Annotated in this window: 53 protein-coding genes and 4 pseudogenes (1 of these 57 only partly in view); 33 read left to right on the forward strand and 24 right to left on the reverse strand. The window is 58.0% G+C overall.

Going from position 1 to position 56,649, the window contains the following annotated elements:
- Positions 1-482 precede the first annotated feature (482 nt).
- Both AB4Z52_RS26830 and AB4Z52_RS26835 read left to right on the forward strand, forming a co-directional pair.
- Positions 483-2,603: a carboxy terminal-processing peptidase gene (locus AB4Z52_RS26830; protein WP_442220942.1), complete on the forward strand. Its 2,121-nt coding sequence runs from the start codon at positions 483-485 to the stop codon at positions 2,601-2,603.
- Between the two features lie 572 nt (positions 2,604-3,175).
- Positions 3,176-3,565, forward strand: coding sequence for a RidA family protein (locus tag AB4Z52_RS26835; RefSeq protein ID WP_442220943.1), 390 nt, complete (start codon positions 3,176-3,178; stop codon positions 3,563-3,565).
- 18 nt (positions 3,566-3,583) lie between these two features.
- Here the strand turns inward: AB4Z52_RS26835 and AB4Z52_RS26840 are convergent, their stop codons facing one another.
- The 6 genes from AB4Z52_RS26840 to AB4Z52_RS26865 form a co-directional block, all read right to left on the reverse strand.
- Positions 3,584-4,165, reverse strand: coding sequence for an NAD(P)H-dependent oxidoreductase (locus tag AB4Z52_RS26840; RefSeq protein ID WP_442220944.1), 582 nt, complete (start codon positions 4,163-4,165; stop codon positions 3,584-3,586).
- On the reverse strand, positions 4,162-5,571 hold the full coding sequence (locus AB4Z52_RS26845; protein WP_442220945.1) for an FAD-binding oxidoreductase: 1,410 nt from the start codon (positions 5,569-5,571) through the stop codon (positions 4,162-4,164). The genes AB4Z52_RS26840 and AB4Z52_RS26845 overlap by 4 nt, the downstream gene beginning before the upstream one ends.
- Before the next feature lies 1 nt (position 5,572).
- Positions 5,573-6,886 (reverse strand): cytosine deaminase, encoded by a 1,314-nt coding sequence (locus tag AB4Z52_RS26850; protein ID WP_442220946.1) that lies wholly within the window; start codon positions 6,884-6,886, stop codon positions 5,573-5,575.
- The gene (locus AB4Z52_RS26855) at positions 6,886-7,731 is read right to left on the reverse strand and encodes an ABC transporter permease (RefSeq protein ID WP_442220947.1); all 846 of its coding nucleotides are present in this window, start codon (positions 7,729-7,731) and stop codon (positions 6,886-6,888) included. Before AB4Z52_RS26855 ends, AB4Z52_RS26850 begins: the two co-directional genes overlap by 1 nt.
- The gene (locus tag AB4Z52_RS26860; protein WP_442220948.1) at positions 7,728-8,555 is read right to left on the reverse strand and encodes an ABC transporter ATP-binding protein; all 828 of its coding nucleotides are present in this window, start codon (positions 8,553-8,555) and stop codon (positions 7,728-7,730) included. Before AB4Z52_RS26860 ends, AB4Z52_RS26855 begins: the two co-directional genes overlap by 4 nt.
- A 68-nt stretch (positions 8,556-8,623) precedes the next feature.
- Entirely contained in the window at positions 8,624-9,640 is a 1,017-nt protein-coding gene (locus AB4Z52_RS26865; RefSeq protein ID WP_442220949.1) for an ABC transporter substrate-binding protein, read from the reverse strand.
- A 183-nt stretch (positions 9,641-9,823) separates the two neighbouring features.
- Here AB4Z52_RS26865 and AB4Z52_RS26870 point away from each other — a divergent pair, with 183 nt between their 5' ends.
- Positions 9,824-10,777, forward strand: a complete 954-nt coding sequence (locus AB4Z52_RS26870) for a LysR family transcriptional regulator (protein WP_442220950.1) — start codon at positions 9,824-9,826, stop codon at positions 10,775-10,777.
- Between the two features lie 3 nt (positions 10,778-10,780).
- Here the strand turns inward: AB4Z52_RS26870 and AB4Z52_RS26875 are convergent, their stop codons facing one another.
- From AB4Z52_RS26875 to AB4Z52_RS26890, 4 genes are all read right to left on the reverse strand, one after another.
- Positions 10,781-11,578, reverse strand: a complete 798-nt coding sequence (locus AB4Z52_RS26875; RefSeq protein WP_442220951.1) for a creatininase family protein — start codon at positions 11,576-11,578, stop codon at positions 10,781-10,783.
- 402 nt (positions 11,579-11,980) lie between these two features.
- Positions 11,981-15,055, reverse strand: a complete 3,075-nt coding sequence (locus tag AB4Z52_RS26880; RefSeq protein WP_442220952.1) for an efflux RND transporter permease subunit — start codon at positions 15,053-15,055, stop codon at positions 11,981-11,983.
- The gene (locus AB4Z52_RS26885) at positions 15,052-16,134 is read right to left on the reverse strand and encodes an efflux RND transporter periplasmic adaptor subunit (RefSeq protein ID WP_442220953.1); all 1,083 of its coding nucleotides are present in this window, start codon (positions 16,132-16,134) and stop codon (positions 15,052-15,054) included. Before AB4Z52_RS26885 ends, AB4Z52_RS26880 begins: the two co-directional genes overlap by 4 nt.
- Complete coding sequence (locus AB4Z52_RS26890; RefSeq protein WP_442220954.1) at positions 16,131-17,210, reverse strand: efflux RND transporter periplasmic adaptor subunit; 1,080 nt, start codon at positions 17,208-17,210, stop codon at positions 16,131-16,133. Before AB4Z52_RS26890 ends, AB4Z52_RS26885 begins: the two co-directional genes overlap by 4 nt.
- Positions 17,211-17,303: 93 nt before the next feature.
- Between AB4Z52_RS26890 and AB4Z52_RS26895 the strand changes: the two genes are divergently transcribed.
- The 5 genes from AB4Z52_RS26895 to AB4Z52_RS26915 all read left to right on the forward strand — a co-directional run bounded on the left by AB4Z52_RS26895 (position 17,304) and on the right by AB4Z52_RS26915 (position 21,396).
- Positions 17,304-17,933 carry a TetR/AcrR family transcriptional regulator gene (locus AB4Z52_RS26895; RefSeq protein WP_442220955.1) on the forward strand — a complete coding sequence of 210 codons (630 nt, stop codon included), beginning with the start codon at positions 17,304-17,306 and terminating at the stop codon, positions 17,931-17,933.
- Between the two features lie 124 nt (positions 17,934-18,057).
- A complete protein-coding gene (locus tag AB4Z52_RS26900) occupies positions 18,058-18,735 on the forward strand; it encodes a response regulator transcription factor (RefSeq protein ID WP_442220956.1) in 678 nt (225 codons plus the stop codon).
- On the forward strand, positions 18,732-20,096 hold the full coding sequence (locus AB4Z52_RS26905; RefSeq protein ID WP_442220957.1) for a sensor histidine kinase: 1,365 nt from the start codon (positions 18,732-18,734) through the stop codon (positions 20,094-20,096). The genes AB4Z52_RS26900 and AB4Z52_RS26905 overlap by 4 nt, the downstream gene beginning before the upstream one ends.
- 99 nt (positions 20,097-20,195) lie before the next feature.
- Positions 20,196-20,768 (forward strand): class I SAM-dependent methyltransferase, encoded by a 573-nt coding sequence (locus tag AB4Z52_RS26910; protein WP_442220958.1) that lies wholly within the window; start codon positions 20,196-20,198, stop codon positions 20,766-20,768.
- A 4-nt stretch (positions 20,769-20,772) separates the two neighbouring features.
- Positions 20,773-21,396, forward strand: a complete 624-nt coding sequence (locus AB4Z52_RS26915; protein ID WP_442220959.1) for a DedA family protein — start codon at positions 20,773-20,775, stop codon at positions 21,394-21,396.
- Between the two features lie 293 nt (positions 21,397-21,689).
- Here the strand turns inward: AB4Z52_RS26915 and AB4Z52_RS26920 are convergent, their stop codons facing one another.
- Positions 21,690-22,040: a hypothetical protein gene (locus AB4Z52_RS26920; RefSeq protein WP_442220960.1), complete on the reverse strand. Its 351-nt coding sequence runs from the start codon at positions 22,038-22,040 to the stop codon at positions 21,690-21,692.
- Positions 22,041-22,723: 683 nt separating this feature from the next.
- On the reverse strand, positions 22,724-23,608 hold the full coding sequence (locus AB4Z52_RS26925; protein WP_442220961.1) for a LysR family transcriptional regulator: 885 nt from the start codon (positions 23,606-23,608) through the stop codon (positions 22,724-22,726).
- Between the two features lie 126 nt (positions 23,609-23,734).
- On the opposite strand from AB4Z52_RS26925, the gene AB4Z52_RS26930 reads away from it, so the two are divergent.
- Positions 23,735-23,920, forward strand: a complete 186-nt coding sequence (locus tag AB4Z52_RS26930) for a 4-oxalocrotonate tautomerase (protein WP_442220962.1) — start codon at positions 23,735-23,737, stop codon at positions 23,918-23,920.
- A gap of 45 nt (positions 23,921-23,965) precedes the next feature.
- Here the strand turns inward: AB4Z52_RS26930 and AB4Z52_RS26935 are convergent, their stop codons facing one another.
- A complete protein-coding gene (locus tag AB4Z52_RS26935; protein ID WP_442220963.1) occupies positions 23,966-24,871 on the reverse strand; it encodes a DMT family transporter in 906 nt (301 codons plus the stop codon).
- A gap of 383 nt (positions 24,872-25,254) precedes the next feature.
- Between AB4Z52_RS26935 and AB4Z52_RS26940 the strand changes: the two genes are divergently transcribed.
- The 12 genes and pseudogenes from AB4Z52_RS26940 to AB4Z52_RS26995 all read left to right on the forward strand — a co-directional run.
- A complete protein-coding gene (locus AB4Z52_RS26940; RefSeq protein WP_442220964.1) occupies positions 25,255-25,950 on the forward strand; it encodes a GntR family transcriptional regulator in 696 nt (231 codons plus the stop codon).
- Between the two features lie 424 nt (positions 25,951-26,374).
- Positions 26,375-26,977, forward strand: coding sequence for an amino acid synthesis family protein (locus AB4Z52_RS26945; RefSeq protein WP_442220965.1), 603 nt, complete (start codon positions 26,375-26,377; stop codon positions 26,975-26,977).
- Between the two features lie 16 nt (positions 26,978-26,993).
- A complete protein-coding gene (locus tag AB4Z52_RS26950) occupies positions 26,994-27,836 on the forward strand; it encodes an alpha/beta fold hydrolase (protein WP_442220966.1) in 843 nt (280 codons plus the stop codon).
- Entirely contained in the window at positions 27,833-28,768 is a 936-nt protein-coding gene (locus tag AB4Z52_RS26955) for a flavin reductase (RefSeq protein WP_442220967.1), read from the forward strand. The genes AB4Z52_RS26950 and AB4Z52_RS26955 overlap by 4 nt, the downstream gene beginning before the upstream one ends.
- The gene (locus AB4Z52_RS26960) at positions 28,765-29,805 is read left to right on the forward strand and encodes an LLM class flavin-dependent oxidoreductase (protein WP_442220968.1); all 1,041 of its coding nucleotides are present in this window, start codon (positions 28,765-28,767) and stop codon (positions 29,803-29,805) included. The genes AB4Z52_RS26955 and AB4Z52_RS26960 overlap by 4 nt, the downstream gene beginning before the upstream one ends.
- A gap of 5 nt (positions 29,806-29,810) precedes the next feature.
- Complete coding sequence (locus AB4Z52_RS26965) at positions 29,811-31,274, forward strand: aldehyde dehydrogenase (protein WP_442220969.1); 1,464 nt, start codon at positions 29,811-29,813, stop codon at positions 31,272-31,274.
- Positions 31,275-31,279: 5 nt separating this feature from the next.
- Complete coding sequence (locus AB4Z52_RS26970) at positions 31,280-31,612, forward strand: NIPSNAP family protein (RefSeq protein WP_442220970.1); 333 nt, start codon at positions 31,280-31,282, stop codon at positions 31,610-31,612.
- 37 nt (positions 31,613-31,649) lie between these two features.
- Positions 31,650-32,660 carry a polyamine ABC transporter substrate-binding protein gene (locus AB4Z52_RS26975; RefSeq protein ID WP_442220971.1) on the forward strand — a complete coding sequence of 337 codons (1,011 nt, stop codon included), beginning with the start codon at positions 31,650-31,652 and terminating at the stop codon, positions 32,658-32,660.
- A gap of 117 nt (positions 32,661-32,777) precedes the next feature.
- Positions 32,778-33,650 (forward strand): ABC transporter permease, encoded by an 873-nt coding sequence (locus AB4Z52_RS26980; protein WP_442220972.1) that lies wholly within the window; start codon positions 32,778-32,780, stop codon positions 33,648-33,650.
- Position 33,651: 1 nt separating this feature from the next.
- Positions 33,652-34,452 carry an ABC transporter permease gene (locus tag AB4Z52_RS26985; protein ID WP_442220973.1) on the forward strand — a complete coding sequence of 267 codons (801 nt, stop codon included), beginning with the start codon at positions 33,652-33,654 and terminating at the stop codon, positions 34,450-34,452.
- Entirely contained in the window at positions 34,449-35,528 is a 1,080-nt protein-coding gene (locus AB4Z52_RS26990; protein WP_442220974.1) for an ABC transporter ATP-binding protein, read from the forward strand. The genes AB4Z52_RS26985 and AB4Z52_RS26990 overlap by 4 nt, the downstream gene beginning before the upstream one ends.
- 67 nt (positions 35,529-35,595) lie before the next feature.
- A pseudogene (locus AB4Z52_RS26995) lies at positions 35,596-35,768 on the forward strand (aldehyde dehydrogenase family protein); the annotation flags it as partial.
- 284 nt (positions 35,769-36,052) lie between these two features.
- On the opposite strand, the gene AB4Z52_RS27000 reads toward AB4Z52_RS26995, so the two are convergent.
- Positions 36,053-36,952, reverse strand: a complete 900-nt coding sequence (locus tag AB4Z52_RS27000; protein ID WP_442221008.1) for a LysR family transcriptional regulator — start codon at positions 36,950-36,952, stop codon at positions 36,053-36,055.
- Between the two features lie 149 nt (positions 36,953-37,101).
- Between AB4Z52_RS27000 and AB4Z52_RS27005 the strand changes: the two genes are divergently transcribed.
- The gene (locus AB4Z52_RS27005) at positions 37,102-37,314 is read left to right on the forward strand and encodes a DUF1127 domain-containing protein (protein ID WP_442220975.1); all 213 of its coding nucleotides are present in this window, start codon (positions 37,102-37,104) and stop codon (positions 37,312-37,314) included.
- A 760-nt stretch (positions 37,315-38,074) separates the two neighbouring features.
- Here AB4Z52_RS27005 and AB4Z52_RS27010 read toward each other — a convergent pair.
- Together AB4Z52_RS27010 and AB4Z52_RS27015 are read right to left on the reverse strand one after the other, a co-directional pair.
- Positions 38,075-39,325 carry an NAD(P)/FAD-dependent oxidoreductase gene (locus AB4Z52_RS27010; RefSeq protein ID WP_442220976.1) on the reverse strand — a complete coding sequence of 417 codons (1,251 nt, stop codon included), beginning with the start codon at positions 39,323-39,325 and terminating at the stop codon, positions 38,075-38,077.
- Positions 39,326-39,333: 8 nt separating this feature from the next.
- Positions 39,334-39,801, reverse strand: a complete 468-nt coding sequence (locus AB4Z52_RS27015; RefSeq protein WP_442220977.1) for a hypothetical protein — start codon at positions 39,799-39,801, stop codon at positions 39,334-39,336.
- On the opposite strand from AB4Z52_RS27015, the gene AB4Z52_RS27020 reads away from it, so the two are divergent.
- Entirely contained in the window at positions 39,786-40,622 is an 837-nt protein-coding gene (locus tag AB4Z52_RS27020; RefSeq protein WP_442220978.1) for a transporter substrate-binding domain-containing protein, read from the forward strand. The two genes, AB4Z52_RS27015 and AB4Z52_RS27020, sit on opposite strands and share 16 nt — an antisense overlap.
- Positions 40,623-40,761: 139 nt before the next feature.
- Positions 40,762-40,911 (forward strand): annotated as a pseudogene (locus AB4Z52_RS27025) (ABC transporter permease); the annotation flags it as partial.
- A 54-nt stretch (positions 40,912-40,965) separates the two neighbouring features.
- Here AB4Z52_RS27025 and tnpC read toward each other — a convergent pair.
- The 3 genes from tnpC to tnpA are packed head-to-tail and all read right to left on the reverse strand — an operon-like array spanning position 40,966 to position 43,392.
- The gene (gene tnpC / locus AB4Z52_RS27030; RefSeq protein WP_442220979.1) at positions 40,966-42,573 is read right to left on the reverse strand and encodes an IS66 family transposase; all 1,608 of its coding nucleotides are present in this window, start codon (positions 42,571-42,573) and stop codon (positions 40,966-40,968) included.
- A 41-nt stretch (positions 42,574-42,614) separates the two neighbouring features.
- Entirely contained in the window at positions 42,615-42,968 is a 354-nt protein-coding gene (gene tnpB / locus AB4Z52_RS27035; RefSeq protein ID WP_018240906.1) for an IS66 family insertion sequence element accessory protein TnpB, read from the reverse strand.
- The gene (gene tnpA / locus AB4Z52_RS27040; RefSeq protein WP_442220980.1) at positions 42,952-43,392 is read right to left on the reverse strand and encodes an IS66-like element accessory protein TnpA; all 441 of its coding nucleotides are present in this window, start codon (positions 43,390-43,392) and stop codon (positions 42,952-42,954) included. The genes tnpB and tnpA overlap by 17 nt, the downstream gene beginning before the upstream one ends.
- A gap of 79 nt (positions 43,393-43,471) precedes the next feature.
- Here tnpA and AB4Z52_RS27045 point away from each other — a divergent pair.
- A pseudogene (locus AB4Z52_RS27045) lies at positions 43,472-44,068 on the forward strand (ABC transporter permease); the annotation flags it as partial.
- A 245-nt stretch (positions 44,069-44,313) separates the two neighbouring features.
- On the opposite strand, the gene AB4Z52_RS27050 reads toward AB4Z52_RS27045, so the two are convergent.
- From AB4Z52_RS27050 to AB4Z52_RS27065, 4 genes are read right to left on the reverse strand one after another with little or no spacing between them, the layout of a single operon-like run.
- Complete coding sequence (locus AB4Z52_RS27050; protein ID WP_442220981.1) at positions 44,314-45,276, reverse strand: sugar-binding transcriptional regulator; 963 nt, start codon at positions 45,274-45,276, stop codon at positions 44,314-44,316.
- 21 nt (positions 45,277-45,297) lie between these two features.
- Complete coding sequence (locus AB4Z52_RS27055) at positions 45,298-46,764, reverse strand: FGGY family carbohydrate kinase (RefSeq protein ID WP_442220982.1); 1,467 nt, start codon at positions 46,762-46,764, stop codon at positions 45,298-45,300.
- A gap of 55 nt (positions 46,765-46,819) precedes the next feature.
- Positions 46,820-47,776: a transketolase family protein gene (locus AB4Z52_RS27060; RefSeq protein ID WP_442220983.1), complete on the reverse strand. Its 957-nt coding sequence runs from the start codon at positions 47,774-47,776 to the stop codon at positions 46,820-46,822.
- Positions 47,776-48,585 (reverse strand): transketolase, encoded by an 810-nt coding sequence (locus AB4Z52_RS27065; RefSeq protein ID WP_442220984.1) that lies wholly within the window; start codon positions 48,583-48,585, stop codon positions 47,776-47,778. The genes AB4Z52_RS27060 and AB4Z52_RS27065 overlap by 1 nt, the downstream gene beginning before the upstream one ends.
- Before the next feature lie 224 nt (positions 48,586-48,809).
- Here AB4Z52_RS27065 and AB4Z52_RS27070 point away from each other — a divergent pair, with 224 nt between their 5' ends.
- The 8 genes and pseudogenes from AB4Z52_RS27070 (at position 48,810) to AB4Z52_RS27105 (ending at position 55,834) form a co-directional block, all read left to right on the forward strand.
- The gene (locus tag AB4Z52_RS27070; protein ID WP_442220985.1) at positions 48,810-49,790 is read left to right on the forward strand and encodes an ABC transporter permease; all 981 of its coding nucleotides are present in this window, start codon (positions 48,810-48,812) and stop codon (positions 49,788-49,790) included.
- Between the two features lie 114 nt (positions 49,791-49,904).
- A complete protein-coding gene (locus tag AB4Z52_RS27075; protein ID WP_442220986.1) occupies positions 49,905-50,834 on the forward strand; it encodes a sugar ABC transporter substrate-binding protein in 930 nt (309 codons plus the stop codon).
- A gap of 22 nt (positions 50,835-50,856) precedes the next feature.
- Positions 50,857-52,335, forward strand: coding sequence for a sugar ABC transporter ATP-binding protein (locus AB4Z52_RS27080; RefSeq protein WP_442220987.1), 1,479 nt, complete (start codon positions 50,857-50,859; stop codon positions 52,333-52,335).
- A gap of 24 nt (positions 52,336-52,359) precedes the next feature.
- On the forward strand, positions 52,360-53,148 hold the full coding sequence (locus AB4Z52_RS27085) for an SDR family oxidoreductase (RefSeq protein WP_442221009.1): 789 nt from the start codon (positions 52,360-52,362) through the stop codon (positions 53,146-53,148).
- Positions 53,148-53,906 carry a triose-phosphate isomerase gene (gene tpiA / locus AB4Z52_RS27090; protein WP_442220988.1) on the forward strand — a complete coding sequence of 253 codons (759 nt, stop codon included), beginning with the start codon at positions 53,148-53,150 and terminating at the stop codon, positions 53,904-53,906. Before AB4Z52_RS27085 ends, tpiA begins: the two co-directional genes overlap by 1 nt.
- A 99-nt stretch (positions 53,907-54,005) precedes the next feature.
- Complete coding sequence (locus tag AB4Z52_RS27095; RefSeq protein ID WP_442220989.1) at positions 54,006-54,788, forward strand: glucose 1-dehydrogenase; 783 nt, start codon at positions 54,006-54,008, stop codon at positions 54,786-54,788.
- A 49-nt stretch (positions 54,789-54,837) separates the two neighbouring features.
- Positions 54,838-55,266 (forward strand): annotated as a pseudogene (locus tag AB4Z52_RS27100) (amino acid ABC transporter ATP-binding protein); the annotation flags it as partial.
- Positions 55,267-55,420: 154 nt separating this feature from the next.
- The gene (locus AB4Z52_RS27105; RefSeq protein ID WP_442221010.1) at positions 55,421-55,834 is read left to right on the forward strand and encodes a DUF3830 family protein; all 414 of its coding nucleotides are present in this window, start codon (positions 55,421-55,423) and stop codon (positions 55,832-55,834) included.
- A 555-nt stretch (positions 55,835-56,389) separates the two neighbouring features.
- Here the strand turns inward: AB4Z52_RS27105 and AB4Z52_RS27110 are convergent.
- Positions 56,390-56,649 carry the final stretch of an LLM class flavin-dependent oxidoreductase gene (locus AB4Z52_RS27110; RefSeq protein WP_442220990.1) on the reverse strand. The gene runs 763 nt beyond the window's last position, so 260 of the gene's 1,023 nt are visible here — the last part of the coding sequence; the start codon falls outside the window, past its right edge; it ends in the stop codon at positions 56,390-56,392.

Genomic DNA, 56,649 nt, shown 5'->3' on the forward strand with positions numbered 1-56,649 from the left:
GGGCTCCGGTGGGGAACCCTCGTTCAAACTATGTGGCGGATAAAATCCATGCCCGATTCTAGACAGAAGACAGCCCCAGACGAACACACGGAAATGCGGTACCCAACCCGCGCATAAGAGTATGCCAGCCGTCGTCAAAATGCCCTGTCTCCTGCTTTGTTCAACAGCTTCACGCATGTGTTTTCGTCGTCAAAGCCGGAAAGGAAAGATCATGACTAAAGAGCTTGCAAACGAACATAAGAGTTTTCTGTCAAGTGAGGCAATGGCGGTCGAAGTTTCGCGTGAAAATAGTCGCGCCTCTTCGGATCCGCGTTCTTGGTCTGAAGGGCGGTCAGATCCTGGAGCAGAGGATTGGCACGCGTATGTGTCCAGTGTTGATGCCGGATAAAGAACGCAACGCATCCATTTAGTTGCCAAAAAACCATAATTGCTCCACCAACATCGCACATAAAAGTCGTCATTGAGAATTGGATCAAGGTTGAATGCGCATACAATACGGTTTCGTCGGCATGTTCCTAGCAATTGCTCCGTCGGCATATGCTCTGGAAGTCGGATCACCACCAGTTTTGACGCCGCTACAGCAGCAAGCGCAAGCCGCTCATTTGAGTGCGCAATTCCTCACGCGTTTCAGCTATAGGCCCGTTCCGCTCGACGATGCCTTGTCGGCCAAGATTATGAACCGGTTCATCAAGTCTCTAGATCCGGATCGAGTTCTCTTCCTGCAGGCGGACATCGACAAGTTCATGGGTGACAGCGCCAAGATTGATGATGCCATCAACCGGGAAGACCTGCGGATCCCGTTTTCGATTTTCAACGTGTATGAGCAGCGGGTTGTCGACCGGATCAACTACGCGCGCAACTTGCTCAAGCAGAACTTCGATTTCAGCGTGCAGGAAGACTATCCCTTGTTGCGCGATAAAGACCCCTGGCCGCAATCTGAAGGCGACAGTAGTGAACTTTGGCGCAAACGCGTCAAGAGCGACTGGCTGCGGTTGAAACTAGCAGGCAAGACTGACTCGGTCATTCGCGATACGCTCGACAAACGCTACGAAAACTCGCTTGAGCGCGCTTACAAGTACAAGAGCGACGACGTGTTTCAGTCATTCATGGACGCCTACACAACGTCGATTGACCCGCACACTGACTATTTCGGCGCGACCGCTTCGGCTGAATTCGATATTTCAATGAAGCTTTCGCTGGTTGGCATCGGTGCGGTATTGCAGGAACGCGATGACTACACGACGATCCGTGAGCTCGTGCCGGGTGGCCCGGCGCAATTGTCAGGCAAGCTCGCGGTCGGGGACCGCATTATCGGTGTTGGTCAAGGCGAGGACGGCGCGGTAAAGGAAGTGGTGGGCACGCGCCTTGATGAAATCGTGCAAATGATACGAGGGGCAAAAGATTCTGTCGTGCGCTTGGACATCTTGCCAGCGGATGCCGGAGCAGATGGCAACCATCGCCTCATCAGCCTAATGCGCGATAAAATCAGCCTCGAAAAGCAGGCTGCCAATAAGGCTATCCTGTCCGTAAAGGATGGCGAAGCCACGCGCAAAATTGGAGTGATTACTCTACCGGCGTTTTATGAGGACTTCGAAGCGCGGCAAAAAGGCGATAAAGACTACAGAAGCGCAAGCCGCGATGTTGCCAAGCTTCTTGGTGAGCTGACGAAGGACAACGTCGACGGCGTTCTGATTGACTTGCGCGATAACGGTGGCGGCTCATTGGCCGAGGCGATCGATCTGACAGGTCTGTTTGTCGGCAAAGGCCCGGTGGTTCAGCAACGTGGTGTCGACGGTAAGGTCGAGGTAGAAAGCGATGATCTTCCGGCGCCTGCCTGGACAGGTCCGGTTGGTGTATTGATCAATCGCGGTTCGGCGTCGGCCTCCGAGATTTTTGCCGCAGCGATGCAAGACTACGGTCGGGGTGTCATTGTCGGCGAACCCAGTTTTGGTAAAGGTACCGTGCAAACTGTGGTCAATCTTGACCAGGTGGCCCACAACAGCAAACCGAAATTCGGCGAGCTGAAATTGACGGTTGCCCAGTTTTTCCGTGTCAATGGCGGTACGACACAGCTGCGCGGCGTGACGCCTGATATCAGCTTGCCGGGTCTTTCGGACCCTAAGAGCTTTGGCGAGGCGAGTTACGACAACGCTCTGCCGTGGACGCAGGTCAAGCCCGCAAACTATGCGCCTACCGGAAGTATAGTGGCGTTGCTGCCGCAACTGCAGAGCCGCCATGATGCACGGGTACAGAACGATCGGGATTTTCAACGCTTTATGCAAGACATTGCCGAACTGAAGGCGCAGCGCGAGAAACGGATTGTGTCCCTCAATGAAACCGAACGCCGAAATGAATTGACTGCTCAGGCAAGTCGTCTCAAGTCGCGCGAGCAAATAAACGATGGTGTGGTCCCAGGTGACGACGATGGCCTGCAATCAAACGAGCGTAGCCTGAGTGCTGATATTGCCATCGAAAATGCCCGCAAGAACGCAAAAGACGTCTTGCTGAACGAGGCCGCCTCCGTACTTGCCGATGAAGCGGATCTCCAGGAAGACGTGCCAAAGGCTGCCACACATCAATCGGGAAACACGAACGGAAAATAGTCAATTCTCAAGGGGCAGAACCGCATGCACAGCTTGGCGATCGTGTCCTTATTCTTCCAAGCGCCATGATTGCAGAGGATACAGCGAGCACGCCGTCAAAACCGCAGTTCCGGTTACAGCCTGCGTCAATATGGCCATGTGCCAACAGGCCGTGAATCCGCAGCGAAGACCGCCCCCTCGCCTGAGGAGCGCATGGCGCTGATTTTTCGCAACAATTTGGAAAGTCGGCGGCGGTGTAACCGGCGCCGACGATGACCCCAGCGGCACTACCAATCGATCAGCATTTTCAGGCGCTTAGTGCCAAATCGACCGGGGGTCTGCCTTCGCTGCGGATTGACAACGAGGAGACCTCTGTGCTCAAGGCGCCAAGCGCTTTTCACAAAGCCAACCGGCCTTTCAGTTTCCGTGGCGACGCAATGGCGTTCGAAGGTCAAAGGACAGGTGGTGGCCGTTGGGCTTTTGTAGGGGAGGGCCCAATACAAGTGGGAGGTATGAACGGATGAGCGCCACAATACGTGGAATTTCATAGCGATTTCGGCTAGGAGATCGCAATATCAATAGCGAGATTTGTCATGCTCAAGACCCTTAATCCACCGTCCGTCCGTCGGCCATTCGGCCACTACAGCCACGGTCTGCTGGTTCCGCCGGGCGCCACTATGCTCGTTACCTCGGGCCAACTCGGAATCACCGCAGACGATACGGTTCCCGAAAGTGTCACTGCCCAGGCCGAGCTTTGCTTTGAGGCAATCAATGCCATTCTTGCGGAGGCTGGCATGGATTTTTCCGATGTCATCCGCATCACCGGCTTTGTTACCCGGCGTGAAGATTTCGGTGCCTACATGGCTGTGCGCGACCGCTACACGCTCGAGCCCAAACCGGTTTCAACGCTGATTATTGTGGGCGGGTTTACGCGGCCGGAATTTCTGGTGGAGGTGGAAGTGACGGCGGCCAAGGTGATCTGAGGCATCGCGCCACTCCTGTTAAAACCGTTCCATGGTCCTCTTCACTTTAGCCATGAACTGCGCCCGTGTTTCCGGCGTGCAATTGTTCATGTCGTAGTGGGCGAGGAAGGTCACCGGCTTCAGTGGGTTGATCTGTGCGCGCAGGACGCGCTTGACGATTTTCTTCGGCGGATTGCCTGCCACGAAGGCGCGGAAAGGCGTCGCGCCATAAGTCAGAACGGCACCTAGCTTTCTGATGTGCCGAAGCCGGGATTCCACTTTTCCATTCACCAGTTCGAAAGAGACGCCGGGCAGCCAGACGCGATCGAAATAGCCTTTGAGGATCGCCGGAAAGCCAAAGTTCCAGACCGGCGTGACGAGGACGATGCCCTCTGCCTTTTTCAGCCGGTCCACATAGGGCTTCACCAATTCCATATTGTGCGGGTAGTCGTGATAAATGAGCCGATCATGGCGGGAAAGGACGGGATCGAATTTTTCAACATAGAGATCGCAATCATCGACTTCGTGTCCGGCATCCTTCAGGCTTTCGACGGTCTGTTTGTGGAGTGCCGCGCCATAGCTCTCTTCCACCGGATGCGAATGCAGGACGAGAACCCTCATGAACCCTCCATTACGCTGGAAAGCCCCGGGAACAGATAGTTCTTGCCCGCGGAAAAGTCGAAATCGGGGTTGTCCCAGGCTATCATTTTGCCGGGGTTGAGCAGACCCTTCGGATCCGTCTCGTGCTTGAAGGCAAGCTGTACCTTGTCCGTGCGCTTCATGCCGCCTTCCTCCAGCGTGTAGCGGTGAGGATTGAAGATCGGGCAGCCATGCTCTTGATGGATGCGAATGATTTCCTCAAGCCGCTCCTCGGTCGTATAGCGGACCAGCGGCAGGCCGGAGCACTGGATCTGGCCGTCGAACCGGATGAACTCGAGATGACCAGGCACCTCGTCGCCGAACATCTCGACCATCTTGGCGACTTTGGCAACATGATCCGGCCCCGGATACTGGACCTGCAGATAGGTGAAATTCGGATCGACCTTCAATGCACGGAGCGTCGTGTGGTTCCAGGCAAGCTCGTAAGCATGCGGAATACCCTTCATGCTTTCGACCTTGTCGGAACGGAAGATGATCTCGCCCTTCTGCGCGGAGGCAAAGGCGAGAAAGGCATCCATCGAATGGGGCGCGATCATCAGCACGACGACGGATTGGCCCTTGCGGATATAGGGCTTGTGGCGTGTGAAATAGTCGTGGGGAATGGGTGCCGCGATCGGCGCGATTTCCTTGACGAGGATGCCGTTGCACTTGGCGAGCGCATCGGAGAAGCGCACCGAGGCCATGAAGTCGTCGTAGCCCACCAGTACGTCGACCCAGTCATAGGCGGGCGCCAGCGGCATCTCGATTTCGGTGATGATACCGTTCGTCCCGTAGGCATGGCTCACTTTCTGCAGATCCCAGCCGGCAAGGTCGAGCACGCGCGGCTCGGCTTCCATGGTAACGACACGTAGCCTCAGGATATTGCCGAGATCGCGAAGACCACCCCAGGTGATCGAGCCGACGCCGCCGGACCCGCCGGCGATGAAGCCGCCGACGGTCGCCGTCTGCGCGGTCGAGGGATGAAAGCGCAGTTCCTGGCCGGAATGGGCCTTGGTCTGCTTGTCGAGCTGGGCAAGGACGATGCCCGGTTCGCAGATGACGCGCCCAGTATGGATCTCCCTGATTTTGTCCATCGCAGCAAGGCTCAGCACGATGCCGCCCGACAGCGGCATCGCCTGGCCGTAGTTGCCGGTGCCGGCGCCACGCGGCGTGATCGGCACGCCGTGGGCGAAAGCCACTTTGAGTGTCCGGATGACCTCCTCTTGGCTCTTCGGCGTCACGACCAGATCGGCAGTGACACCGTCAAGCTGGTCCTTGAGGATCGGCGAATACCAATAGAAATCGCGGCTCTTCTGACGCACCAACGCCGGATTGTCCTCAACGGCGATGCCTTCGAGTTCCTTCTTGATCAGTTGATAATCCGGCATGTCAGGCTCCAACGACACTATCGAGTTCACGGTAATCCGGCAGGCTGCGATCGATCACCTTGCCTCGGCGAAGCACGACACGGTCAGACTGCGGACGGGAAAGGAATTCGCTCCAGCGCCGGGCGCTGAAAAGAACGAGATCGGCGGGGCTGCCGACGGCAATGCGGCCCATCTCGGCACGGCCTGCTATTGAGGCAGGCGACACGGTTACGACGCGTGCTGCGGTATCGAGCGGATGATCGAGATGGAGGATCCGCACCGCTTCGCGAAAGACCTCGACCGGGTCGAGGTCGCCATAGGCATGGAAGGGATCGCGCGTATTGTCGGATGCGACCGCCGTGGCGATGCCGGCTGCAGCCAGTTCCTTGAACAGCGTGACGCCACGCCAGCGCGGCGTGCGGCCGGGATAACGGTCCTGCAGGTACATGTTGCACATCGGCAGCGAGATGATCGAAATGCCGGCTTCGGCGACCATCGCAACCGTGCGTTCCGCAATGCCGTCGTCCTGCCGGGCCAGCGAGCAACAGTGACCCGCAGTCACCTTGCCCTCGAAGCGATTGCGGAGAACCGCCTCAGCGATCGCCTTCAACGTCTGGGCACCCGGATCGTCGGTCTCGTCGACGTGAAGATCGACTTCAAGGCCGTTTTCCGCGGCCGCACGGAAAAGCGTGTCGAGCTGCCAGTTGAGATCGGGGTTCATTTTGGTGACGCCGCCGAGCAACCCGCCCTTGTCGCGGACGACCGCGACGAGATCGTCGAAATAGGGCTCATCGACCATCGCATCCATCGGAAAGAGCGCTGCAGCCTGCAAGGTGATCTTGTCCTTCCAGGCATCCCGCACCTCGTCGAAAACCTCGAAGGAGATGCGGTGCTGGGGCGCAAGAGAGTCGAGATGTGTCCGGATCAGGCCGGTACCGTGCGCATAGGCGCAGCGCAGCGAGAATTCCATGCGCTTCTTCACATCGGCCGCCGACCAATGCGCCTCGCGATCCTCCCGCACGGCATCGAGGGCACCGGCGAAGGTCCCGTCCGGATTGGCGTGGCGCGACCAGATGTGCCCCTTGTCGAGATGCGTGTGGATGTCGGCAAAACACGGCCAGACCATGCCGTCCTTCAGATCGGACTTGGCAAATTCGCCCGGCGCACCGCCCGGCGGCAGGATCGCGGAAACAAGGCCGTCGGTGATGACGATATCGGCCTTAACCAGGCCTTCGTCCACGGGCGCCTCATAACCACTGACGGCAACGGCTGGAAGGGTCGCGTTGCTCAGCACGAAGCGGCCCGCATTGGGTGGCGAGATGAATGAATAGGACATCAATTTTCCCGCTTCAGGCTGCTCTCGTGCCAGCGATGCAGGCTCAGCCAGGAAATGAAAGAGGTCATCGCAAAGATCGCGACGCCGAGCAGCGAAAGCATCAGCAGGGCGGCAAATAGCCGAGGGATGTTCATGCGGTACTGGGCTTCAAGGAGGCGGAACGCAAGTCCCGATCCGGCACCTGCCGAACCGGCTGCAAACTCGGCGACGACGGCTGCGATCAGCGCAAGACCGCCGCCGATCCGCAGACCGGTCATGAAATAGGGCTGGGCCGCAGGCAGCTTCAGATGCAGCAGCGTCTGCCAGCGCGAGGCGCCGTAGAGCTCGAAGAGATTGATGAGATTGTGGTCGACACTCTTCAGTCCCTGGACCATGTTGGACAGAATCGGGAAGAAGGCGACGAGGAAGGCGCAGATCAGCAATGCGACCTGCGTTGACGGCGCATAGATCAAGATCAGCGGTGAGATCGCCACGACGGGCGTCACCTGCAGGATGACTGCGAGCGGATAGAAGGCAAGCTCGATCCACCGCGACTGAACGAGGAAGATGGCAAAACCGACGCCACCGATCAGCGCTAGCACCAACGAGATCAGGGTGATCTTGGTGGTGACCCACAACGCCGGCGCAAGCGTGCCCCAATCCGTGACGAAGGCATTGGCGACGGCGACTGGGCCGGGAAGTATGTAGGGCGGAACGCCGGAGAGCTTCACGTAGACGTGCCAGATCAAAACGAGCACCGCGACGACGATGAAAGGCACGGCGATGCGCAGGGCCAGATCTCGGCGCTTGGCTCTTTTCGCGTTGACGTCCGGCAACGTCGGGGCGGCGACGGTTTGGATGCTCATCGATCTTCCTTTGCCGCGTTGATCGCCCCGATCAGCGAATGGGAGACGGTTTCACAGGCCTGGCGATATTCTTCGGAGGTGCGAAAATAGGCATCCCGCTCCAAGCTGGTAGTCAGCGGAAGATCGGCATGTACCCGGCCGGGTCGGGCTTTCATGACGACGATGCGATTGGAGAGATAGGCAGATTCAAACACCGAATGCGTGACGAAGATGACCGTGATGCCGGTGGTCTTCCATAGCCGTAGCACGTCGTCGTTGAGCTTTTGCCTAGTGATTTCGTCAAGTGCCGCGAAGGGTTCGTCCATCAGCAGCAGCTTCGGTTTGGTCACCAGCGCGCGGGCAATCGAGACCCGCATCTTCATGCCGCCCGAAAGTTCACGCGGATAGGCTTCGGCAAAATCCTGAAGACCGACGGTCTCAAGAACGCTCAGGATCTGATCGCGTGCCGCCACTTTCGAAACACCCCGCAGTTTCAGCGGCAAATGGACATTTCCATAGACATTTTTCCAGGGCATCATCGTCGGCTCCTGGAAGACGAAACCGATATCGCCTTCCGGCAGCCCCTTCGAATTGATCCGCGAACTCGGCCAGTCGATCGTCCCGCCGCTTGCATCGCCGAGCCCGGCAATGATGCGCAGTGCGGTCGATTTGCCGCAGCCGGAGGGACCGAGAAGGCTGACGAACTCGCCGCTTTCGACCGTCAGCGTCATGCCGGAGAGCGCGACGGTTCCGCTGGAGAAGACCTTCGAGACCGACTGCATCACGACCAAAGGCCGTTTGCGTGTTCCCCTAAAGGGTGCCGGCTGGGTTTCGGCTAAGGACATTGGCTGGCTCATTGATGGAAGAGATCTGGTTTGCCCCTGAATGGGGCGAACCATTGCGGCTTTGACGCTTACTTCTTCAGCGCCATGCCTGTGCTCTTGCAGACGAATTTCGTCGTGAAGGCCTTGGTGTAATCAGTGTCCGATTTGACGACCTTGATGCCGACCATTTCGTCATAGAACTTCTTGTAGTGCGCATCCGTCATGCAACCGATGCCCTTGTCGAGCGCATCGCCGGATTCGACGATACCGTATTCCTTCATCTTGGCGATCGAATAGGCGATCTGACCGTCGGTCATCTCCGGATTGTCCGTCTTGATCAACGCATTCGCCTTGCTGTTGTCGCCATAAAGATAGTTGTACCATCCTTCTATAGAGGCATCGACGAAACGCTGAACGACATCCGATTTGCTGTCGATCATAGCCCGCGACGTCGTGATCATCGTTGAATAGGGCGAATAGCCGTTATCGGCGAGAAGGAAGACTTTCGGTTCCCAGCCGGTCTGCTTCTGGATCTCATAAGGCTCGGACGTCAGGTAACCCTGCTGGGCCGATTGTTTGTCGGCAAGGAAAGGCGCTGGGTTGAAGGTGTAAGGCTTATACTGCTCGTCTTTGAAACCCTTGTAGTTCGCCTTCATCCACTCGAAATAGGTGAGATAGCCGTCCTTGCCCATGAAGATGGTGGAAAGCTTGGCGAGATCCTCGAATTTCTCGACGCCGGCATCCGGGTGGGCCAGAAGAACCTGAGGGTCCTTCTGGAAAATTGCAGCGACGTCGAGGATCGGGATGCCCTGCTCGACGGCGGAGAGTTCTTCCTGCGGGCCGCCCATGTAAAAATCGATTTTGCCGGCGATCAGCAGCGCGCTATTGGCAGCGTTCGGGCCGCCCTGGACGATTTTGACATCCAGCCCATGTTTGGCATAGGTGCCGTCGGCCACCGCCTGGTAAAAGCCGCCATGTTCGGCCTGTGCCAGCCAGTTGGTACCATAGGTCACCTTGTCGAGTGCATAGCCCGGCGCTGCCGCGGCGAAGGCTGCGCCAAGGCCCAGGATTGCGGAGAAAGTTATATTTTTCAGAGCATTGGACATGACCGGCGTTTCCCTTTGGTATCACGAAACGTCTTCATAGACGCCCGATTTTGTTCATTTGAGCGATTGCTTTGCTCTTTGAAAAGCATCAAAATCCGTGCACAACGATGCCTTTTTGGCATCTCATAGAGTATGCGTGCCTAATTTGTGCTGCGTGCTTAAAATTGATGCAAAGGCACTGCAATGCTGCATTCCAGGAAGCTGCTGTACATGAATGAGATCGCCCGCTGTGGATCCATCCGAAAGGCGGCGACGCGGCTCAACGTTGCCTCTTCTGCGATCAACCGGCAGATCCTGGCACTGGAAGAAGAGATGGGTGCACCACTCTTCGAGCGGTTGCCGCGCGGCCTGCGGCTGACGGCTGCGGGTGAGCTGTGCATTGAACACATCCGCGACGTGTTGAAGAACTACGAGCGACTGGAAGGCCGCATCCGCAGCCTGAAAATGCAGCAAGCGGGCAAGATCCGCCTCGTGACGACGGTCGGGCTGGCATCCGGACCTCTGCCCGAAATCATCGGCCGATTTCAGGTGGAACATCCGCGCGTCTTTCTCCAGCTTCGCAACGATGCCGGCACGACGACGGTCAATCCCGTTCTTTCAGGCGAAGTGGATATCGGCCTCGGTTTCAATATTCCTGCCACCCCCGGCATCCGCACACTCGGCAGTTTCGATATCCCGATCGGCGTCGTCTTTCCACCGGGGCATCGGTTGATCGGGGCAGGTCCGATCAACCTTGCTGACGTGGTGCAGGAACGCCTTGTCCTTGCGCAGCAGGGAACGAGCCTACGCGAAGTCATCAATCTGATGCTGGCGCGTCTCGACGTGCAGGTCGAGCCGGTGCTTGAAACGAATGCCTCGGAAATGTTGAAGAAATTGGTTAAATGCGGGGCGGGGCTGACGATGCTCAATCCGCTCGACGTCATCACCGAATGCCGACAGGGTGAACTCGTCTTCCGCCCGGTCGCCGAACCGCATACGCGGCATCAGCCGATGAAACTCTTTGCACGCGCTCGCGCGCCGTTGGACGCCGCAACCAGCCTGTTTGTCGAATATCTGCTCGCCGAGCTTGCAGGTCTCGTGCAAGAGCTGCAAATCAGGGGGCATATCGCCCCGGACAGGCTGCCGGCCGCCGTTTAGGCATCATTGCGAATAGAGGTTCGAGAGCGGGTAATTCTTGAGATCGCAGAGCATCTCGATGAAACCCTTGACCTGATACCGGCAGATGGCCTCACCTTTTTCAGCAGTCCCGAGCGATGCATCGCCGACCACGCCATTCGGGTTGAGATCATGGGCAATCCAGGCGAGCGAGTGCGGCGGCAACGGCTGGATGTACTTGGACTGATCGCGCATCCATTCGGCTTTCGACTTGAAATTCTGCGCCCTGTCCATGCGCACCAGATCGGGTCGGAAGTGCAGCATCAGCGAGGTTTCGACCTCGCCGCCGTGGATGCCGTATCTCGATTCATGCTCGCTGATCATGCCATCCGGAGTACCGAAGCGGCCCCATTGCGTAGACAGAACAGCCATCTGGTTACGCACGCGCAACTCGCGGGCGACGATGCTCATAATGTCGACATTGCCGCCGTGAGAATTGACGATCACCATCTTGCGGATGCCGGCTTCGGCAACCTTTGCGCCGATCGCCGTCCATACCGGGATCAACAGTTCGGCGCCGAGCGACAGCGTGCCGGCCCCGTAGACATGCTCGTTGGCCTTACCGATTTCCTGTGTCGGCAGCACCAGAAGGTCGAGATCGTCTGGCCGCTGGTTGCGAAGTTCCGCAAGCATGCCGTTGGCAATGGCGACGTCGGTGGCAATCGGCAGATGTGGGCCGTGCTGCTCGGTCGAGGCGATCGGAAGAATGGCAATCGTCGTGTCGGGGGACAGTCCGGGGAAGTCGTAGGTATTCAACTCATTCCAGTAAAATGGCGTCGCCATTGCCGCGTCCCCTCTTGTCTCCGTTGGACATTGAGTAGGGAAAGTTGCCGCATCCGAAAAGCATCAATTTGAGCCAGTGGCGATGCCTTTTTGAGGGCAATCGTCGTCCCTGCGAGTATTCGGATGAACGACGCATGGGCGATCTAACCGCGGCGAGCGAGTGTTGGAAAAGGCGGACAGTGGCGCCGCGGCATTTTGCTGAAATCCAATAATGTCTCAATTTTGGTGGATTGTAATGACGTTGACGAACCAAGGGCTTTGTCGACACTGCTCTCGCTTTGGTTCAACCCCGGTGCCACTTGCTTGGATTGTATCAAATGCCAACGAGGCGGGTCGATTCCACTGATATGCGACATCGACTTGCCGGCGCACCGCCTTGGGGACCAGCGATGCTATGCTCCGTCAAGTCTGTGGCACGCCTTCAATCACCTCGGATCGTGAAGGACGCTTGATCCTGAACCATGCGACATAGAGCGCCGGCAAGAAGAGCAGCGTCAGAACTGTGCCCACGACGATGCCTCCCATCATGGCATAGGCCATCGGCCCCCAGAATACCTCTCTTGATATTGGGATCAGAGCAAGCGTTGCTGCCGCGGCGGTCAGGAGAATGGGACGCATGCGATGTTCGGTTGCTTCGACGACGGCCTGCCAAGGCTCAACTCCGGTATCCCTCAGGTGCTCGATCTGGACGATCAGAATAACGGAGTTGCGGATTAGGATGCCGATCAGCGCGAGAATGCCGAGAATGGCGACGAATCCCATCGGGGCATTGCTCGACAGAAGTGCGACGACGACGCCGATCAGTGCCAGAGGAGCGACCGCGAACACGAGGAACAGGCGGTGAAAGCTCTGCAGCTGTATCATCAGGATCGTCGCCATGGCAAAGAGCATCAAAGGTGCAACGGCTGCGATCGGCGCCTGTGCCTTGCCGCTTTCCTCGACAGCTCCGCCGACGGCGACCGAATAGCCGACGGGCAAGGCCTTTTCGAACGCGGCTACTTTCGGCTCAAGCTGGGTGACGATCGTCGCAGGTTGAATTCCTCCGACGACACCTGCCTTGATCGTGACCGTGGGCACTCTCGCCCAACGCCAGATGACCGGCTGTTCAAGCTCATAGCGGAACGTCGCCACGGCCGACAGGGGAACCGACTTTCCATTCGATCCCGGCAATTGTAGGTTCTGCAACGTGTCGATCGATCCGCGTTCGGCGTTTTGAGCCCGGCTGATGACATCAATGAGATAGATATCGTCTCTGACCTGGGTGACCGTGGAACCCTGGACGATGCCGTTCAACGCGGAGGCGATGTCCTCGGATGTTACGCCGAGCTGTCGAGCCTTGTCCTGAAGGACGTCGACCTTGACGACCCGCGCGGGTTCGTTCCAGTCGAACGTCATGGCCGACAACGACGGGTTCGTACCGACGATACCCGCAAGCTTCTGCGCAAGATCGCGCACGGTTTGAATGTCCGGGCCGCTTACTCGGTATTGCACGGGTTTGCCGACAGGCGGACCGATGTCGAGAAGCTTCACGAACGCATCCGTCCCGGGGAAAGTCTTGTTGAGATAAGCCTGCAGGTCGGCTCTGACCTTGTCACGGACGTCCAGTCCCTTGGTGACGATGATCGTCTGGCCAAAGCTGACGTCGGCCGGCTGAACGTCGAACGACAAAAGGAAGCGGGGGGCGCCCTGGCCGACATAGCTCGACCAATGATCGATCGCCTGGTTTCCAACCAGTTTTTCTTTTTCGAACTGGGCCATCTGGCGGTTGGTCTCCGCGATGGAGCTGTTCTGCGGCAGATTCCAGTCGACGACTAGCTCGGGTCGGTCAGACGAGGGAAAGAACTGTTGCTGGACGAAGCCCATGCAAAAGAGCGAGAGGCCAAAGACCGCGACGGTGACGATGATCGTGACATAGCGAAATCGTATCGCCAGACCGAGCAGCCGGGCAAAGAAAGCCGCGAACCAGCCTTTCTTGTCGTGATGCTGCTTCATCGTTGTCGGTAGAATGCTCACGCCGAGAAGCGGCGTGAACAGCACTGCGACAATCCAGGACACCAGGAGGGAGACGGCGATGACCACGAATAGCGTGAAGGTAAATTCGCCCGCAGCACTGTTGTTAAGGCCAATCGGAATGAAGCCTGCGACGGTGACCAGTGTTCCGGTCAGCATCGGGAAGGCAGTTGAAGTGTAGACGTAGGTCGCTGCCTTGCGAAGATCATCTCCGACCTCGAGCCGCGCCACCATCATTTCCACCGCGATCATCGCGTCGTCGACAAGAAGGCCGAGCGCAATGATCAGCGCGCCAAGCGAGATGCGCTGCAGCGAGATGCCGGAATATTCCATGACGAGGAAAGTAATTGCAAGGACGAGCGGGATCGAAATTGCCACTACCAGACCTGCGCGGAGCCCGAGGCTGATAAAGCTGATGGCAAGCACGATCGCGATCGCTTCGAACAACGCACGCGTGAACCCGGACACGGCCTCGTCGACTACGGCGGGCTGATCCGAGACGCGATGAACATCGACACCGATCGGCAGGTCGGCAACGATGCCTTCCATTTCCTTGTCGAGCGCCTTGCCGAAGTCGAGGAGGTTCGATCCATCCTTCATCCCGATCGCCAGGCCGATGGCCGGTTCACCGTTAAAGCGGAAGAGGGATGACGGTGGGTCCACATAGCCACGCTTGATCGTCGCCACGTCGGTCAAGGGAAAGAACCGGTCGTTAACCCGAAGGTTGATGGCTCGCAGGCTTTCTTCGGACGTGAATTGTCCCCCCACGCGCAGTGCGATCCGTTCGGGCCCGGCCTCCACGAAGCCAGATGCCGTCACGGCGTTCTGTGCTTGCAGTGTGGCCAGCACGGATTGCCGGTCAATGCCGAGCGCTGCGATCTTGCGTGTCGAGAATTCGAGATAGATCGCCTCGTCCTGCGAGCCGATGATATCCACTTTCCCAACGTTCGGAACCGTCAGGATTTTTGCACGAGCGTCCTCGACGCGGTCGCGCAACTGCCTCTGGGAGAGGCCATCGGTCGTGAAGGCGAAGATGTTGCCGAAGACGTCTCCGAAGCGGTCATTGAAGAAGGGGCCCGCCACGCCAGAGGGGAAATCGCCCCTGATATCAGAGATCATGTTGCGAATGCGTACCCAGGTTCCGGCGACGTCCTTGGCTTTGGTGGTCGCAAGCAGGTCGACAAAGACAATGGTCTGTCCGGCGGTGGTGATGCTTCGCGTATGGTCGAGAGACTCCAGCTCCTCGAGCTTCTTCTCAATGCGGTCTGTAACCTGTTTTGTCACCTCTTCGGCAGAGGCCCCCGGCCACTGGGCCTGGATCACCATCGTTTTGATGGTGAAGTTCGGATCTTCCTCGCGTCCAAGCTTCAGATAGGAGAATGCGCCAGCAAGTATGAAGACGATCATAAAGTACCAGACAAGAGAGCGATGCTTGAGCGCCCATTCGGAGAGATTAAACGGCTTCACGGGGTCGCCTCCTGGTTGATCCTGACTTGCTGGCCCTCGGCGAGCTCATTGACACCTGCGACAGCGACGCGGTCGCCAGCTTTCAGACCGGAGACAACGACGACAGGATTTGCGTCATCTGCAGCGTCGGCGATACTCACCTGGCGAAGCGACACCGTCTTCTTGTCCGGATCGACGATCCAGACACTGTGTTCTCCATCCCGTTCAAGGATTGCAGTTGCAGGCACCGAGATTGTCGGGGAGGCGTCCGTCGTCGATGTCGCGGTGACGATCGAGCCAAGGCGGAAGCTCGGCAGAGGACCGTCGAGACCTATTTTCACGCGTTGGGTCCGCGTCGCCGCATCGGCCTCCGGTGCGATCTCGCGGACCGTTCCGCTTGCGCGTATCGTCTGGTCGAGCTGAAGCGTGATCTCAAACGGCGAGCCCATCCTCATGCCTTGCATCTGGGTTTCCGGAATGTCGACGACCACATCGCGCAAGTCAGGACGCGCAACCGTGAGGACGGTTTGCCCCGCGGAGACGACCTGGCCCACTTCGGCCGACGTCGCGGTAACGACCCCGTCAAACTCGGCTTTCAGCTGCGCATATCCGAGCTGCTCTTCGGCCTTGGCCAGATTGGCCTGCGCTTTGGCAACGGAGGCGCTCGCGGTCTTTTGGGCCTGCTGCGCACTTTCGAGGGCCGCCTCGCTGCCTGATTTGGCATCGGCGAGCGCCTGCTGTCGTTCGACCGTGGTCGAGGCGTTGGCGCGTTGCGCCTGGCTGTTCGAGAGGTCCGCCTGCGAACTGCGGACTGCCAGTTCGAGGGAGAGGGGATCGATTGCGGCGATGACCTGACCCTTGGTGAGAATGTCACCGACGCCCACTTGCCTCGCCACGAGGCTTCCAAGTACCCGAAACCCGAGATTAGTCTGGATTCGGGGCTGGACCAGGCCGGCCAGCTGCAATCTCGCCGCGGGCCGGGGCTGCGCCACGATCGACATCAGCGGCCGCACGCCGTCCTTCGGCGGTTCCGATTTCTGATCGCATGCGACAAGGACGAGGGCCACTCCGCAGATCGCTACAATCGAGCAACAGTTCATTGATGTGCCTCCAAAGTGGCCGCCACGGTCTGTCCCGACCGGAGGAATTTTCCCCCTTCAACGACGACGATATCTTTCGGGGCAAGGCCGGCACTAACGGCGAACTTGCCAGTCTCGTACTCGGCGACATCTACCTTTTTCATTGACACTGTCTGGTTGGAGGGATCGACGACCCAGACGGCTGCCTTTCCGCTGCTTGAAGTCATGGCGCTCCACGGAAGCAGGATCGCCCGTCGCGATTTCGCCATGAACGTTCCGACAACAACGGCGCCGAGCGGCATTTGGTCGTCGGGTTTGTCGAGAGCAACTTTCACTCGGATTGTCCCGGTGGTTGAATCAATGGTAGGGGAGGTCTCGCGAACCGGCGCCGTGATCTCGATCTGCGGGTTGGAGAGAAGCCTCACCTGAACATCAGCGTTCGACTCCTGCAGGAACAGCGATTCAACGACGTTGAACACAGCATCGCGCGGGCCGTCATGCGCGAGCGTGAACACGGCTTGCGCGGCTTGCGCCACCTGTCCGACCTCGGCATTCCTGTCGGTAACGACGCCATCGGCGTCGGCGCGCAGCTCGGTGAAGGAAAGTGCGTCCTTGGCGGTTTCCAATTGTGCCCGCGCTGCATCGAGGGTGCCCTGTGCCGTAATCAGTGCCTCAGTAGCCGCATCGAAATTCGCGCGGGTGGTGACTTGGCTATTGAACAGGTTCTTTTGCCTTTCGGATGCCAACGTCGCCTGGGTCAGCTGCGCCTCCGCGGCATGGAGACTTGCCGTCGCAACGCCCACGTCCGCAAGCTGCTCTTGAGGATCGATCTTCGCCAGGACCTGGCCAGCCTTGACCTTGGATCCGACATCGACCGCGCGCTCGATGATCCGGCCGCTGACGCGGAAGGACAGCTCAGACTGGATACGGGCTTTGACTTCTCCCGTGACAGAGGTGCTGGTCGAATAGGCCTCGACCGCTGCCTCGGCGGTTCGAACCGCTTGAGGCGCTGCCGCTTGCTTTTTGTCGCGCTCGTCGCATGCGCAGAGAGCCAACGCCGTCAACGTCATCCAGATCAATGTCTTGGAAACTGCCATAAGGGACCTATTCGAACTGCGAAATTCGGATGCTCAGTAAACTTGACTGACTGATTAGTCAATGGAATACTCCGTCAAAAGGGGAGACAAAAAATGATCGAGAGAAAACCGACTGGGATCCGCGCCCAGCGCAAGGCCGAAAGGCCGCTGGAAATTCTGGACGCTGCCTTCGAAGAGTTTGTCGCAAATGGATATGTTGCAACCCGTGTCGAGGATATCGCTGCGCGGGTCGGCGTCACCAAGGGCACGATCTACTTCTATTTCGAGACCAAGGAGCAGCTATTTGACGAGATGCTCAGGCATATCTCCGTGCCGTTCACCGACGTTAAGGATCTGATGCCGACGTTAACGGGCCCCTATTCCGAAAGGATCAAGGCCTTCATCCGCATCGTTTACGAGCGCATAGCGACCAATCGCAATACGAGGGAGTTGCTCCGCTTTGTGATTTCCGAGGGGTCGCGGTTTCCGCAGGTCGTCGACCGTCACTACGAGGAAGCGATCGCGCCAATGTTCGATGCTGCACGCGTGCTCTTCGAGGAAGGCGTCGCTGCCGGGGAGCTTCGTTGCTCTCCGCTACTCAAACTTCCCGAGATCGCCATCAGTCCTGCGCTCCTGTTGAGCGTGTGGTACATGCTCTTTGCAGACAGAAAGCCGCGCGACGTCGAGGCATTTATCGATACCCACGTAGATCTCATTCTCAACGGCATGTTGCCCAGGCCATAGGGTGGGCCAACCACCGTCGCAGAACTTGACGTGGCTGATCACATCAAGCAGACGCTTGGCCGTCACGTTCAGGCAATGTTGCCCCCGCACAAAGACGCATTGTACGGATCAAAGGAGTTCATGCATGCGTCTGCTGCTGGCCGAAGACGAAATGGAAATGGCTTCGGTCCTTATCCTTGCATTGCGGAACCACGATTTAATTGTTGATCATGTCGCGACGCTTGCATCTGCACAGGAGGCCATCCGTCTCACAATCTATGACGCGCTTCTCCTCGATCGTCACCTGCCTGACGGCGACGGGCTGGCGCTCGTTACCTGGATGCGACGCAGTGGCAAGGCGGTGCCCGCAATCATGCTGACCGCACAGGGTGACCTCGGGGATCGCGTCGAAGGTCTGGATGCTGGAGCAGATGACTATCTTGCCAAACCCTTCGCGATTGAGGAACTGATGGCTCGCCTTCGCGCCGTGCTGCGCCGTCCTGGCGTCATTGAAACGCAAAAACTCAGGCTTGGGGTTCTGCAGCTTGATCTGCTCAATCGAGAAGCCGTGGTGCATGAGAGGCGCCTCGAGCTTCCCCGGCGCGAACTCCTGGTACTTGAAGCGCTGATGCGCCGGGCTGGCCGTACGGTCGAACGCGGAACCCTGCAAGAAGAAGTCTATGGCATGGACGATGAAATCCAGTCCAACGCCCTTGACGCCCACGTCTCCCGTCTGCGTCGGAAACTGGACGAGGTAGCAGCTGGCGTCGAAATTCACACGATTCGCGGGATCGGTTATCTGATGCGGCGGCGAACGTCGTGACGCCACCTTTCTATTCTCTCAAATGGCGGCTGATCAAGCGCCTTGTTGCGCTGCAGGCGATCATGCTCCTTGCTTTCGGTGCTGGTTTTGTCGTGGTCTTCTGGAGCGCTGGATTTGCAGGAATCACGGCCCCCGGTGAAGATGCGATCGAGGCGGTAAGGTCTTCGCTGTCGTGGGAGGCGGGAGGGACCATGTCTCTGCACGAGAGTGCCGCACTGACATATCAGCAGAAAATCGAGCCTGATTTCTGGTTCCTTGTTTACGACTCTTACGGAAACACTATCGGGCGAGGACCGGTTCCGTCTCAGCTACCCTCCATCGCCGCTTCTTTTGCGGGAGTAGCCGAAGCTCGTTTCGACGGCAGCGTTGCCGACCCGCTCAGTCATGCAGTCCGAATGAAACTTGTGGAGAGCAGTCACGGCCCACTGCGGATATTTGTTGGCCATAGAGGAGCATTAACGCCCGGCAAGCTGTTCGTTATTCTAGTCGCCATCGCTTCGGGCGCGGTCCTGCCCGGGATAGTGCTGACCGGTCTTGTCACATTGGCCGTCACTCCTCTCGTTGTTCGCGGCCTCCACAGGGATTTAATCGAGGTAACGCTGGCAGCGCAGCGCATCGATATCGACAAGCGCGGGTACAGGCTCCCTTTGCACAGCATTCCTGCCGAGATCGCGCCGCTCGTGACGGCCATGAACGAGACGCTTGCAAGGTTGGACGATGGACACGATCGTCAGAAGCGTTTCATGTTGGCCGCCGCTCACGAGCTGCGCACGCCAATTGCGATTTTGCAGACTCGACTTGAAGCGATGCCGGCCACGATCGACAACGTCCGGCTGCTTGAAGATGTCGCGCGGCTTTCGACGCTTGCCAACCAACTACTCGATCTGCAGCGATTGAGCCAGGATACGAGCGCGATGCGCCGGTTTGATCTTGCTGGCGTCGCCCGCAATGCGGTGGTGGCCCTTGCGCCGCTCGCCATCGCCGCGGGCTATAGGATAGATTTCAACATTGATTCCGAGCCATCGGCGATACGTGGTGATGCGACATCAATTGAGCGTGCCATCGCCAATCTCGTGCAGAATGCGATCGAGCATGCAGGCCGACGCGGCGTCATCACCGTTGCCGTCCAGGCGCCTGCGTTGGTGTCGGTCGTCGATGATGGTCCGGGCATTCCGCCGGCCGACCGGGAGCGCATCTTCGAGCCCTTTCAGCGCCTGTCGGCGACGGGCAGGGGAATCGGCCTCGGCCTCAACCTAGTAAAAGAGATTGCGATATTGCACGGAGCAAAAATGCATGTCGAAGATGTGCAAGGCCGGGGCACGTGCTTTTCGATCAGCTTCCCCGCAGATCAATGCAGCTAAATAAATGCCGCGTCCTGTCGTGCGTAATGTTCCCTACATCTAAGGCGCCGAAACCGTTGTTGAAACGGCTCGATCCGAGCCGCTACCGGAGACGCCCTGATGACCTTCTGGCTGCATTTACCAACATTTCTAAAAGCTCTCTTTCGGGCGCCCCGAACGATCGGCGCAATAGCACCATCCGGTCCCAAGCTCGCCAGACTGATGACCAGCGAGATCAAGCCTGGCGCAGGCAGAATACTTGAACTTGGGCCGGGGACTGGCGTGTTTACCCGAGCCCTCCTTGATCGGGGAGTGAGCCGCAACGACGTCACCCTCGTCGAAATCGAGCGACAATTCGTGCAGGTTCTGAGAAGGCGTTTTCGAGGTGTCGACATCATATGCTCTGACGCCTGCAATCTCGAAGTCGTAAATGCAGAGCGCGGTCCCTATGCGGCAATTGTCAGTGGGCTGCCTCTCCTCAATATGCCGGCGGAAATGATTGAAACCATTCTGACGGGCGCTTTTTCCATCCTTGATCATGGCGGTGCATTTTATCAGTTCACCTATAGTCGCGCTTGTTCAGTCCCTGCTGAGATCATGGAGCGGCTCAGGCTTGAAGCAAAGCCGCTCGGTCGCGTCCGTTTCAACGTCCCGCCGGCAAGCGTGTTCCGTCTGTCGAGAAGGGAGGATTGACGGGTTGGAAACGGCAGATTTTCTTGTGGTTCCGTTCTCTAATGGGCTTCTCAGCGTCATGATCATCGGATGTGTCGAAAAGCTTGCACTGGTCCTCCCCTCGGCCGGTGTCTATCTGTTCCTGGGCATGCGGTGCGTGCACGGTCCGGTGGATATAGCCATATTGGCCGCGGCTACTGCACTCGGATCAACGGCCGGGTCGATCTGCTGGTACGTAATAGGCAGGCTCTTGTGCAAAGGAAGGACTGCCTCGCCCAAGCATGCACTGGGATCTCGATTGGGTGGAGTAGTCGCAAGCCGGTGGCTAACGACGTTTGGTCGCGTCGATTTCATCGGTATCGCGGGCCTGCAACTGTTGCCGGCAGTTCGCGTTTACTCATCGCTGGCTCTCGGCGCCCTCTGCGTGAGGATTGGTGCTTTTGCCACCGCCACCTTTCTCGGCAGCGCTGTGTGGAACGGCACACTGTTGATTGTTGGTGCCCTGCTCAGCCGCACAGCCAACAACGGGCAGGCAGATACATGGACCGCAGTCATGGTCGCGATCATTGGCCAAGGCTCGCTGTACTGTGCGTTATGTGTCATCCGCCGCCGCAAAAGAGCGGCGTTGTCGATATGGGATACGAGTTAGCGGGGTAGCGGTTCGCTGGGCACTGCAAACGGCGCCGTCTCCGGTTTTTGGATAAATCCATTGCTGGACAATCGACCGGGCATGAGCGCTGCGAGTAAGCCATTCAATTGCGGGGCGGTAGGTCCGGATCCCCCTCGCATGAGGCGTTTCAACATTCTTCGCCGCAGCTTACCACCGTCCGCATACGGCAATCGGCGAGCGCTTGTGTTGTCACGTTCCGCCCGACACCGCGCCAATGATGGGGTGCTGAACATCACGTCGCTCCACTCTCAGATCAGAGACGATTGCGGCTCTCATTCACAGACGCGCATTCGCTCATTATGCCATCCGTCATCATATTCGTTTTGAACTGGGCGGCTCTCGTACCAGCATCTAGGCGGCGGCGGCGGAGGCTCGTACGCCCCGCCGTTTGCGATCGCGCCGCCGATTATCCCACCAATGAGCCCTGCCGCCACACCGCCTGCGATTGCACTTCCATTGTGATGATGATGATGCCGTTCGGGCGGCGGCGGGTCGCGCCAGTCTTCGTGACGATACGGCGGCGGGTCATCAAATTGCTGCGCCTGTACGACGCTGCCTGGGGTCAATGCGCTGCTTGCAAACGTAGCAACAAGGAAAACCGAGAGAATTGTCTTCTTGACCATGACTGCCTCCGGCGCATCGCGCCATAAGATATAGATGTTCGACTCAGCGAAACAACTTCTCCAAGCATGATCAGGTTCGTCTGAACATTGGATGAATGCCCGCTGGCAGCATCGCACGCCATTCCTCGCAATTTCCTTAAGTCTATGACGCGATGTGGTGGGATCTAACGAGCCATCCGCCCTTGCGGGCGACGCGAAAGCTCAGGTCACGGTAATGTTCCCGAACTATGCCCCGAACGTCGCCTAAGGTCACAACAGGAACGCCGCTTTCCAACCCCCATGCAAGGTCCGTGCTCCGCGCCTACTTGGCCGAGCGATGCGGAATCCCCAAGGACGGTTCGGATCGTGCACTGACACACTGCACGAACTCTTTCTTCGGGATTTTTGCCACTCTCGAGGGCCGGCTGAAGATATCGATCCCGGAAGATGTGGCGGCAAACGTGGTCGCAAAGATCAACAAGGCGTCGGACGGAGCCGAATCAAAGCTCTGACGGTTGGAACACGGCAAGGCGAGTTGATGTGGCAGTGCTGCTGACTGCAACTCGAGGGCCAGGCCAGCCTGCGCCCCCCGTTCCCCTGGAACGAGTGGTCGCGATTTTGACGATCGCGCAGATGCGATCGACGGGACGCGCATCGGCGCGATGCGCTCTAGGCGACCTGCGACATTCCCTCTCTCAGTAAGATCAGCCGAAGCGTGCGATCAGAAAATCAATTGCACTTCGAAGCATTGCCGTAGGCCGTCGATCCTGCTGATAGACGAGATACATAGGCACTGGCCTATATGACCAATCCGGCAAAACGGGCTCAAGGCGCCCGCCAGCGAGGTCATCAGCCAGTAGCAACTCTGGCTGCAAGACGATGCCAGCTCCGCATATGGCCGCGACACGTAATGCCGCGCCCTGGTTTGTCGTGAAGCGGCCCGTCACTGGTACCTCACAGACTTCGCCATCTGGTCCAACCAGATGCCAAATACCCTGCTTGCGCCAGTATGACAGGCCAAGGCACTGATGATTGCTCAACTGCTCAGGCCTTTCTGGCCTTCCGTACCGCTCCAGATAAGAGGGTGCGGCTGCGAGTATCCGACGGTATGGCTTCAACGGCCGAGCAACGAGGTCGGAGGCATTCATCTCGCCAATATGGATACCCAACTCGTATCCGTCGCTGATCAAATCCGGGGCGCGGTTGTCTAGGATCAGTTCAACGCTGACCTCCGGGTTCTGATCCAGATACATGACGAGCGCAGGCGCAAGGCTTTCACTTCCAAAGCTGACGGGCGCCACCAGCCTTAGCCGACCGCGTGGACTTGCCTGCAGTTCCGAAGCACTCGCTTCTGCTGCTTCCACCTCGGTGAGAGCGTGTTTGCTACGCTCATAGTAAAGCCGGCCTACCTCGGTCAGTTGATGCCGACGCGTCGTGCGATGAAGCAATCGCGCGCCGAGGCGCTGCTCGATCGTGCGAATGTGCTTTGCGACCATTGTTGCAGATACACCATCAGCCTCAGCGGCAGCGGCAAAACTTCCGCTTTCGACGACTTTAACGAACATTCTCATGCCGGCCAGCTTGTCCACGATTAAGAACCCATTGGTTTGGAATGATGCACTCTGGCGCCCATTTATCTCCTCGGCAAGCCGTTAGATATTTTGCAGCGTCAGCGCCTCGTTCTGATGCGCCATTTGCAAAGCAAAGGATATGTCATGCCAATCTTGCAGCTGAAAATGCACCCCGGACGTACGATCGAGCAGAAGAAAGCGTTTGTGCGCGAAGCAACCCGTATCGTGGTCGAAACGCTGGTCTGCCCGCTTGAAAGCGTGGAGATCCTAATCACCGAAATTCCGAAAGATGCCTGGGCGACGGCGGGCAAGTTGAAATCGGACGGTTGAAGCCGATAAGGAGTAGCCGCGAGCCACGGCATGCGGTTCTTGCTCTCAGCCGGCCAACGCCGGCTTGCGGGCGGGAATGGTCATCGCGGCTACACCTGCAATGACGCAGGCCAACCCCACCCACGCGGTAGAGGTCATGGTTTCACCGAGAAATAAGAGTCCGATCGCCACGCCGATCGGGACCCGGAGGTAGGCCTGAGCGGCCGTAGCAACCGAGCCGAGTGTGTGAAGGAGTCGGAAATAGATGACGAACGCGAGGGCGGTCGAAAACACCGAGAGGCCGAGCAAGGCGAGGATCGATGCAAACGAGGGCCTCAAAGCCCACGGCCGATCAACAACAAGGCTGATGGGAAAGAGCATGATCGCGCCGCAGATGAGCGATCCGGCAGCCGGCATGATCGGATCAAGCCCCTTGAATCCCCGACCGAAGATAGCCGCTCCCGCGTAGCAGACTGTGGCGGCGACGACGGCAAGCTGTGCTGGCAGTTCATCGCCAAGGCCATGAAACGCCTCGACGCCGATGATAAGGCAAGTGCCGGCGATACCGGCAACGACACCGAACAGCTTGCGGCCTGTCAAGGGCTCGTGGCGTGTGAGGAGGGCCGTTAGCAGGAAAGCAAAAATGGGCGTCGTTGAATTCAGTATTGCAGCTGGTCCTGCATCTATGGTGCGCTCTGCCCAGGCAATCAGCGTAAAAGGCACCACGCTGTTAAGGCATGCCTGAAACAGGAACCGCCGCCATGTCGCGGCATCTCGTGGCAAGGCCAATCCGCGCGCCCTGATGATCGCAAGGAGGACCGCGCCAGCAATCAAGGTGCGGGTAGCGATCAGGGTCACCGGCGGGATCGTTTCCACGGCGATTTTGATGAATGTATAGGACGCTCCCCACAGGGTCGCGAGCACGAGAAGAAGCGTGAGTTCTATTTTCGCATCCGTCTTTTTTTCTGTCATGGTCGTCTCGCGTCGGAGTGGCTTATGAAATCTCCTTTCCCTCTATCGTGAAATGGCCCAGGAATGATTCGGCCAAGGCCGAACTATGAAGGGCTGACACAGGAGAACAGGCAGGTGACCTTCGGCCTGGTGTCGAATATGGCTTCCGCACCCACACTTACAACGATCGGATCTTCCTGAAAGGCAATCGCACGGTGGCGTTCCGCCGAACGCGGCAGCTATGCGTCCAAGCGTATGGGTTGGTCGTCCTGGATATCGAACGGCGTTGGTTGAATTGCCTACCGCCGACCGCTACAGTATTTGGTACGCCATAATACGATGCTAATCGGTTTCCGGCGACGGAAGTAGAGTGTGCGAAGCCACATCTAACATAGAGGTGCAGAATGAGCGGTGTTCTCAAGGGCATGGCGATTAGAGTGGAGCGTCCCGCAAAGACCTTGCGAGAACTCGCGCTCGACAAGGTCCGCGAAGCCATTGTGGACGGGTATTTCCGCCCGGGAGATCGACTTGTCGAGCGGGACCTGTGCGCCCAGCTGGGCGTGAGCCGAACGATCGTGCGCGAGGTCTTGAGGCATCTGGAATCAGAAGGGCTGGTTGCCAATCTGCCAAACAAAGGTCCGATCGTTGCCCAGCTCGACCTTAAGGAAGCCAAGCAGATCTATGAGATCCGCGGTGCACTCGAGGGCATGGCGGCTCGGCTGTGTGCGGAACGCGGCAGTCCTGAGATCGTGGCAGCGCTGGAAGCGTCGCTGCAGGGAATCCGCGATAGCTATCGCGACAAGAATATGCACGGCGTGTTGGCGCACACCTCTTCTTTCTATCAGGCACTGTTCACGATGGTCGACAGGCATGTCGCCTGGGGTGTCGTAAACCTCCTTACAGTGCGCATAAACCATCTGCGTTCGATGACGATCAAAACAGACAATCGCGATATTGAGGGTCCGCTCCAAATGTCGAAGATCGTGGAAGCGATCCGCCGCGGCGATGGTGAGGGCGCATACAAAGCGGCGATGGACCACGTCGCTCGTGCAAGCGCCATTGCCGAGACGGTTCTATCCGCAACGACACCCACCGAATAAACAGCTGGCGCTCCCGTTATGTCGTGGGGCGGTTGGAAGATATCTCCCCTTACCTTCCACTTGAAGCGTGCCTCGCGGAAAAGCAGGCAAAGCCGCATTGCAAGCTTGATACCAAACTTCGCGAGACAGGTCGGGCGGCTTGCGCAAGGTGCAGTGAGGCCAATCCGTGTCCGGGTGAGGGGTGTCGGAGATCGCGAGCATGCTCGACGTCGCGAACTCGCTCGGAAAAATCTGAGTTCTTGGTCTGGATAGCAGTTGGCAGCCATCTGCTTGCTGAGGTTTAGGGATCCATTAGATCTACTAAACCTCTGTCCTAAAAGGATATTTTGCGTCTCCCTTCGAATTTTCCCCCTTCGAAGAAACCAACTTGACGCGTATGTATTATGGTATACCATAATACATAGTCTTAAAACTGAGGTGTTCGATGACCATTCAAATTCGTAAGACAGGGCTTCTGATCGAGACGACGCTAATTGAGGGCGGTAGATTAGCGCCGGTTCCGTTGAAGTTGTTTTCCGCGTTTGCGGTTGTGAAGAACCCCTGGGCTGGCCGCGGCTTTGTTGAAGACCTCAAGCCCGACATTCATGCTGCCGCCCCGATCCTTGGCGAACTGTTGACCAAGATGATCATCGACGCCGTTGGCTCCGGTGAGACAGTCGAAGCCTATGGAAAGTCGGCTGTCGTTGGCCTGGACGGAGAGATCGAACATGCATCCGCGCTCATTCACACTCTTCGCTTCGGAAATTTCTATCGCCATGCCGTGGGCGCCAAGTCTTATCTCGCCTTTTGCAACACACGCGGCCCTGCCAACGCGCCGATCATGATCCCTTTGATGGACAAGAACGACGAAGGACGCCGCTCGCATTACCTCACCATTCAGACATCAATTCCCGATGCGCCGGCCGCCGACGAGATTGTCGTAGCTCTCGGCGCGTCTGTGGGTGGGCGTCCACATCACCGCATTGGCGACCGCTACCAGGATCTCAAGGATCTGGGGCAAGACGTCGCCAATCCGGCCGGCGTTTGAGAGGGCTGGCGCTGACATGCTGACCGCTGGATCAACCACGCAGAGCGCTACAGCAAATGCCGAAGCAATCTTTGCCCGGAGCCAGACCCTAGGTGGAACGAGCTACCACGAAAAAGGGGCCGGCGAGCCGCTTGTCCTAATCCACGGCGTCGGCATGCGGCTCGAAGCCTGGGCGCCGCAGATCGCATCGCTATCTGCAACCCATCGCGTGATCGCCGTCGATATGCCTGGACATGGCGAAAGCGCGAAGCTGCCTGTGGGCAGTTCTCTTGAGGCGTTTGTCGCCTGGTTCGGACGCTTTCTGGATGACATGGCACTCGACACTGTAAATGTTGCCGGGCACTCCATGGGTGCACTGGTGTCGGGAGGCGCCGCTGCGACGTTTGGAAACCGTATCAAACGGGTCGGCTACCTCAATGGTGTGTACAAGCGCGACCCACAAGCTAAGGCTGCCGTGCTGGCGCGTGCCGCAGCAATTCCTCAGTCGGGTGTCGACAAGGAGGGGCCGTTGCTTCGATGGTTTGGCGACAATCCTGATGGCGCTACCGCCCGTGAACTGACGCGAAAATGGCTGAACCTTGTCGATCCGCAGGGCTATGCTGTCGCGTACGCCGCATTTGCGGGTGGAGACGAGACCTATGCTGATCGCTGGAAAGACGTAGCAGGTCCGGCACTGTTTCTGACGGGTTCGGATGATCCGAACTCGACGCCTTCGATGGCGAGCCAAATGGCCGCGCGCGCGCCTCAGGGCTTGGTCCGTATCGTCGAAGGCCATCGCCATATGGTCAACTTGACCGCTCCGGCAATCGTAAACTCACTGCTTGCGGAGTGGCTATCGCTCGGGGAGGGAACACCATGATGACGCAGGCTGTTGATCCAAGGGCATTGCGCGACGCCTTCGGTGCGTTTCCAACAGGCGTGACGGTGGTGACCGCCTCAGACGAGGCCGGAAACCCGATCGGCTTTACCGCCAATTCGTTCACTTCCGTATCACTCAATCCGCCGCTCCTGCTTGTCTGCCTTGCCAAGACATCGCGCAATTACGCAACGATGACGGGAGCCCGGCACTTTGCCATCAATGTGCTCTCCGAAACGCAAAAGGACGTGTCCAACACATTCGCACGACCAGTCGAAGACAGATTTGCGGCGGTCGATTGGGCTAAAGGCGCGGCCGGTGCCCCGATATTCTCGAATGTCGCCGCATGGTTTGAATGTGCCATGGAACAGGTCATCGAGGCTGGCGACCACGTCATTTTGATGGGACGCGTCGAGACTTTCGACAATAGCGGGCGCAACGGCCTCGGCTACGCGCGCGGCGGCTATTTCACACCAATCCTGGCGAGCAAGGCGGTTTCGGCGGCAACCGAAGGCAACATGGAACTTGGGGCTGTTGTCGAACGCCGCGGTGAGGTTCTGCTTCTGGGTAATGATATCCACTCGCTGCCTGCCTGTGAGGCCGACGATGGCAGCCCGACGGAAAAGCTCCAGGAATACCTGGAGACACTCACGGGACTGAAGGTCAGCATCGGTTTTCTCTATTCGGTCTACGAAGGGAAAAGCGACGGCAAGCAACATATCGTCTATCGCGCGTCGGCTTCGTCAGGTGAGCCTTTAAACGGCAAATTCTTAAAGCCCGATGCGTTGTCTCAGGCACGCTTCAAGACCAGTTCGACCGCAGATATCATCGCGCGTTTCGCGATGGAAAGCTCGATTGGCAATTTCGGCGTCTATTTCGGCGATGAGACTGTAGGTACGGTTCGTCCAATTCCAGTCAAGGGCACACAGCGATGAAATTCTCTCTCTTTGTTCATATGGAGCGGCTCGACGCCGCACAAAGCCACAAGAGTCTCTACGAGGAATTCGTCGCGCTCTGTGAGATCGCCGACAAGGGCGGTATGCACGCAATCTGGACGGGCGAGCACCACGGGATGGACTTTACCATCGCGCCGAATCCGTTTGTCACCATTGCCGATCTGGCCCGCCGCACGACGCAGGCAAGGCTTGGAACCGGGACTATTATCGCGCCCTTCTGGCACCCAATCAAGCTGGCTGGCGAAGCGGCGATGACAGATATCATCTGCGACGGCAGGCTCGACATCGGAATTGCCCGCGGTGCTTACTCCTTCGAATACGAGCGGCTGTTGCCCGGTCTTGATGCCTGGAGCGCTGGCCAGCGAATGCGTGAACTCATCCCGGCCATTAAAGGTGTATGGAAGGGCGACTACGCCCATGACGGCGAATTCTTCAAGTTCCCATCGACGACCTCGGCACCAAAGCCGCTGCAGCACCCGCACCCGCCGATTTGGGTCGCCGCACGTGATCCGAACTCGCACGAATTTGCAGTTGCCAACGGGTGCAATGTTCAGGTGACGCCGCTGTGGCAGGGCGATGACGAAGTCCAGACGCTGATGAGCCGCTTCAACGACGCCTGCGCCAAGAACCCGGACATAGACCGGCCGAAGATCATGCTGCTTCGGCACACCTATGTCGGCTGCAGCGCGCAGGATATCGCCCAGGCCGCACACGAATTGAGCGTCTACTACAACTATTTCTTTGCCTGGTTCAAAAACGAAAAGCCGATAGCGCAGGGCCTGATTGAACGCATTCCGGACGAGGATATCCAATCGAACGCAATGCTCTCGGCTGAGGTCATGGTCACAAACAACGTCGTCGGAAACGCGCAAACTGTCATTGGCCGCCTCAAATCCTACGAAGCGCTCGGCTACGACGAATACTCCTTCTGGATCGACACCGGCATGAGCTTCGAACGCAAAAAAGCGTCGCTCGAGCGCTTCATCGCCGAGGTCATGCCAGCATTTGCGGAGTGAAGCCCATGCAGCGTTTCCAATATTATATCGACGGCGAATTCTCCGATGGCGAAGCTCGCTATCCAAGCATCGATCCCGCGTCCGGCAAGGTCTGGGCGGAGATGCCGGAAGCACGCGAAGCGGATGTCGATCGTGCTGTGAGTGCCGCCGACAGGGCAATGTATGAAGGGCCGTGGTCGAAGATGACCGCGACGCAACGTGGCCGGCTGCTCTACAAGCTTGCTGACCTCGTTGCTGCAAACGCTCAGACGCTTGCCGAACTTGAGACGCGAGACACCGGCAAGATCATCCGCGAGACATCCGCTCAGATTGCTTATGTCGCCGACTATTACCGCTATTATGCCGGTATCGCCGACAAGATCGAGGGATCCTATCTGCCGATCGACAAGCCCGACATGGACGTCTGGCTGCGCCGCGAACCGATCGGCGTCGTTGCGATGGTCGTGCCTTGGAACAGCCAGTTGTTTCTCTCCGCCGTGAAGATCGGACCGGCGCTGGCTGCCGGCTGCACTATGGTGGTCAAGGCCTCCGAAGATGGCCCGGCACCGCTTCTCGAATTTGCGCGCCTCGTTCATGAGGCAGGCTTTCCGGCCGGCGTCGTCAACATCATCACCGGCTTTGGCGCATCCTGCGGGGCAGCGCTTGGCCGTCATCCGAAGGTCGCGCACGTCGCCTTCACAGGCGGACCGGAAACTGCACGGCACGTCGTTCGCAACTCGGCGGAGAACCTTGCGTCCACTTCGCTCGAACTTGGTGGCAAATCGCCCTTCATTGTCTTTGCCGACGCCGACCTTGCAAGCGCAGCCAACGCCCAGGTCGCCGGCATCTTTGCCGCTACCGGACAAAGCTGCGTAGCCGGATCGCGGCTGATCATTGAGCGCAGCGTGAAGGATAGGTTCGTTGCGTTGCTGAGGCAGAAAGCAGAGGCAATCAAGATTGGCGCTCCGCTTGACATGGCAACCGAAGTCGGCCCACTCGCCACACAGCGTCAGCTGGATAACATCTCGGCCCTTATCACCAGGTCAGTTGAAAGTGGCGCCCGTCTTGTTACGGGCGGCCAAAAAATGGGCGGCGACGGATATTATTTTCCGCCCACAATTCTCGACTGCGACGACGTTTCCTCGCCGTCCCTTGTCGAAGAATTTTTCGGTCCTGTCCTTTCCGTTGTGTCGTTCGAGACTGAGGCCGAGGCACTGAGGCTTGCAAACGATAGCCGCTACGGCCTGGCATCGGGCGTTTTTACGCAGAACCTAACCCGCGCTCATCGTCTGATGAAAGGTCTGCGAACAGGCATCGTCTGGGTCAATACCTACCGCGCCGTATCGCCAATCGCTCCGTTCGGTGGCTTTGGCCTTTCGGGCCATGGCCGGGAAGGCGGCATGGCGGCAGCACTCGACTATACCCGCACAAAGACGATCTGGCTGCGCACGTCAGACGATCCGATCCCCGATCCCTTCGTGATGAGGTGACGCCAATGTTCTACGAGATCCGGACCTACAGACTGAAGAACGGCGCCATCCCGCAATATCTCAAGCTGGTCGAGGATGAGGGAATCGAAATCCAGAAGAGCCATCTCGGCACGCTGGTCGGTTACCTCTTTTCGGAGATCGGCACCATCAACGAGATCGTCCATATCTGGGCATTCACCAGCTTGGACGATCGGGATGCACGGCGCCAAAGGCTGGTGGCCGATCCACGGTGGCAGGCTTTCCTGCCCAAGATTCGCGACCTGATCGAGGTGGCGGAGAACAAGATTATGAAGCCAGCAAACTTCTCTCCCAAGGAGCCAAGCCCGCTGACGGCATAACGCAGACCTAGACCAACCAAAACAAGGATAAGGGAACATGAAAACGACATTCGCATTTGCGGCATTTGCCGCTCTCATGGCTGTATCCGCTACAGCCAAGGCCGACAATCTCGTCTTTTCGAGTTGGGGAGGGACGACGCAGGACGCGCAGAGGTCTGCATGGGCTAGCCCGTTCATCGCCAAAACCGGCACCAATGTCTTACAGGACGGCCCCACCGACTATGGCAAGCTGAAGGCCATGGTTGAGGCCGGTCAGGTAACTTGGGACGTCGTTGATGTCGAAGGTGACTACGCCGCGCAAGCAGGCAAAAGCGGCCAGCTAGAAAAGCTGGACTTCTCTATCATCGACAAGTCCAAGCTCGATCCGCGCTTTGTCACCGATTACTCGGTTGGCAGCTTCTACTATTCCTTCGTGATCGGCTGTAATGTCGATGCCGTCAGCGCCTGCCCGAAGACATGGGCGGACCTTTTCGACACTGCGAAATTCCCCGGCAAGCGCACCTTCTATAAGTGGTCGGCACCCGGCGTGATTGAGGCTGCATTGCTGGCCGACGGCGTTCCGGCCGACAAGCTCTATCCGCTAGATCTCGATCGCGCCTTCAAGAAGCTCGATACCATCAAGTCCGATATCGTCTGGTGGTCGAGCGGTGCGCAGTCGCAGCAACTGCTTGCATCAGCCGAAGCGCCGTTCGGCAGCATTTGGAATGGTCGAATGACCGCGCTTGCCGCCAGTGGCATCAAAACCGAAACGTCGTGGAAACAGAATATCACTGCAGCGGATTCGCTCGTCGTGCCAAAGGGCGCGCCGAACCTCCAGGCCGCGATGAAGTTCATTGCACTGGCGACATCCGCGGACGCGCAGGCCAAGTTTGCAAAGGCAACCGGGTACGCGCCGACCAATATCGGCTCAGCGAAATTGATGGATCCTGAGACTGCAAAGACGCTTCCTGACCAGCAGACGGCAAGCCAGGTCAATGCCAATATGGCCTATTGGGCGGACAACCGCGATGCGATCGGCAAACTCTGGTACGCGTGGCAGGCCAAGTAGTCCGGAACTGCCATTCAGCAGGCACGGCGTGTGAATGCGCGCCGTGCCTAGACCGCAGCGCCCGTCCCGGCAATAGGATGTTGGCGCCTGTTTGAATTCGCCGACGGGAGGACTTTCATGTCGATCTATAGTGGTGCTTCCAGCCTGGCTGTGCCGGTGCCAAAGGCGTCCAGGCAGACAGGTTTCGGCGCGGCTCTTCCGGCTCTCATATTCGTCGGCATCTTTTTCATCGCTCCTGTCGCGGCGCTATTGCTGCGAAGCGTGTTGGAACCCGTGCCCGGTCTTGGCAACTATGTAGAATTGCTCGGATCCTCGACTTATCTCAAGATATTCGCCAACACCTTCATCGTCTCGAGCCTCGTCACCGCGATATCGCTGCTGATCGGCTTTCCTGTCGCATGGGCTTTGGCGATTATGCCTGGACGGCTGGCGTCCGTGGTTTTTGCAATCTTGCTCTTGTCGATGTGGACCAACCTGCTTGCGCGCACCTATGCCTGGATGGTGTTGTTGCAACGGACGGGTCTTATCAACAAGATGCTGATGGGCATGGGCCTGATCGACAGGCCTCTAGCGCTCGTGAACAATCTGACCGGTGTCACGATCGGCATGACCTACATCATGCTGCCTTTCATCATCCTGCCGCTCTACGGTGTGATCAAAAAGATTGACCCGTCGACCCTGCAGGCAGCAGCGCTCTGCGGGGCGAACCGATGGCAATGTCTTACGCGAGTTCTCCTGCCTTTAGCCATGCCGGGCATGGCGGCCGGTGCACTTATGGTCTTCGTTATGTCACTCGGCTACTTCGTCACTCCGTCGCTTCTGGGCGGTACGGCGAACATGATGCTTGCCGAGCTGATCGCGCAATTCGTGCAGTCGCTGGTCAACTGGGGAATGGGAGGCGCGGCGGCACTGGTTCTCCTCGTTGTGACGCTATCGCTTTATGCCGTGCAGTTGCGCTTCGTCCGCAGCCAGAACGCGGGAGGACATTGATATGTTGCTCAATTTCGACCGCCTTGGCTGGTGGAAATACATTCTTCTCGCGATAACGGTTCTCACCGCAGCCTTCCTATTGCTGCCGATCATCTTTATTGCCGCACTGTCCTTCGGCTCATCGCAGTGGTTGATCTTCCCACCTCCCGGCTGGACGCTTCAATGGTACAGTGATCTCTTTGCTGATCCGCGCTGGCTGGAATCGGCTTGGACGAGTTTCAAGATCGCCGTCATTGTGACGATTTTATCGGTTCTGCTCGGACTTGTGACATCCTTCGGATTGGTCCGAGGCTCGTTCATGTTCAGGGATGCCCTGAAGGCTCTTTTCCTCACCCCGATGATCCTTCCCGTTGTGGTTCTGGCGGTTGCCCTCTACGCCTTCTTCCTGCGAATTGGCCTTGGAGGGACGATGGTGGGTTTCGTGATATCCCACCTCGTTCTGGCATTGCCATTCTCGATTCTTTCTATCTCCAATGCGCTGGAAGGTTTCGACAAATCGATCGAGGACGCGGCCGTGCTTTGCGGGGCATCTCCTTTGGAAGCAAAGATCAGGGTCACTCTGCCTGCGATCAGCCATGGGCTGTTTTCTGCGGCCGTCTTCTCGTTCCTGACGTCCTGGGATGAGGTCGTGGTGGCAATCTTCATGTCCAGCCCGACGCTTCAGACACTGCCCGTGAAGGTTTGGGCCACGCTGCGGCAAGACCTGACGCCGGTCGTGGCCGCCGCATCGACCCTGCTCATTCTCTTGACGATCATCTTGATGGCCCTTGTCGCCGTCGCACGCAAGGTACTGAAACAATGAACGATTCTTTCCTTCAGATCAGAGGTATCCGCAAGGAGTACGGCCCGATTGTCGCTGTGCATGATGTCAATCTCGACGTTCGGCGTGGCGAGTTCCTGACCTTTCTCGGGCCGTCCGGATCGGGCAAGAGCACCACCCTCTACATCCTGGCCGGCTTTGAAAATCCGACGAAGGGAGACATCACCCTTGAGGGGAAGACCCTGCTGACCACGCCGTCGCACAAGCGCAACATTGGCATGGTTTTCCAACGCTACACCCTGTTTCCACATCTCACCGTGGGTGAGAACATAGCGTTTCCGCTGAAGGTCAGGCGCAAGACGAAGATCGAGATCGACACCAAGGTCAAGGAGATGTTGCGCCTTGTCAGGCTCGAAGGGTTCGAGGACCGCAAGCCTGCGCAAATGTCCGGCGGCCAACAGCAGCGCGTCGCCCTTGCAAGAGCGCTTGCCTATGATCCGCCGGTACTATTGATGGATGAGCCGCTTTCTGCGCTGGACAAGAAGCTGCGCGAGGAAATCCAGCACGAAATACGCCGGATCCACCAACAGACTGAAGTGACGATCCTCTACGTGACGCACGACCAGGAGGAGGCGCTGCGCCTTTCCGATCGCATCGCCGTATTCTCGAAGGGGGTCATCGATCAGATCGGGACTGGCCCCGAGCTCTATGCCAACCCACGGACCCGCTTTGTTGCCGAATTCATCGGCGACAGCGACTTCATCTCTTGCGATCTTCTGTCGTCGGCCGATGGACAGGCGACCATCTCCATTGGTGGCGACGCGGTGTTCAACCAGATCCCCGTGCATGGCAAAGCTGCCTCCGGCACCAGGGCAGCCCTAATGCTGAGGCCCGAGCGTATCAGGCTGTCGCGCAATGGGGGGGCATCAAAGGGTCTCGCCGCGACTGTCAGCGACATCACCTTCCTTGGCAACAACGTTCACGTTTCAACCGAAACGGCGGCGGGCGAGGCGCTGGCTGTGCGCCTGCCATTCGGCCATGAGGCGATCATAGGGCTTAGCCGTGGCGATCGCGTGCATTTGGATTTCGATCCCGGTGCTGCTCACGTCTTCTGCTGAGAGCTGTCCCGTGAAACTCAATGATCCCACATTCTGCCGTCAAGCCTGCCAGGTCGCAGATGGTTGGCCACTCTCTCGCTTCTGTGTCCAGGACGATGTCATCACACAAATAAACGATACGGAGTTCGGTCCTGGCTCATATCTCTGCGCGCAGGATCTATCGCGCCTATTTCGCGGGGTCGACGCGCTGGAACATGGGTGGTGCGTGTCGATACCGGGCCAATCTCCACCGCCGAGGCTCGGTGCTCCCTGCCTGTCGCAGATGCAATATGAGGCCACACCCCATGTTCGGACTTCCTAGGAATTTACACATGTTTTGGTTATCGACGCTTTTCAAAGGAACCGCGCGACTTTTGCCTCGAAGAAGGAGCCCCAAATCTGGCGATGCGTCGTGTTCTAAGACCAAGACACCGAGTCTCAGCCAGTCACAGCCGGCCGGTTTCTATGAGATGCATACCGGCTGGCTGGAATTCTGATGGCGGGGCGTTTGGGAGGAGGCGTTGCCAGGCCGAGGCTGACTTGAGTTAGTCCTTGAACGCGCGAAGACATCTCATGACTTCGCGCAGGCCCTTTGTCAGATGCTTGTCACGCCGGACAACCATTCCGAGCTGACGGACTAGCCTCGGCTTCACAGGCGATGTCGTGAGGTAGCTCGCACGATCACGCTTCAAAGCCAGACCGGGAAGCACCGACCAGCCTAGTCCCGCCGCCACCAACTCCTTGATCGCTTCAACGCTGCCGAATTCCATGGCGGCCTGGCTACGGATGCCCGCCGCTTCGAACCATTCGTCGGTCGTACGTCGGGTGTTGCCGCCCTCGTAGAGCATCAGGATCTTGCCATTCAGAAATTCCGCATCCGGGCCTTCCTCCGGCATCATGCTCCCCTTAGGGGCGACGGCAAGGAGTTCGTCGTCATAGAACGGTTCGATCGCCAGTGAGCGCCCAGAGGCAGGGAGCGTCACAACTGCGAGGTCCAACGCGTTGGTTTCCAGATCTCTGAGCACCTCACCCGTGTTGCCGATGCGGACGATGATCTCCAGTCCCGGCATGCGCTTCTTTGCCGCCGCGATGGCACGGGGCAGGAGGTGGATGGACGCCGTGCCGCCGCTGCCGATCCGTACCCGTCCGACGGCACCTTCCCTGTAAGGTGTCATGGCTTCCTGGGCAGACGAACAGTCCTCAAGAATCCGGCGCGCATGGGCGAGCAGTTCGACGCCGGCCGGAGACGGCTGTGCCCGCCGTCCAACGCGCTCGATCAGCCGGACGCCAAGCCGTCGCTCGAGTAGCTTGACCTGCAGGCTTACGGCAGGCTGCGTCAATCCAGCTTTGTCGGCGGCGGCCGTGAAGCTGCCGAGGTCGACAACGTTGACGAAGGCGGCGATCTGATCGAGGTTGAGCACCAAAGAATTCCTTATCGATTCCATCAGTTCCATAAGCTTCTTTCGGAGCCTGCGCCAGAGCATTCTAATCTGGCTGCGCCCATCGGAAACATTCCTGGCAGCCATAAGCCGCAAGGGGTTCGCCGATCCCGTGGGACCCGTCAGAGATGGATTTTGAGTGAGGATATTCTGCAATGACGAACGATGTCGAGAACCTGCCCGCTGACAAAGGGAGACGGAAGCCGATCCGCCTGCGGGCAATCGTGCTGCGCGCGCTGCTTCACTGGTCAGACAAGCGCCGTAGCCGACAGGTCCTCTCCGAACTCACCGACGAGCGGCTTTGCGACATTGGTCTGACCCGCTCCGAGGCCCGGGGCGAGGTCAACAAGTCCTGGTTCTGGGGATAGTCGGCTACGGTAAAAATGGGCAATGGGTGACGCCTTGCCTCTGGGTGTCGGCGAGTTGGGGTTCAGCGAACAACGGTCAACCCACCCATCAGCGTTTCGTTCCGCCGTCGTAGGCAGCTTCGGCCGACAAAATTGAAACCGTAGCCCCGCCGCTGCGAGTTCTGCAGGGCTACGGTCTCCGGCCCCGCCAAAAATCGAGGCCGCACTCAGTTTTTGAGAATATTGTAGATTGGACTTTTGCCAAAGGGCTACATAAGGGCGCCCGGCTAGTGCTTTCGTTCAACGGAACCTACCCGGACACCGTGGGGTGTGGAGCGGAGGCGATGACCCTCCATCCAAACGGCAATGCTCGCATTGAGCTATGCTGTGGTACCGCCTGGTGCCTTGACCTCTTCATCTCGTCGGCAAAAGCGTGACCTGTCGCCCACCGGCAAGATCTCAGCGACATCAGATCTGGATGGGCCCCGTGAGCGGATACGCGGAGCGTTGCTCTGCAGAGCCTGGCGGCACAAGCGGATCGCCTTCGATTGCAATCGCCGGCCAGATTGGAAAATCAAAAAAGCGGGTCACTGACTTTGAATGGCTTTCGGGGCATTCTGCAATATTGGAGCGTTGCGCGTAAACTGGGCGAAACACTGCGCTGCGTTGCACTGTCGACGGCAGCGATAAGCAGCTTCACTTGAGGAAATCGCCGCGGCGTCGACGAGATAATGCGGGTCTGCTTTTGGAAATGGACAGATGGTGACGCGAGACGCTTCATTCACTTTCGAAAGCGTTTCGGCGAAAAATCCCCGGCGACCGTTTCATCAGTGTTTCGCCCAACGAGGTTTGCAATTAAGCGGCTCGTCACGGCCGCGAGCGTCAATCCAAGATGACCATGGCCAAACGCGTAAAGAATGTTGGAACTAGTGCGGCTGCGGCCTATCACCGGGCGCGAGTCCGGAAGAGACGGCCTGAAGCCAAGCCATTTTGCCGAGGGACGCCCGATGTCTGGGAAATGCCGACGGACGCCGCAATCCAGAAAATCAAAACGGCGCATGTTGGCCGCGCCATCCGTTCCGCCCAATTCGACGGTACCTGCAACACGTAGCTTGCCGGTCAGCGGCGTCATGTAGAATCCGAGATGCGTGGGGCAAACCGGGCGTTGAAGACGCGGGCTCTCCGTTTCGTATTCCAGATGGTAACCGCGTTCTGTTTCCAGAGGGATATTGTCGCCTGCCTGCGATGCCAGCCCTCTGGAGAATGCGCCCGCCGCGATGACGACAGTCTTTGCATCAAGTGCAAAATTGGATCCAACCAGGCGCGTGCCGTCCTTTGCCGCAGACAAGCCGTCCACCCGCGCTTGACAAAATGTCACGCCTTTGGCTTCTGCTGCGGCTAAGAGGTGACGCATCAGTTCGGCCGGATCCGTCACGTTCATGGAATCGGGGAAAAGGATTCCGGTCCCTTCGAACGGGGGGAGTGTCGGTTCGAGCGCCGCCACCTGTCGTGCGCTCAGGATTTCCTGATGGACGCCGAGTTCCGACCGTATCGTATGAGCCCATGATGTACTGGAAAAGGATTTCGCGCGCGGTTGCAGGTAGAGGCAGCCGTTTCGCCGCAGCAAGAATTGCGCCCCGGCCTCGGTGGCCATCTCCTCCCAGGCCGGCAATGCCTCCTTGAGCAGACCGGCAAGCGCGATTGCGTTGGCGCGGGCAGGGGCGGGGAGCGACTGATAGGCAAACTGCGCGATCCATGGCGTGAGTTGAAGCGCGGTCGGCCAGCGCAATGAAAACGGACTGTCCTTGTGCAACAAAAGATGCGGCAGGCTTTTCAGAATGTCCGGGTTGCCCACCGGCACGCATGCGTAGTCGGCAAATGTGCCTGCGTTCCCGTAGGAGGCGCCGGAGCCGGGTTCGTTGGGATCGATCAGCAGGACTTCGTGCCCTTCGCAGGCAAGCCTGAGCGCAATGGCGAGACCCACGACGCCCGCGCCGATAATCGCAATTTCCGTGTTTTCTGGATTGCGCATCGACGTTCCTAAACAAACCCTGGGATTTGCAGATGGCCGGCGTCGAGCAGTTCGCGCATGATTTTCAACGCACGGCGCAGATCTTCCTGGGAACGTGCGGCGCCGATATTGATACGGACACCGTGCTGGACCGGCTCACGCCCGACGGCGAAGGCATCACCCGGCAGAACGCTCACGCCGCGTTGCAGACAGGTTCTTGCAAACCCGGCGCCTCTCCATGGTTCGGGCAGTCGCAGCCATGCATGAGTGGAGGTCGGATAACTGTGCAGATCGAAGCCACTCAAAATCTCCGAAAGGATGGCTTGTCTTTTCGCCAGCTCCTGCTTCTGGGCCTCAATGATTTTCACAGCTGTGCCAACCAATTGAAAATTATGGCGGCTCGTAGAGCCGCCAACATCATCGGCAGTCGGCAAAAAGACCGACGGCGATAAAAAATCAACCAGAGTGGAGAACAAAAACGATGAATTTGAAAACACTTTTCGGTGCCGCGGCCATTGCGTTGGCCACGGCAACCATTCCGGCCACAGCAAAGGAATGGAAAACCGTCACCATCACCACTGAAGGTGCTTATGCACCTTGGAACATGACCAACTCTGACGGTTCGCTTGGCGGTTTCGAGCCTGAATTGATGAAGACGGTCTGCGAGCGCGCCGAGCTTGACTGCAAGTTCGTCGCTTCCGATTGGGATGGAATGATCGCAGCACTGAATGCAAGTAAATTCGACGTCATCATGGATGCGCTGTCGATTACCGAAGAGCGAAAGCAGACGATTGAATTCACAGCTCCCTACGCTTCAACACCGGCATCCTTTGCGACGGCGTCCGACAGCGACCTGATGAAGGCGCCGGGCTCCAACTCTTTGATCAAAATGACGCCAGGAGAGACTGGCGTGAAAGAAGTAGAAGCCCTTAAGACTGCGTTCAAGGGTAAGACGATTGGCATTCAAGCGGCAACCGTCTACGCGAGATTCGTGTACGACAACTTCGGTTCCATTGCTACGATTCGCGAATACAAGACCGGCGGCGAGCGTGATCTCGACCTTCAAAACGGGCGCATCGACCTCGGTTTCGACGATACTGCTTATTTCAAAACTGCCTTTGACGCAGCTAAGGGCGCACTTGCCTTCACTGGTCCGGAAATTGGCGGCTCCATTTGGGGCGAAGGCGAGGGCTTAGGTCTTCGCAAGAGCGATACTGATCTCCGCGACAAGTTCAACGAAGCGATCAAGTCCGTGATTGCGGACGGGACACTCAAAACGCTCTCGATGAAGTGGTTCGCCACTGACGTTTCACCGTAACTTATATCGGCATTCGCTTGGCGCCTGACCGCCTGTCAGGCGGATGCCGCTACAGTTCGCTATTCACCCCGCGCCGAAAGGCGCGCCAACCGCAGCATGCCTTCGGCTTCGCTCGGCAAGGCATGAGAAACGCAGTACGATGGATATAGCATTTCTCAGCCAGACCATGGTGACCTTGCTCAAGGCCTTACCGATGACGCTGGCGCTATTTTCGCTGTCAGTGGCGCTTGGATGCATTCTGGCGCTGCTAATCGTTTGGATGCGGATTAGCAGCAACCCTATTCTGTCGTAAGCGCTCATTTCGCTGCGCGTTGACGCATTGGATTGTGACGCCCGCAGCGGCTTATGCGGCAGTGGATTTGGCGAAGTTAAATGGAAGCAGATCGTCGATATTGGCGCCGTCCGGACGCTGCGGCGATTCGGTGAAGACGTGTCGCAACCAGGCGAATGGCTCGACGCCACAGGCGCGACAGGTCAGCATAAGGCTGTAGATGACGGCGCTTGCCTTGGCCCCGTCGACAGTGTCGCAAAATAGCCAGCTCTTCCTTCCAGTGGCAAAAACTCTGATATCGCGTTCCAATAAATTGTTGTCGATCGGCATCCTGCCGTCTTCGGTGTAGCGGGTCAGATATTGCCACTGGTTTCGCGTATAGGAGATCGCATCGCCGAGCTTGGTGTCGGGCACGACCTTGGGGGCCATCCTGTCGAGCCACTCCTTCAGGGCATCAAGGACTGGAACGCTATGCTTCTGGCGCAAGCGCCGGATGCAATCGGCCTGCGTTTCGCCGTCATCCGGCTTTTCGTCCCGCACCTGCCTTTCAATCCGATAGAGCTGGTCGAAGAACTTCAATGCCTGCGCGGGCGGCCCGCTTTGTTTCTTCCCGGCCTTGAAGGCGTTGACGAAGCGTCGCCTGGCGTGAGCCATACACCCGACATGCGTTGCGCCCTTCAGGGTGCGCCAGCCCTGATAGCCGTCGCTCATCAGGATGCCGCGATAGTCACCAAGGAAAGTCTGCGGATGCACCTGCCCACGACCGGGCTGATATTCGAGCAGTACAACCGGCTCGAGGCTGTCCTTTCCGCTGCGATAGGCCCAGATGTAGGACCCGTCGGTTGCTTTCCTGTCCTTTTCCTTCAGCACCTGCACCGTGGTCTCGTCACCGTGAATGACGCTCTGCGACAAGAGCCGCTGCTTCAGTGCATCGTAGATGCGAACGAGGTGCTTTTCGCTGGAACCGATCACCCAATGGCCAAGAGCGCCACGGCTGACAGGGACGCCAGCGCGCTCGAAGGCCTGTGCCAGGCGATAGAGCGGTGTGCCGTCGACATATTTATGAACAAGAGCAAAGGCCAGCGTCGAGGCCGTGGCAATACTGCCCGGCAAGGGCTGTGCGGGCATCGGCGCGATGATAACGGGAGTGCTGATATCGGTGCGCTCGCAGTTGCGGCAAGCATACTTGGCCCGGGCATTCTGCAGCACTGTGGCCTTCACCTCGATATGCAGCTGCTCGGTGACGAGTTCGCCCATGCGATGCAACGGATGGCGGCAGCACGGACAGGTCTTCTGATCGTCGGCAAGGTCATATTCAACGCGTTGGCGTGGCAAATTTGCCGGAAGAGGTTTACGCCCGCGCTTGCGGCCTTCGGGCTTTTCCACCTCTGGCAATCCCGTGTCGGGAAGCTCAGTGGCGTCGGTCTCGTCATAGTCGGCCCAGCCCTCATCAGCATCGGCCTCGAGAGCGGCCTTCTCGGCTTCATTGAAGACGCGGTCCATATGCTTTTCGCTGCGCGGCGCAAAACGATGCAGTTGCGCAAGCGCCAGTTCTTCCTCGAGCTTGAAGACACGCTGCTCAAGGGCGTCTCTCTCAACCCGCAGCGCGGCGTTCTCAGCAGCATTTGCCGCCAGAAGCGCCATCAGTTCCGCAACGGTCGGGGTGCCGGCTCGTGTCATCGTAGCTTTGAATCTGAGCCGCCCCGCTTCGTCAACAGCCTTCAGCCGACAAACTCATATTGTCGAACAGGATGGCGCACCATCGCGTCGAGATCGATGCCGTCAAGCAGCCAGCGCAACTGTTCGGTATCGAGCGTCACGACCGGCGCCTCGCGGCGGGGCCAGCGAAACCGGTCTTCGGACAGAGCTTTCAATACAAGCACGAACCCTGACCGCTCGAAGAACAGGAGCTTCATCCGAGTGCGCCGGCGGTTGCAAAAGACGAAGACAGCACGCTCGAACGGGCTCAGGCCCATCGACTGCTCGACCAGGATCGCCAGGCTGTTGATCCCCGCACGAAAGTCGATCGGGTCCCGGTGAAGATAAACGCGAAGATCGTCAGCCAGCCGGAACATTGCACCGCCCCAAAACTTCGATCATCGCGGAAAGGGCCCGCTCATCCAAATCCTCAAGCTCAAGCCGCACACCATTTGGCAAAGACGCAATCAGCCGCATTCCTGCCGATGATGGCCGGGCCGGCATGTCGGGCTGCCGCGAAATCGGCAACGCTGCAACCACCGGAACAAAGGCCGACGTTTCCTGTCCTGCAACAACCGTCAAACCACCCTGGGCCTGCCGATCTCGGCGAAGCTTCACCCAGTTGCGTAACTGATTGGCGTTGACGCCGTGCGCCAGTGCCAGACGGGCAACCGATACCCCGGGCTTCATCGCAGCGTCGATCAGCCGGTCTTTCTCGACGGGATCGAAACGCCGCTTCCCGTTGGAAAGAACCTTCACAGCCCGAAGATCCCCTGAGCCCTTCAAGATATCCAATGTCATTGTGTCCACAGTCTCCATTGTGGACACAGACTCCTTCATTCGCTGTTCAGTGAACAGGTGCGGCGAATTGTGCGCTTACATTCTGTCTGGCTTTGCCAAGGGGTACATTTTTATCTTCCGCGGCTCGCCGCTCCTTATTCAGATGTTCCTGATTTTCTATGGTATCGGCCAGTTTGGGGTTATTCGCCACAGTATCGTTTGGCCATTCCTACGCGAGCCCTTCATCTGCGCGGTGCTGTCGCTGGCACTTTGCGACGCCGGATATTCGGCTGAAATCTTTCGTGGCAGCATTCGTGCAGTTTCACCGAAGGAAATTGAAGCCGCACGCGCGATCGGCATGTCGGGCCTTTTGCTTGTGCGCCGGATTATTGCCCCAATCGCCCTACGACACGCGCTGCCGTCCTATTCCACCGAAATGGTGCTGATGATGAAGTCCACCGCACTTGCGAGCCTCGTGACCGTCTGGGAAGTGACAGGTGTAGCGCAGCGTTTGATCTCTCAGACCTACCGAACGATGGAAGTCTTTCTGTGTGCGGCAGCTATTTATCTGATACTCAATTTCATTATCGTACAGGCCTTTGCGCTACTGGAACATTATCTTTCCGCGCATCGTCGCGCTCCCTCATCGGTGACCGCCAATATCTCGACCAACCAGGTCTCAATGGGGCGAGAATAACAGGCGCACTGCGACTTTCAGTTCATAATGTTCCTTCAAGCAGGCGGCCAAATACGCTTGTCGCGCCTGCACCGACAGCATCGTTCGGGGGGCGGGCATCAGCTCGCTCTATCCAGGCGGGACTGCCAGCGGAGGCCACGGCCTCCCGTGTGTTGGTCTCCAACTAGGCCGATCATCTTCCCCTGTACGTTTGGTAACAAGATCCTTAGCGCGACCCTCATGCCTTCAATGACCGAGCCCTGTCTTCACACGGGATTTAGATCGATGAGTTTCTGGGCGGTAAATTTATCGGTCACCAGAGTGTCGATGATGCCAATCCGCAGCGCTCCGGCTATCGCAATCGTCTTTTTCTCCCCGCCGGCAAGCGCGATTACACGATCGACCTTTGCAAGATCATCCAAGGAAATCCCCATCACTCTGTCATCGAGTGGGGTCTTGACCGCCTGGCCTCGCGCATCAAAAAAACGCAGCGAAATATCCCCAACCGCTCCAGCATCGGCGAGATCAGCCAGTTCGCGCGAGGAAAAAATATTGCCGGAGCGGGCAAGAAGCTCAGACGGTTCGACTGCGCCGATACCGACAATGGCGACGCTGATTGAGCCGAACAGCTCGATGGTTTCACGAACAAACGGATCGGCCATCATGAGAAGTTTCGCTTCTCTTGAGCTGATCACGCCCTGAACGGCCAAAAGTTTCGGTTCAGCCCCGGTCAATCGGGCCAGTCTCGTTGTCAGCTGTGTCGCATGTGTCTGAACGGAGGGATCGCCCATGCCGCCAAGCGTTTGGACGATATATTTTGCCTGTGCGCTTTTCTGAGGATGAATGTTTTCCACCATCTTGAAAATGGTCTGGCTCCAGCTCGAGACACCTATAATGTCACCGGCCGACAGGGTGACCTCAAGAAGATGCGCTGCAGCCTCCCCGATCCGGGCCATGATGGCGCCCTCGCGATCCTCCGAGCATTCCACGACGATGGCCTCGGGCAGATTGAAGCGCGCACGGAGTGCGCCTTCCAGGTCCGTATAGGTGCCGACGGGTGGAATTACGGTGGTTCGTACAATGTCTTCGGCTTCTGCCCGCTTGAGCATCCGCGAAACGGTGGCCTGCGAAAGTCGCAGGCGCTTTGCGATATCGGCCTGCCGTTGGCCCTCGATGTGGTACATCTGCGCCACGCGGGATATCAAACGAAGTTCATTGATGCGTCCCATGTTCGTCCCAGCGGTGAATTTTTATTCACCAATAGCGGGCGGCGGTTCGAACGTCGAGCGTGCAATCGCATCATTCCATGTTTTAAGGCTCTCGCTGTTGTCACTAGCACGCGGCCGCAGCACGGTGGTTTCGCGCGGCAGGCGAGCCACAGTTTCGAGGTCCGCCCACATGCCAATTGACAGCCCGGCGAGGTAAGCAGCGCCGAGGGCAGATGCTTCGGGCGCGGCACATTGAATGACTGGGTGCCCAAGAACGTCAGCGACGCACTGCATTAGAAACGAGCTCTGACTGGGCCCGCCGTCAACATAAAGAGAACCGATGGCTCCTCCGGTCTGGGTTTGCATGGCAGAAAAGACGTCATTGACCTGAAATGCAATCGAGTCTGTTACTGCCCGCGCCATCTGTGCACGAGTCGTGTTGAAATTGATCTGCGAGAACAGTGCGCGAGCATCGCAATTCCAGTGAGGAGCGCCGAGGCCGACGAACGCGGGAACGAAACCGGGTCCGCCAGGCCCTGCTGTCGCGGCAAGCTCAACCAAAGCTGTGACATCTGGTAGCCCAAGCATGTCTGCCATCCAGGGTAGGCTGGCTGCAGAAACAAGTATGTTTCCTTCGAAGGCAAACGTCGGCGCCCCCGCAAGGCGCCAGGCGACCGTTGTCGTGATCCCATTGTCGGGGGCAATAAAGCTTGGCAGTGTCGTCATCACGGATGAGCCGGTACCAAATGTCACCTTCCCATCACCCGCATTGTAGGCGCCATGCCCGAAAAGAGCCGCATGACTGTCGCCAATGGCAGCGCAAATTGGTGTTCCGTCGGCCACGCCCGGAAGGCCAGCCGTCGTTCCGAATCGTCCTGAACTGTCGAGCACCTCCGGCAACACACCCTTGCTTACACCAAACAACTTGCAGAGGTCGTCACTCCAGCGCTGCGATCTCAAGTCGAACAATTGGCTTCGTGCTGCGTTTGAAGCGTCGCACACGTGCTGCTTGCCGCCGGACAGACGATGAATTAGCCAGCTGTCGATAGTGCCGATACGCACCGGTCGGCCAGTTGGGGTCCGGTCTAACAGCCATTTCACCTTCGACCCGGGAAACATCGGATCGATCGGAAGGCCGGTGGTCTTTTTCACCCATTCGGCGTGCCCAAGCTCGTTCAGTCTTCCGCAATCTGCGGCCGTGCGACGGCACTGCCAGCTGATGACCGGCCCCAAGGCGTCGCCGGTCTCACCGTCCCAGACGGTCACCGACTCACGTTGATTGGAGATGGCAACGGCTTCGATTTGTGTTTGGGGTGCGGCTTCAAGGCATCTGCTCACGGCCTCGCAAACAGACTGCCAGATCCGATTTGGGTCCTGCTCAACCCATCCAGATTGAGGGTAGCTGATGCCAACAGCTGCAGCCCCCCGCGAAATCAACCCGCCGGCTTCTGATACCAGGATGGCCTTTGAGTTGGTCGTACCCTGATCGATTGCCAAGATGGCGCGCATAAATCGTCTCCTCCACAAAGTGACCGGCGCGCTTTGGCAACGCCCCGGCGATAGCTCACTTCCGCTTGATCAAAGCCAGTGTAGCTTCGGCAATGGCGGTTGGAGCCATGCCGAACTCGTCGAGAAGGAACTCAGCCGAGCCGGTTGGAGCATAGATCCCAGGGACACCCAAACGTTTCATGGGCACTGGAGCGTTATCGACAATCACTTCTGCGACCGCAGAGCCAAGACCGCCGTAGATTGAATGCTCTTCAGCGGTGACGATCGCGCCGGTCTCGTTGGCCGCGGCAATGATCGCCTTCTCATCGATTGGCCGGACCGTCGCCATATTAAGCACCCGTGCACTGACACCCTGCTTAGCAAGGATTTCGGCGGCTCTCACCATGCGATGCGTCAGCGTGCCGTTTGCAATAAGTGTAACGTCGGAGCCGTCACGGAGGAGATTTGCACGGCCGACTTCGAAAACGTGATCCTCGAGGAGGAGATCAGGTACCCCCACGCGAGACAATCGAAGGAAGCAAGGGCCGGCATAGCTGGCCGCCCATTTGACGGCAGCGGCAGTTTCAATTCGGTCACATGGTGCAATGACAGGCAAATTCGGCAAGACGCGTGTCCAGGCGAAATCCTCGATGGAATGGTGTGTCGGACCAAGCTCGCCATACGCCATTCCTGACGAAATGCCGATCAGCTTAACGTTCGCGTTCGAGTAGGAAATATCGGCCTTGATCTGCTCGAGAGCACGGCCGGTCAAGAAGCAAGACGCACCGCATACGAACGGCACGCGCCCGCCATTGGCAAGTCCGGCCCCGACGCCAACCATGGTCTGTTCGGCGATACCGACATTGACCAGTCGATCGGGGAACCTGGATTTAAACCCACCCAGCTTTGATGAACCAACCGAGTCGTTGCAGACCGCAACGATTGTTCCATCCAATGCCGCCAGCGCCTCAAGGGTTGCCGCAAATGCATCGCGGCAGTCATAGAGATTGGTGTTCGAGTTGGGCGCGTCCATTACAGTGCCTCCGAAAGTTCTGCGACTGCCAGTTCGTATTGGTCTTTGTTCGGGACCTTATGATGCCAATCGACCCGGTCCTGCATGAACGAAATGCCCTGGCCCTTGTTGGTGTGCGCCACGATGCAATGTGGCCGCGAGCCACGGTGCTCGAGCGCGGGGACAATCTCCGCCATCTCGTTCCCGTTGATCTCGGTGACTTCCCAACCGAACGCTTCGAGCTTCGGCGTAAGCGGCGCAACGTTATTGGTGTCGGCCAGAGAGGCGCCTTGTTGAAAACGGTTGTGATCGATGATCAGGGTGAGGTTCGTCAAGTCGAATTGTGAGGCGGACATAATGGCCTCCCAATTTGACCCTTCCTGCATTTCACCGTCACCGGTCATGACGTAGGTATGATAGCCCGCCGAGGTGAGCTTGCCAGCTGTGGCGATGCCAACGGCGACGGGAAGACCATGGCCCAAGGGTCCGGTGTTCGTTTCAACGCCGGGCACCTTATTGCAGTTCGGATGGCCGTTGAGCCGCGAATGCGGCTGGAGGAACGTCGAGATTTCATCCTCTGGAAAGAACCCGCGCTTGGCCAAGGTCACGTAAAGAGCACACGCCGTGTGCCCCTTGGAAAGGATGAATCGATCCCGGTCGGCACGTTTTGGCTCATCAGGGTACACCTTCAATACCCTGAAGTAGAGGGCGGTGAGGATGTCGATGGCAGACATCTCACCCCCGATGTGACCTGCTCCTGCCTCATAAACCGCTTGCAAATCGCGTAAACGTATCTGACGCGCGATACGCTCCAATACCTTCGTCTGCATGATATTCCCTCAATGCATAAATATTCATTATTAGATATTTTTGCACAAACCGTCGTTTAGTCAAGCCACTATCTTTGTTTTGATTGTTGACGGCGCCTCCACAGGCTCTGCCAAAGCCATTGACAGGTCGTTTATGGATTGATAATGAATTTTCCAACAGATGTGAATATTTATGCGTTACCGGAAATAGCGACCACGGCCGAGCGTATAGGTGGGAGGAAACAATGTCCGCACTAGGCGTCAATCAGCAGGCTCAGCAGCCCAGGAGTTCGCTCGCATGGCTGAGTGGAGCCACGGGCCCTCTGATTGGGTTGCTGGCACTCTGCATCTTTCTGAGCTTTGCGACCGACAGATTCCTTTCAGTACGAAACACGTTGAACATTCTCGATCAGATTACCGTTTTGGGAATTATGTCTGTTGGAATGACCTTCGTCATTCTGATCGGTGGCATCGACCTGTCGGTCGGCTCAGTGCTTGCGTTGTCAATGATGATCATGGGCTGGGTAGCCAATATCGCGGGGTGGCCAATAGGCCTCGCAATCCCCTTGGCACTCCTGGTCTCAGCCCTGAGCGGCCTGGTGGTCGGCTTGCTCGTGACAAGTTTTCGCGTTCCGGCGTTCATTGCGACCCTCGCCATGATGTCGGTTGCACGCGGCGTGGCCAACATGATTACCGATGGACAGCAGATCGTGGGCTTTCCGGATTGGTTCACGATGCTTGCGATCGACCGTCATTTCGGAATTCTGACGGCAACCGTGTTCCTGATGTTGGCCATCGTCATCGTTGCCTGGCTCTTCCTGAAGTATCGCTCTGAAGGTCGTATGCTCTATGCGGTTGGCGGGAATCCTGAGGTGGCCCGTCTCGCAGGCATCAATGTGCCACTCGTGACGATCGGCGTCTATGTCCTGTGCGCCGTGTTGGCTGGCCTGGCGGGGGTCGTTCTTGCCGCACGTCTTGATGCCGTTCAGCCCTCAAGTGGCTTTGGCTACGAGCTCGATACCATAGCGGCTGTTGTGATCGGCGGAACCTCGCTGTCAGGGGGAGCCGGAGGCATCGGTGGAACCCTTATCGGGGTGCTGATCATCGGCGTCCTGCGTAACGGCCTGAACTTGCTCAATGTGTCACCATTCCTCCAGCAGGTCATCATTGGTGTCGTCATCGTGCTCGCAGTCGGTGTCGAGACGCTACGCCGCAAAAAGGGATGAGGTTGGCCCGAGGGCTGATCAGAGGAGAATTCCCCTGCCGTGTTCGGAGGGGATTGTGAGGGCCCAAGGGCGGAGGACGTTCCCGAGGGCAGTTTAAAATCTACGGAGGAACTAATGAAAATTTCCCGCATTCTGCTGGCTTCGGCTGCGGCCCTGGCTCTCTCTTTCGGCTCGGTACAGGCCAAGGAGGTCAAGAAGATCGGCCTCGCGGTCGCGAACCTTCAGGCAAACTTCTTCAACCAGATCAAGCAAGCCGTCGAGGCCGAAGCAAAGACGCGTGGCATCGAAGTTGTCACCGTCGACGCCAAGGGCGATGGCCCGACACAGGTCAACCAGATCCAAGACCTTCTTACGCAGGACATTGACGCACTTATCTACATCCCGGCCGGCGCTGCAGCTGCCTCCGTGCCCGTAAAGCTTGCCCACCAATCAGGCGTCCCGGTTATCAACGTGGACCGTAACGCCGATGGCGCTCCTGGCGACACCTTCCTGGCGACGGATTCCGTTGCATCGGCAAATGCTGTTTGCAAGCATATTATCGACAAGGCGGGCGGCAAGGGCAGCATGGTGATCATCCATGGCCAGAAAGGAACGACGCCCGAGGTCGATCGCACCAAGGGCTGCATGGACGTGGTAAAAGCCAATCCCGGCGTGAAGATCGTCTCCGAGCAATGGTCCAATCTTTGGAGCCAGGACGAAGGTTTCCAGATCATGCAGAACATGCTGCAGGCGAACCCGGATGTTTCCATCGTCTTTGCGCAGGCTGACGGTCTTGCGTTGGGCGCAGCGCAGGCAATCAAGGTCGGCAATCCCGCTCAGAAGATCCTGGTCGGCGGCTTCGACGGCGATACCGCCGCACTTGTGGCCCTCAAGGGCGGCGTGTTCGACGTGACAGCCACCCAGCAGACCCAGAAGATGGGCCGCACCGCCGTTGACATGGCAGTCAAGGTCGTTGGCGGCGAGAAGGTTCCGCCTGTCCAGTTGATGGATGCGACGCTCACCACGAAGGACAATGTTGAAGCCTTCATCGCCAACCACCCGTAAAGTCAACGAAAGGAGCGGTGCCATGACTGATCCGGTTCTCTCACTAAAGGGTATTTCCAAGCGCTATGGTCCCCTGGAAGTGCTCAAAAACGTCAGTCTCGACGTTTACCCGGGAGAGGTTGTCGCCCTGCTTGGCGAGAACGGCGCCGGCAAGTCGACCTTGTCGGGCATCATCGCCGGCTCACGTATGCCTTCGGAAGGTACCATGACATGGCAGGGGCAGCCTTATGCCCCTGCCTCCCCACGAGACGCGATCGATAGGGGTGTTGTCCTGATCCATCAGGAGCTTCAGCTGCTGCCGCAACTGACGATCGCGGAGAACGTCTTTATCGGGCGGTGGCCTATGAAGAACGGAATTGTCGACCGGGCGCAGATGGTCAGAAGAGCGCAGGAACAGCTGTCTCGTTTGAACCTTCATATTCCGGCGACAAGAAAGGTCGCGGGACTATCGACTGCCAACCAACAGCTCATCGAGATTGCCAAGGCATTGGCCCTGGACGCCAAGTTGCTGATCCTTGATGAGCCGACGGCCGCGCTCGGCGGGGCTGAGACCGAAGCGCTTTTCGAGCAGGTTCGAAAGCTGCGTTCCGAGGGCGTCGGTATCATCTATATCTCGCATCGAATGGAAGAGATCAAACGGATCACCGATCGCATCGTTGTGTTGCGCGACGGCGAGCGTGTCCAGGAATTCGCCGACAGCGCCACACCTGTTCGAACGATCGTCGAAAGCATGGTTGGCCGCTCGCTGGATAGACTGTTCCCCACGCTGCCGGTGCCCCAGGATCGTCCGATGCTTGAGGTCGAGGCGCTGACGTCAGCGGAGAATTCGTTCCGCAATGTGAGCTTTACCGTAAATGCGGGTGAAATCCTGGGCATTGCGGGCCTTGTCGGGGCAGGGCGTACGGAATTGGTCCGTGCAATCTCAGGGGCCGATCCGGTAAAATCTGGTGCCGTACGCCTTAATGGCGAAAAGTTGGTTTTGCGAAGTCCTGCCGATGCCATTGCCAGCGGCGTTGTCATGGTCCCTGAAGATCGAAAGATACAAGGGCTCGTCGTCAACCACCGGATTGGCGAGAACCTGGTCTACGCAAACCTGGATCGCTTCGGGCATCGCTGGATTACGCCGGCCATGAAGCGCGAGTTCGCGCAGAAAGCCATTTCGAAATTCGGTATAAAGGGACGCAGCGACCAACTCGCATCGGACCTTTCAGGCGGCAACCAGCAAAAGATCGTCATCGCCAAATGGCTCATGCGTGACCCCAAAGTTGTTGTCCTCGATGAGCCAACCCGCGGTATCGACGTTGGTGCGCGCGCGGGTATCTATGACATCATCGTCGGCCTTGCCAGGAGCGGGGTCGCCGTCATCGTGGTCAGCTCCGATCTGGAAGAGGTGCTCGGGGTCTCGAACCGCATTCTTGTGCTTGCTCAGGGCAATCAGGCCGGCATTCTGGATCGCGAACAGGCCAATGACGTCTCGGTCATGGAATTGGCTACAATCTGAAACGAAATGAAGAAAGGAAGAGCGATGCTCGACATCACTCTCAATGCTCCCAAGCTTTTCGATCTTTCCGGCCAGGTCGCATTCGTGACGGGCGCCGGTAGCGGCATTGGACAGCGGATCGCAATCGGTCTAGCGCAGTGCGGCGCCGACGTAGCGCTGCTTGATCGTCGCAATGATGACGGGCTGTCCAATACGGCAGAGTTTGTACGTCAGGCCGGACGCAGGTCCCTCCAGATCGCTGCAGACGTCACCACTAAGGCGTCGCTTGCTGAAGCGGTTGAGAGAACCGAAGCCGAACTCGGCCATCTCTCTCTTGCCGTCAACGCGGCCGGCATAGCGAACGCCAATCCCGCCGAAGACATGGAAGAAGAGCAGTATCAGACGTTGATGGACATCAACCTGAAAGGTGTGTTCCTGTCCTGCCAGGCGGAAGCTCGATCCATGCTCAAGCGCGGCAAGGGCTCTATCGTCAACATCGCGTCCATGTCAGGCGTCATCGTCAATCGCGGCCTGAACCAATGCCACTACAACGCCTCAAAAGCGGGCGTGATCCACATGTCGAAGTCGATGGCGATGGAATGGGTCGCGCGTGGTATTCGCGTCAACACGATTTCGCCCGGCTATACGGCCACTCCCATGAACACCAGGCCGGAGATGATCCACCAGACGAAGCAATTCGAAGAACAGACGCCGATGCAGCGCATGGCAAATGTGAATGAGATGGTCGGTCCTGCGGTATTTCTGCTGTCGGATGCGGCAAGTTTCGTGACCGGTGTCGACCTGCTGGTCGACGGCGGCTTCTGCTGCTGGTGATGGCGATGCCCCGCACATTGATTGCCGGAAATTGGAAGATGAATGGGTTGATCCCGGACCTGTCCGAGATCAAGACAATCGCGGATGCAGCCAATAGCGCCAGTGCTGAAGCTGTGATCTGCCCGCCAGCCATATTGATTGAGCGGTCCTCGTCAGTGGCCAGCGGTACGACGCTTCGAATTGGTGGCCAGGACTGCCATCCTGCAAGCTCTGGTGCACATACGGGCGATGTCTCGGCTGAGATGCTGGCCGCGGTGGGGGCGACATATGTCATCCTCGGTCATTCCGAGCGCCGATCGGATCATGGAGAAACGAGTGCGATGGTAGCGGCCAAAGCCGTCGCCGCCTACCGCGCCGGCCTCACGGCGATCATATGTGTCGGGGAAACTGAACAGGAGCGCGTGTGCGGAACCACGCTTTCTGTCGTGGAAGCCCAGCTTGCAGCCTCGCTGCCGGATGCTGCAAACGCCTCCAATACCGCCATAGCCTATGAACCCATATGGGCGATCGGAACGGGTCAGGTTCCGACAGATCAGGAAATTGCCGAGGTGCACGCCGCGATACGTGCAGTCCTCACAACAAAACTTCGAGAGGGGGCAAAGGAGATGCGCCTTCTCTACGGTGGCTCCGTAAAGCCATCCAACGCCAGATCGATATTCGCCATTCCCGGCGTCGATGGCGCGCTTGTTGGAGGGGCATCGCTCAAAGCCTCCGACTTCATATCGATCCTGTCTGCCGCGCCATTGCGCGAAACCTGAAACAGCAACTGGCTTTTCAAGTCGCATCTCGACGTTGAGTTGCCGCTCCAGCTTGCTCCTGCGCCTTTACGACCGAGAGAATTGAAAGGGAGAGCCCTAGTGCACCGCTTTGAAAACAAAACCGTCGTCATCACGGGCGCAAGCAGAGGCATCGGCGCCGCCATTGCGAAGCGGTTTGCGCAAGAGGGTGCGAACGTTCTTGTCTCGGCAAACGAGGATGCGGTGCATGCCGTCGCCGACGTGATCAAGAGTAGCGGTGGACGCGCGGCATCGTTCGTTGGCGATGTCACGGACAAAGCAAGCGTTGTCGCCCTTTTCGACGCTGCCGAGCGCGAATTCGGCTCCGTCGATGTTTCCGTACAGAACGCAGGCGTCATCACGATCTCAAAGGTTGAGGACTTGTCCGAGAACGACTGGGACAAGGTGATGGCGGTCAATACGAAGGGTGTGTTCCTGTGCGCACAGGAGGCGATCGCCCGAATGCGCAAGCACGGCCGTGGTGGACGCATCATCAACACAGCGTCAGGTCAGGCCCGAGACGGTTTTATCTACACCCCGCATTATGCTGCCTCCAAAATGGGCGTCGTGGGTATAACCCAGAGCCTTGCCAAAGAAGTTGCGACTGAGAACATCACGGTCAATGCATTCTGCCCGGGGATTATCGAGACCGACATGTGGGCCTACAATGATCAGGCCTGGGGAAAATTGTTGGGCAACTACGGTCCCGGCGAGCTTATGAAGGAATGGGTTGATGGCATTCCGATGAAGCGGGCAGGATCAGGTGACGATGTGGCAGGCCTCGTCACCTTCCTCGCCAGCGACGATGCGGCGTATATCACCGGTCAAACCGTCAATGTTGACGGCGGCCTTATCATGTCGTGAGCGCCGTCTTGTTGTTCGACAACAGCAAAATTGGGTCATGATGCGAAATGCCAAACAGGATGCCATCGGCCGTAGCGAAGCGGCGGCCCGGGCGAAAGCCATGGACCTTCTTGATCGCGTCGGGCTGACGGACCAGCCAAAAAAATATCCAAGCCAGCTCTCTGGAGGTCAACAGCAGCGCGTGGCCATAGCGCGGGCACTCGCTATGGATCCGCTCGCCATGCTGTTCGACGAACCGACATCAGCGCTCGATCCCGAGATGATTTCCGAAGTACTCGACGTGATGAGCGAACTGGCAAAGGAAGGTATGACAATGATGGTCGTCACCCATGAGACGGGATTTGCCCGCCGGGTGGCCACCCGCGTCATTTTCATCGATCAGGGGGAAATCGTCGAGGATCGTCCAAGTGAGGAGTTCTTCGCAGGAAAACACAATCCGCGAACCGAAGCTTTCCTTGGCAAAATCCTTCGGCACTGAAAGTCAGGCCTGTGAACAACCACGATTTTATCATCCTGAACGAAACGGAGACGCCATTCTCCAGCCGGAAATCAGGATGGCGAACGACTGTGAAAGCGGAGCGCTGTCGCGAAAAGCATCAACGAGCAACCAAACACACAACAAGAGTGACATCATGAAATTGAAAATTACCGCCGGGCCATTGACCTTCGACGGAGTTCTGGAGACAGAAAAGGCTCCAAAAACCTGTGAAGCATTCATCAAGCAGATGCCGTTCGACGGTAAAATCGTGCACGTCCGCTGGTCCGGCGAGGGCGTCTGGATCCCGCTCGGCGATCATGATTTCGGCGTTGGCTATGAGAACCATACAAGCCATCCCGCCCCCGGTCACATCATCCTTTATCCCGGCGGGATCAGTGAAACGGAAATCTTGCTTGCCTACGGAGGCGTCGATTTTTCGTCGAAAATGGGGCAACTGGCAGGCAACCACTTTATCACCATCACGTCCAATCTCGATAAACTCGCAGAAATTGGACGTCTCACCTTGTGGGAAGGCGCGCAATCAATTCGATTTGAGGCCGTAACCTAATAGGCGATAGCGCAGGGGCCGATCTGACTTAGAAGCGTGCCAGTCCCGTCTAGCCCTGCGGTTGGCGCGTTTCCTGCTTCCGGTTTCACTGAGACTTCCAAACGTTGGAGGAGGCCCGAATGTCTTTTGATTTTGAACTTGCAAAAAAGGCAGCTCAAGAGCTGCCCCCGTTGCAGAGGAACTCCAGTGCGCGCAGGAGGTCGCTTCTTCAACGACCCGAGCCTTCGCCGTCAATTCCCAAGTGAACCGGCTGTGTGGACCCGCTGTCTCGGTCGATCCGGCCCACCCGGAGTTCCAACATGTCGTTGCCGGTCTTCATGAACCGGTCTTTTGGAAACTGCGTCTATTCGGAATGTAGCCATGCTAGCCACGAAGTGGCCCGACGCCCTGTCAAAGACGCCACTAGGTTGCCGCGTCCTTTTTTTGCCGGTCGATGGGTCCCTCGATCGGAATTGCGGACACGTCAGCCAACGCAATTCTTGAGAAACGTGCGATGCGGCTTTCCCAGGAATTGCATCAAGGCAGACAGTGAGTGCCGTGAAACGGTGAACGGCTCTAACGCCAGCCGAGAGCCGGCGCGACATACTTCAGGATCGCCTCGATGACGTGCGCATTATAGTCGACGCCGAGCTGATTTGGGACGGTGAGTAGCAGCGTGTCTGCCTCCGCGATAGCTGCGTCGCCTTCGAGCTGTCTGACGAGTTCGTCTGGTTCGGCGGCATAGGAACGGCCGAAGATCGCCCGGGTCTCCTCGTCGATATAGCCGACTGAATCCTGCTCCTTGCCGCTGCGGCCGAAATAGGCGCGATCTCGAT

This window comes from Rhizobium sp. 2YAF20 (genome assembly GCF_052114685.1).
GTDB lineage: Bacteria > Pseudomonadota > Alphaproteobacteria > Rhizobiales > Rhizobiaceae > Rhizobium.

Excerpts from the sequence above, each read along its gene's own strand:
- AB4Z52_RS26830 (WP_442220942.1), top strand. The coding sequence starts at position 483 with ATGCGCATACAATACGGTTTCGTCGGCATGTTCCTAGCAATTGCTCCG.
- AB4Z52_RS26835 (WP_442220943.1), top strand. The coding sequence starts at position 3,176 with ATGCTCAAGACCCTTAATCCACCGTCCGTCCGTCGGCCATTCGGCCAC.
- AB4Z52_RS26840 (WP_442220944.1), bottom strand. The coding sequence starts at position 4,165 with ATGAGGGTTCTCGTCCTGCATTCGCATCCGGTGGAAGAGAGCTATGGC.
- AB4Z52_RS26845 (WP_442220945.1), bottom strand. The coding sequence starts at position 5,571 with ATGCCGGATTATCAACTGATCAAGAAGGAACTCGAAGGCATCGCCGTT.
- AB4Z52_RS26850 (WP_442220946.1), bottom strand. The coding sequence starts at position 6,886 with ATGTCCTATTCATTCATCTCGCCACCCAATGCGGGCCGCTTCGTGCTG.
- AB4Z52_RS26855 (WP_442220947.1), bottom strand. The coding sequence starts at position 7,731 with ATGAGCATCCAAACCGTCGCCGCCCCGACGTTGCCGGACGTCAACGCG.
- AB4Z52_RS26860 (WP_442220948.1), bottom strand. The coding sequence starts at position 8,555 with ATGTCCTTAGCCGAAACCCAGCCGGCACCCTTTAGGGGAACACGCAAA.
- AB4Z52_RS26865 (WP_442220949.1), bottom strand. The coding sequence starts at position 9,640 with ATGTCCAATGCTCTGAAAAATATAACTTTCTCCGCAATCCTGGGCCTT.
- AB4Z52_RS26870 (WP_442220950.1), top strand. The coding sequence starts at position 9,824 with ATGCTGCATTCCAGGAAGCTGCTGTACATGAATGAGATCGCCCGCTGT.
- AB4Z52_RS26875 (WP_442220951.1), bottom strand. The coding sequence starts at position 11,578 with ATGGCGACGCCATTTTACTGGAATGAGTTGAATACCTACGACTTCCCC.
- AB4Z52_RS26885 (WP_442220953.1), bottom strand. The coding sequence starts at position 16,134 with ATGAACTGTTGCTCGATTGTAGCGATCTGCGGAGTGGCCCTCGTCCTT.
- AB4Z52_RS26890 (WP_442220954.1), bottom strand. The coding sequence starts at position 17,210 with ATGGCAGTTTCCAAGACATTGATCTGGATGACGTTGACGGCGTTGGCT.
- AB4Z52_RS26895 (WP_442220955.1), top strand. The coding sequence starts at position 17,304 with ATGATCGAGAGAAAACCGACTGGGATCCGCGCCCAGCGCAAGGCCGAA.
- AB4Z52_RS26900 (WP_442220956.1), top strand. The coding sequence starts at position 18,058 with ATGCGTCTGCTGCTGGCCGAAGACGAAATGGAAATGGCTTCGGTCCTT.
- AB4Z52_RS26910 (WP_442220958.1), top strand. The coding sequence starts at position 20,196 with ATGACCTTCTGGCTGCATTTACCAACATTTCTAAAAGCTCTCTTTCGG.
- AB4Z52_RS26920 (WP_442220960.1), bottom strand. The coding sequence starts at position 22,040 with ATGGTCAAGAAGACAATTCTCTCGGTTTTCCTTGTTGCTACGTTTGCA.
- AB4Z52_RS26930 (WP_442220962.1), top strand. The coding sequence starts at position 23,735 with ATGCCAATCTTGCAGCTGAAAATGCACCCCGGACGTACGATCGAGCAG.
- AB4Z52_RS26935 (WP_442220963.1), bottom strand. The coding sequence starts at position 24,871 with ATGACAGAAAAAAAGACGGATGCGAAAATAGAACTCACGCTTCTTCTC.
- AB4Z52_RS26940 (WP_442220964.1), top strand. The coding sequence starts at position 25,255 with ATGAGCGGTGTTCTCAAGGGCATGGCGATTAGAGTGGAGCGTCCCGCA.
- AB4Z52_RS26945 (WP_442220965.1), top strand. The coding sequence starts at position 26,375 with ATGACCATTCAAATTCGTAAGACAGGGCTTCTGATCGAGACGACGCTA.
- AB4Z52_RS26950 (WP_442220966.1), top strand. The coding sequence starts at position 26,994 with ATGCTGACCGCTGGATCAACCACGCAGAGCGCTACAGCAAATGCCGAA.
- AB4Z52_RS26955 (WP_442220967.1), top strand. The coding sequence starts at position 27,833 with ATGATGACGCAGGCTGTTGATCCAAGGGCATTGCGCGACGCCTTCGGT.
- AB4Z52_RS26960 (WP_442220968.1), top strand. The coding sequence starts at position 28,765 with ATGAAATTCTCTCTCTTTGTTCATATGGAGCGGCTCGACGCCGCACAA.
- AB4Z52_RS26965 (WP_442220969.1), top strand. The coding sequence starts at position 29,811 with ATGCAGCGTTTCCAATATTATATCGACGGCGAATTCTCCGATGGCGAA.
- AB4Z52_RS26970 (WP_442220970.1), top strand. The coding sequence starts at position 31,280 with ATGTTCTACGAGATCCGGACCTACAGACTGAAGAACGGCGCCATCCCG.
- AB4Z52_RS26975 (WP_442220971.1), top strand. The coding sequence starts at position 31,650 with ATGAAAACGACATTCGCATTTGCGGCATTTGCCGCTCTCATGGCTGTA.
- AB4Z52_RS26980 (WP_442220972.1), top strand. The coding sequence starts at position 32,778 with ATGTCGATCTATAGTGGTGCTTCCAGCCTGGCTGTGCCGGTGCCAAAG.
- AB4Z52_RS26985 (WP_442220973.1), top strand. The coding sequence starts at position 33,652 with ATGTTGCTCAATTTCGACCGCCTTGGCTGGTGGAAATACATTCTTCTC.
- AB4Z52_RS26990 (WP_442220974.1), top strand. The coding sequence starts at position 34,449 with ATGAACGATTCTTTCCTTCAGATCAGAGGTATCCGCAAGGAGTACGGC.
- AB4Z52_RS27000 (WP_442221008.1), bottom strand. The coding sequence starts at position 36,952 with ATGGAATCGATAAGGAATTCTTTGGTGCTCAACCTCGATCAGATCGCC.
- AB4Z52_RS27005 (WP_442220975.1), top strand. The coding sequence starts at position 37,102 with ATGACGAACGATGTCGAGAACCTGCCCGCTGACAAAGGGAGACGGAAG.
- AB4Z52_RS27010 (WP_442220976.1), bottom strand. The coding sequence starts at position 39,325 with ATGCGCAATCCAGAAAACACGGAAATTGCGATTATCGGCGCGGGCGTC.
- AB4Z52_RS27020 (WP_442220978.1), top strand. The coding sequence starts at position 39,786 with ATGAATTTGAAAACACTTTTCGGTGCCGCGGCCATTGCGTTGGCCACG.
- tnpC (WP_442220979.1), bottom strand. The coding sequence starts at position 42,573 with ATGACACGAGCCGGCACCCCGACCGTTGCGGAACTGATGGCGCTTCTG.
- tnpB (WP_018240906.1), bottom strand. The coding sequence starts at position 42,968 with ATGTTCCGGCTGGCTGACGATCTTCGCGTTTATCTTCACCGGGACCCG.
- tnpA (WP_442220980.1), bottom strand. The coding sequence starts at position 43,392 with ATGACATTGGATATCTTGAAGGGCTCAGGGGATCTTCGGGCTGTGAAG.
- AB4Z52_RS27050 (WP_442220981.1), bottom strand. The coding sequence starts at position 45,276 with ATGGGACGCATCAATGAACTTCGTTTGATATCCCGCGTGGCGCAGATG.
- AB4Z52_RS27055 (WP_442220982.1), bottom strand. The coding sequence starts at position 46,764 with ATGCGCGCCATCTTGGCAATCGATCAGGGTACGACCAACTCAAAGGCC.
- AB4Z52_RS27060 (WP_442220983.1), bottom strand. The coding sequence starts at position 47,776 with ATGGACGCGCCCAACTCGAACACCAATCTCTATGACTGCCGCGATGCA.
- AB4Z52_RS27065 (WP_442220984.1), bottom strand. The coding sequence starts at position 48,585 with ATGCAGACGAAGGTATTGGAGCGTATCGCGCGTCAGATACGTTTACGC.
- AB4Z52_RS27070 (WP_442220985.1), top strand. The coding sequence starts at position 48,810 with ATGTCCGCACTAGGCGTCAATCAGCAGGCTCAGCAGCCCAGGAGTTCG.
- AB4Z52_RS27075 (WP_442220986.1), top strand. The coding sequence starts at position 49,905 with ATGAAAATTTCCCGCATTCTGCTGGCTTCGGCTGCGGCCCTGGCTCTC.
- AB4Z52_RS27080 (WP_442220987.1), top strand. The coding sequence starts at position 50,857 with ATGACTGATCCGGTTCTCTCACTAAAGGGTATTTCCAAGCGCTATGGT.
- AB4Z52_RS27085 (WP_442221009.1), top strand. The coding sequence starts at position 52,360 with ATGCTCGACATCACTCTCAATGCTCCCAAGCTTTTCGATCTTTCCGGC.
- tpiA (WP_442220988.1), top strand. The coding sequence starts at position 53,148 with ATGGCGATGCCCCGCACATTGATTGCCGGAAATTGGAAGATGAATGGG.
- AB4Z52_RS27105 (WP_442221010.1), top strand. The coding sequence starts at position 55,421 with ATGAAATTGAAAATTACCGCCGGGCCATTGACCTTCGACGGAGTTCTG.